Origin of the sequence: Kitasatospora sp. NBC_01302, assembly GCF_035976515.1 — a bacterium.
Taxonomy (GTDB): Bacteria; Actinomycetota; Actinomycetes; order Streptomycetales; family Streptomycetaceae; genus Kitasatospora.
The window spans coordinates 7,307,474-7,364,305 of record NZ_CP108404.1 but is presented as its reverse complement, the minus strand read 5'-3'; the positions used below and the strand labels follow the sequence as shown (position 1 = coordinate 7,364,305).

The following is a 56,832-nucleotide window of genomic DNA, read 5'->3' as shown; positions in this document are numbered from 1 at the left end:
GGCGGCCGCCACGTACAGCAGGCCCGCCGCCATGAACCCGGCCGCCGCCGACCACCCCACGAACTGCGAACCGCCGACCGCGCCGAGGAACGCCGAGGCCGATCCGGCCAGCGCGGAGAGCGCGTTGGCCGGCACCAGCCGCTCCCGGGGCACGGTGCGCGGCAGCGCGGCCCCCTTGGCGGTGAGCACGAGGCGGGAGGAGGAGAGCAGCAGCAGGGTCGCCACGTACGCCGCCGGGGTCCACCGCTGCGCCACGATCACCGCGCCGGCCAGCACCAGCACCGCGCGCAGCACCGAGACCACGACCAGCGTGCGGCGCCGGTCGAACCGGTCCAGCAGCACCCCGGCGAACGGCCCCAGCAGGCTGAACGGCAGCAGCGTCACCGCCAGCACGAGGGCGATCCGGCCGGGCGTGGCGCCGCGGCCCACGTCGAAGAGGACGAACTGGGCGAAGGCGATCTGGGCCAGCCCGTCGCCCGCCTGGCCCAGGCACTGTCCGCCGATCAACCCGCGCAGCGGGCCGCTGAGGTCCTGCCGGACGGACCCGCCGCCCAGCCCGGTGGCCGCGCGCGGCACCGGCCCGTCGGGGGTCGGGCCGCGTCTGAGCCCCGTTCGTTCGCGCATCGGTGCAGATCACCCGCTGCCGTGCTGGTCAGTGGCCCGCGTCGGCGGGCCAGTGGTCCGCCGCGCCGATCTCGCCGTCGGCCCGGGCCCGCAGCTGCCGGGCCAGCGCGTGCAGCGCGCGGGAGGCGGCGAGCTCCTCGCCGATCCGGTAGTCGGGCCTATCACTCGTCTGGCGTAGTGCCGCACCCTGGCCGTGCAGGGCGGGGGCGCGCTCACCGGCCAGCCGGGCCGAGCAGGCCGTCCTGGTGCCGTCCTCCTCGAAGCTCAGCTCGATGTCCCACTGGTTGTCCAGCCGGTAGTTGCGCATCTGGCACCTCCCTGGCCGGGCACCACCCGACGGCGGTGCCCACCACCAGCGTGCTCCGGCCCGCGCCCGACCGGCAACGGCAACGGCTCAGCCCTGCGACGGCCGCTCCACCGCCCCCGGCCGGCCCTCCTCGCGGACCTCCACCACCTGCGAGGCCTGGGACGCCTGGGATGCCTGCGACGGCTGCGACGGCTGCGCTGCCTGGGGCTCCGGCGACCCCTTGGGCGTCGCGCGCTTCAGCACGTCCAGGATCGCCAGCCCCTGCCCCACGATCCCGGCGGCGACCTGGCTGACGCCCTCGCTGCCGTTGAGGATGGTCAGGTTCGAGCCCGAGATGCCCTGGGCCGCCGCCTCCACCAGCGCCGGCAGGTTCTCCACCACCCGGTTGGCCGCGATCAGCTCCTGCGCGCCGTCGCGCAGCGAGTCGGCCCGCACGGAGTTGGCGGCGGCCTGCGCCTCGGCGGTGGTCCGCTCCGCGTACGCGGCGCCGTCCGCCTGCACCCGCGCCGCCTGGGCCTCGGCGGTGGCCAGCGTGGTGCGCCGGTAGGCCTCGCCCTCGGCCTCGAACTTCGCCCGGTCGCGCTGCGCCTCGGCCAGCGCGCGCAGCCGGTAGGCCTCCGCGTCGGCCGGGCGGCGCACCTCGGCCTCCAGGCGCTGGGCGGCCAGCTCCGCCTGGCGCTGCGCCAGTGCGGTCTGCTCGGCGATGACCTCCTGCGAGGCCTTCGCCTGGGCCAGCGGTCCGGCCTGCGCGGCGCGGGCGTTGGCCTGCTCGGTCTCGGCCACGAAGCCGGCCCGCTTGATCGCGGTGTCCCGCTCGTACTGCGCCTTGAGGGCCATCGCCTCCTGCTCGCGCTCGGCGGCCTCCTGGTCGGCCCTGGCCTGCGCGATCCGGGCCTGACTGGCGACGGCGGCGGCGTGCGGGGCGGCCAGGTTGGTCACGTAGCCGGTGGCGTCCTCGATCTCCTGGATCTGCAGGGCGTCGACCACGATGCCGAGCTTCTCCATCTCGTTGTGGCTGCCGGCCTTGACCTCCTGGGCCACCCGGTCGCGCTCGCGGATGATCTGTTCCACCGTCAGGCCGCCGATGATGGACCGCAGATGGCCCGCGAAGATCCGCCCGACCAGCTCCTCCATCCGCGCCTGCTCGGCCAGGAACCGGCGGGCCGCGTTCGCGATCGAGACCGAGTCGTCGCCGACCTTGAAGACGGTGACGGCCCGGACGGTGAGCCGGATGCCCTGCTGGGTCACGCAGTCCTCGGCGATCTCCGCCTCGCGCAGCGCCAGCGAGAGGATCCTGGCCTTCTGCTTGATCGGCATCACGAAGCTGCCGTGCCCGGTGACGATCCGGAACTGGGTGTCCTGGGCCTGGCGCTTGGAACCGGAGATCAACAGCGCCTCGTTGGGCGCCGGCACGTGCCAGAACAACATCGCGAACTCCTCACGAACGTCCTATGTACGAGGGAACAGCACCACCAGTACCGACCTCGCCGATATCCGCTCCACGACCATGACCTGCGTGTTCCGCGCGATCGGCACATCGGCCCAGGCCGCGAACGCCTCGCTGCCCCCGCGCACCGGCAGCAGCACCTCGCCCGGCCCGTCCGCCGGGATCGAGACGGTGACCCAGCCGACCGCTCCGACCGGGCTCTGCTCGGCGTCGTCAGGCACCGCCATCAGGTCCACCCGCTCTCCGGCGCCGGTCCGCGGGCCCCGGCCATGGGGACCCCTGCTCTCCAATCTAACGAGCCCGCCACCGGAAAGAGCCGCCCGCGCCACGACGCGCGCGGGCACGGCCCTGACCCACCCGGTGGACGCCCCCGCCGCCCGGCCGCGCGGCTGCCCCGGCGGCCGGGCACCCCGTGCCAGGCTGACCGCCAGCACCCCACCACCTCAGCCGGAGGCCGCCGATGACCACCGTGAAGCCCGTGCCGGACGACTACCCGCGCGTTGTGCCCTACCTGAGCGTCGACGGCGCCGCGGCGGCGATCGAGTTCTACGTCTCGGTGCTCGGCGCCCAGAAGCGCGGCGGCGTGCTGACCGGCCCCGACGGACGGGTCGGCCACGCCGAACTCGCGCTCGGCGACTCGGTGATCATGCTCTCCGACGAGTACCCGGAGGTCGGCTCGCGCGGGCCGAAGAGGATCGGCGGCTCGCCGGTCACGCTCCACGTGTACGTCGAGGACGTGGACGCCGTCTTCGCCAAGGCGCTGGAGGCCGGCGCCGTCGAGCTGCGGCCGGTCACCGACCAGTTCTACGGCGACCGCGCCGGCACCTTCGAGGACCCCTTCGGCCACCGCTGGAACGTGGCCACCCACATCGAGGACGTCCCGCCGCAGGAGATGGCCCAGCGGGCCGCCGCCGCGATGGGCGACAGCTGACCGCGGTGTCCGACGACTCGGCGGCGAGGCCGCCGCACGCGGCCCGGCCGCACATGCCGGGCTACGGCATCCTGGGCGCGGACCAGGGCAGCGGCCTGCTGCCCTGGTCCTGGGCCGAGCGGCGGCTGACCGACTCGCACGACTACTGGGTCTGCACGGTGCGCCCGGACGGCCGCCCGCACAGCATGCCGGTGTGGGGCGTCTGGCTGCGGGGCGCGCTCTGGTTCAGCAGCAGCCGGCGCTCGCGCAAGTACCGCAACCTGGCCGACCGCCCCGACTGCGTGCTCACCACCGACAACCCCCACCAGCCGGTGGTGCTCGACGGGGTCGCGGAGGTGATGGCAGCGCCGGTCGACGTCGCCGCGTTCCTGGCCGCGCTCAACGCGAAGTACCGGACCAGCTACGGCCCGGAGTTCCTGGACCCGGCGGTGAACGCGACCATCCGGGTCCGGCCGGGCTCGGTCTTCGGCCTGACCGACGCCGACTTCACCGGCTCGCCGACCCGCTGGACCTTCGACTGAGCCCGGGCGCTGCTCCCCCCTGAGCGGCTGCCCCGGCCGCCCTTCGCGGAACTACCCCCAGCCGCCCTTCGCAGCGCTACCCCCGCCCGCCCTTCGCAGCGCTACCCCCGCCCGCCCTTCCCTGTGACCGCCGTTCGCGCGATCTGCGACAGCTTCGCCACCTCGAACGCGCTGTACACGCCGCCCGCCAGCAACGAGAACTTCAGCCCCGCGCGCCCGCCCGGGCGCTTGAAGCCCGCCGGCAGGTAGCGCTGGTAGTGCTCGGCGGCCCGGTGGAAGAACCGCGGCCGGGCCGCCCGGGTGACACAGCCCGCCAGGTCGAAGACGAAGAGGTAGTGCCGGATCATCCGGCCGAACAGGTGGGGCCGCAGCACCTCGTGCTCCGGGCGCCGGTCGAGCAGTTCGAAGCTGCGCTCGTACTGGTCGAAGAGGTCGAAGGTGCTGCTGCCGGGCGACCCGGTGGGGTGCACGGTGTGGCGGCGCCGGATCTGCACCAGGTCCCGGTCCAGCACCGCGACCCGCTCGGCCGCCAGCAGCGCCTGGTAGGCCACCGGCACCTCCTCGTACTCGCCCTCGGGGAAGGCCAGCTCCTCGTCCTCCCAGAGCCGGCGGCTGATCAGCCGGTCCCAGACCTGGGCGGGCGCGCCGAGCAGTTCGGGGTGGTCGGCCACCCGGAAGCAGCCTGCCCCGGCCGCTTCCTGGACCGAGCCCAGCAGGGCGGCGGCGCCGCCCGGCCAGACCTGCCCGGCGTGCAGCCGGGTGTGGCCGAAGAGCAGCACCTGCGGATCCGCCGCGCTCACCTTTTCGGCCAGGGCCAGCAGTGCCCCGGGATCGAGCACGTGGTCGCTGTCCAGGAAGAGCAGATAACGCCCGGTGGCGCGCGCCGCCCCCGCATTGCGGCTGCGGCCCACGCCCACCGTGGCGTTCAGCCGCAGCACCGACACCCGCCCGTCCTGCGCCGCGTGCGGGACCCGGCTCGGGCAGTCGGGCGAGGGGTCCGTCACCACGATGACCTCGAAGCCGCCGAAGGACTGCTCGAGGATCGAGTCCAGGCAGTCGGCGAGCTGTCCTTGCAGGTCATAGGCGGGCAGGACGATGGAGATGAGGGGTGCGGGCATGCGCCAGAAGGTAAGCCGATGTCAGGAACGCAGCAAGGCCCATGAGGTGACTAATCCGGCATATCGCACGTTCCGCCAGTCATGCTCACAACACCCTCACCAGCCACGCAGATCCCGTCCACGTCAGCCGCCCGCCCCGCCCCACCCGCCGCAATATTTCTCGGCCCCCGAAGCCCGCGACCGCATTTGTCCGCCGATTCCGCGCCACTCGGGAATTTCTTTTGCGCTTTTCCCTCCAAGGCCCGCCCGCAGTAGGGTTTTCGGATCCGCGGACATTTTCCGGATCCGAAATTCACCAGCCCGCGCCACGAATTGTGCGAAGGACACCGAGTGACCACCTCCCCCGCCCTCGACGGCGCCCGGCTGGCCCGCACCGCCGCCGAGCACGGCACCCCGGCCTGGGTCTACGACGCCGGGCACATCCGCGCCCAGATCGCCCGGCTGCGCAGCTTCGACGTGATCCGGTTCGCCCAGAAGGCCTGCTCCAACACGCACGTCCTGCGGCTGATGCGGGCCGAGGGCGTCCTGGTGGACGCCGTCTCCCAGGGCGAGTTGGAGCGGGCACTGGCCGCGGGGTACGAGGTCGCGGGCCCGGACGAGCCGGTCGTCCTGACCGCCGACCTGCTGGACCGGCCCACGCTGCGCCGGGTGGTCGAACTGGGCGTCCCGGTCAACGCCGGCTCGCCGCAGATGCTCGACCAGCTGGGTGCGGCCAGCCCGGGCCACCGGGTCTGGATCCGGATCAACCCGGGCTTCGGGCACGGCCACAGCCGCAAGACCAACACCGGCGGCGAGCACAGCAAGCACGGCATCTGGCACGAACACCTCGCCGAGAGCCTGGAGTTGGTCGACCGTCACGGCCTCGACCTGGTCGGCCTGCACATGCACATCGGCTCGGGCGTGGACTACGGCCACCTGGAGGCGGTCTGCGAGACGATGGTCAAGCAGGTCCGGCTCTGCGGGCGGGACGTGCGGGCGATCTCGGCCGGCGGCGGCCTCTCGGTGCCCTACGCGCCCGGGCAGCCGGAGGTCGACACCGAGCGGTACTTCCGGATCTGGGACGCGGCCCGCCAGGAGCTGGTGCGCGAACTGGGCCACCCCGTGCGGCTGGAGATCGAGCCGGGCCGCTTCCTGGTGGCCCGCGCCGGGGTGCTGCTCAGCGAGGTGCGGGCACAGAAGCCGGTCGGCAGCAACCACTTCGTGCTGGTCGACGCCGGCTTCAACGACCTGATGCGGCCCGCCATGTACGGCAGCAGCCACCGCATCTCGGTGCTGGCGCCGGACGGCACGCCGCGGATCGCGCCGGCCCGCGAGACGGTGCTGGCCGGGCCGCTCTGCGAGTCCGGCGACGTGTTCACCCAGACCGCGGGCGGTGAGGTCGAGTCGGTGCTGCTGCCGCGCGCCGAGATCGGCGACCTGGTGGTCTTCCACGACACCGGGGCGTACGGCGCGAGCATGTCCTCCACCTACAACTCGCGCCCGCTGATCCCGGAGGTGCTGGTCGACGGGGCCGAGACCCGGCTGATCCGCCGCCGCCAGAGCGTCGCCGAGCTGCTCGCACTGGAGACCGGACTCCCCGGCTGACCGGGCCACCGGCAGGGCCGCCGACCGGACCACTGGCGGATCGCCCCCTGGATCGACAGGCAGACTGCTAAGCTTTCCTCATCAGTCTGCCTGTCGATCCAGGGAGTACCGCTGTGCCGGATGACGCGCAGGACCAGCAGCAGCACCAGCAGGGCCAGCAGGGCGCACCGCAGCAGCTGCAGGAGACCGCCGAGGAGCTGGCCCTCTCCCTGGGCCTGCTGGTGCGCCGGCTGCGCGCGGAGGCCTCGACGAGCGGCCTCACGCTCTCCCAGGAGGCCGCTCTCAAGCGGCTGGAGCGCGAGGGGCCCCGGACGGCGGCCGAGCTGGCCCGGGCCGAGCAGGTCCGGCCGCAGTCCATGCTGGCCACCGTCGGCGCCCTGCTCGCCGAGGGGCTGATCGAGCGCACCCCGCACCCCGAGGACGGCCGGCAGCTGCTGATCTCGCTCACCGAGCCGGCCCGGACGCTGCTGCGCGAGCGCCGGGCCGCCGGCCGCGGCCGGCTGGTGGAGCTGATCGCCACCCGGCTCGACCCGGCCGAGCAGCAGACCCTGCACGAGGCCGCCGGCCTGCTGCGCCGCCTGGCGACCGACTGAGCGCCACGCCCTCCATCAGGCAGCCCTCCCCCCAGAACACAGGCAGCCCTCCCCCCCAGAACAAAGGAACCCGCTCCCATGTCCGAGATCGCCTTCTCACCCGAACTGACCATCGACCCCAGCACCGCGCTGGTGCTGATCGACCTCCAGCAGGGCATCCTCGGCGCACCCACCGTCACCCCGGGCCCGGAGATCCTGGCCCGCGGCGTCCGGCTGGCCGACGCCTTCCGCGCCAAGGGCCTGCCCGTGGTCCTGGTCCGGGTCACCTTCTCCGCCGACGGCGGCGACCTGCCGCCGCAGCGCACCCTGCAGGCCACCCCGCGCGGCGGCTCCTGGCCCACGAACTTCGCCGAGTTCCCGGCCGAGCTGACCACCGGCGAGCACGACATCGTCATCACCAAGCGCCAGTGGGGCGCCTTCACCGGCACCGAGCTGGACCTCCAGCTGCGCCGGCGCGGGGTGACCCAGGTCGTGCTGGCCGGCATCGCCACCAGCATCGGCGTGGAGTCCACCGCGCGGGCGGCCTGGGAGCACGGCTACCACCTGACCTTCGTCGAGGACGCCACCACCGACATGAGCGCCGAGTCGCACCTGCACAGCTTCACCCGGATCTTCCCGCGGCTCGGCGAGATCGGCAGCACCGACACGGTGCTCACCGCGCTCGGCTCCTGACCGCGAACGCCTTCACCCGCAAGCTTTCTGACACTGCGTCACATTCGCGCCGATACACCGTTCAGATAACAGACCGTCAGGTTTGATTTCATTCGGCGCGGATGAGAAGTTGGGCACGGCTTCCCAACTGACCACGCAGTAGCGGAAAGGACCGCCGCCCATGAAGGCAGTACGGATCCACCAGCCCGGCGACCACGACTCCCTCGTCCTGGAGGACGCCCCAACCCCCGTACCCGCCACCGGCGATGTGCTGGTGCGGGTGCACGCGGCCAGCTTCGTCCCGGACGAGCTGCACTGGCCGGGCAGCTGGGTGGACCGTGCCGGGCGCGACCGCACCCCCACCGTGCCGGCCCACGAGGTGGCCGGGGTCGTCGCCGAAGTCCGTTACGGCAGCACCGGCTTCTCCGTCGGCGAGCGCGTCTACGGGCTCGGCGACTGGCACCGCGACGGGGCGGCGGCGGAGTTCATCGCGATCGAGGCCCGCAGCCTGGCTGCGCTGCCCGATGCGGTCGACTTCAGCACGGCCGCCGCCCTGCCGCTGGCCGGACTGACGGCCTGGCAGGGCCTGTTCACCCACGGCGGGCTGGCGGCCGGGCAGCGGGTCCTGGTGCACGGCGCGGCCGGCGGCACCGGGAGCCTGGCCGTCCAGCTCGCCCACCGGGCGGGCGCCCAGGTGATCGCCTCCGGCCGCGGCAAGGCGGCGGCGCTGGCCAAGGAGCTGGGCGCGGAGCAGTTCGTCGACCTGGAGCAGGACCCGCTGGCCGCCACGGCGGGCCAGGTGGACCTGGTCTTCGACACCATCGGCGGCGAGCTGCTGGCCGCCTCCGCCCAGCTGGTGCGGCCCGGCGGCGTACTGGTCTCGGTCACCGCCCCGCCGCCGGTCGCGCCCGAGGCCGGCCGCAGCGCCTTCTTCATCGTCGAGCCCGACCGCGGCCAACTCGCCGAGCTGGCCCGTCAGACCGCCGCCGGGCTGCTCAAGCCCCAGGTCGGAGCGGTCTTCCCGCTGGCGCAGGCGCGGGAGGCGTTCGCGGCCAAACAGCACGGCATCCCGGGCAAGGCCGTGCTCCGAGTTCTCTGAGTCACCACTGATGACCGCTCAGCAGCGGCCGCCTTCACCACACTCGGCCCGCATTAAACCGATGATCTCAAATTGATATAGTCTCCCGCCAAGCGCCCAGGGGGAGGACCTGGCACAGCCAGAGCTTGGTGGTCAACCGCATGACGTTCGACGGCAACGGCCCTACCGAGGGCGGAAATCCGGGCGAGGGGCAGTTCGGGCCGGACGGTGGTCCTGGTCCGACGGGAAGCCCTGCCGGAGCTCCCCAGCCCGCCGGTGGCCGCGCCGCCGCCCGCAAGGCCGCGAAAGCGGGCCCGGGCCGCCGCACCGGAACCCAGAGCGCGGCCGGCCCGGACGCCGGCGCCCCCGGCACCCCGCCGGCGGGCGGCCGGGCCGCCGCGCGCCGCGGCGCGGCCGGCGGCAAGCTCACCAAGGCCGCCAAGCGCAAGCGGATCCTCAAGTACACGGCGATGGGCGTGGGCTTCGTGGTGGTGGCCAGTGTCGGCGGCGGCTACCTCTACGTCCAGGAGCTCAACTCCAACATCCGCAAGGGCGCGCTCAACAACGGCGGCTCGGCGCTCGCCCCCGAGTCCAAGCCGAACGCGGCCGGCCAGACCCCGCTCAACATCCTGATGATCGGCTCGGACGGCCGGACCAGCGCGGACGACTGCAAGCTCGGCGGCTCCTGCGACGGCAGCGCCCCGCACGCCGACACGGAGATGCTGGTCCACCTGTCGGCCGACCGCAGCAACGCCTCCATCATGAGCATCCCGCGCGACACCCAGGCGGACATCCCGGCCTGCACCAATCCGACCACCAAAGCGGTCACCAAGGCCAAGCACGACATCATCACCGACAGCCTCAACGTCGGGGACGCGGGCTGCGTGGTGGACACCTGGGAGAAGCTCACCAAGATCCACATCGACCACTACATGATGGTCGACTTCGCGGGCGTGGTGAACATGGCCGACGCCATCGGCGGCGTCGACGTCTGCACCAAAGAGAACGTGATGGACTACCAGCCCTCCACGGACAAGGAGGGCGTCTTCCACCAGGTCGGCTCCCACCTGGAGCTGCCGGCCGGCACCCACTCGATCAAGGGCGAGCAGGCGCTGGAGTGGCTGCGCACCCGGCACGCCTTCGGCGACGGCACCGACCTCGGACGCGCCCAGGCCCAGCACCTCTACATCAACTCGATGATCCGCGAGCTGAAGTCGGCCAAGACCCTCGCCAACCCGCTGAAGCTCAACGACCTCGCCCAGGCGGCCACCAAGGCGCTGACCGTCGACAACGGCCTCGGTTCGGTGAACGCGCTGGCCTCGCTGGCGCTGGATCTCAACAAGGTGCCCACCAACCGGATCACCACGGTGACGGCGCCGACCGTCTACCAGGACAACCCGGCCAACCCCGACGCCGCCTTCGTGGTGACCACGCCCGACTCGTTCAAGCTCTTCCAGATGATCGCGGCCGACGTCCCGCTCGACCGCAACGCCCCGCCGCCCACCGCGGCGCCGGCCGACCCCGCCACCAGCAGCGCGCCGGTGGCGGCGACCAGCGCGCCCGCCCCGTCGCCCTCCGCGCCGGCCGCGCCGGTGGAGAAGTCCGCCGTGCGGGTCACGGTGCAGAACGCCAGCGGCGCCTCCGGCCGCAGCACCGCGATCAGCGACGCGCTCACCGCGCAGGGCTACACGCACGCCACGCTGGACCCCAGGACCGCACCCAAGTCGCCCACCAAGCTGCTCTATCCGGCCGCCGAGCAGGCACAGGCCAAGGCCGTGGCAGCCTCCCTCGGCCTGCCCGACAGCGTGCTGAGCGAGTCCACCGCGTCGGCCCATCTGACCCTGCTGGTCGGCACCGACTGGACCAGCGGCACCAGTTGGCCGAGCGGCGCGCCCGGCGGCGGCAACGCGGCGAGCCCGGCCGCCGCGCCGCCCGCACCCACCGCGATGCCGACCGCCGCGGTGGCGCAGAACGCGCAGGACGACGCCAACCAGTGCATGGACGTCAACCCGTCGCCGTACCACTCGTTCAAGGACGGCCAGTCGCACTACATCTACAGCTGGACCGGTCCGAACGCGCCGAACGTGCCGCAGCCCTGAGGCCGCCGGGTCCGCCCCGCCCCGACGCGTTTGACGGTCGTCCGCGCGGCGGGGCAGACTTTCACTATATTCCTAGTGATTTGGCGATCCGATGATCGAGTACCTCATCGACCGGCGCAGCGGCGTGGCCGCCTACCTGCAGATCGTGCAGCAGACCAAGCGGGCCCTGCGGCTGGGGCTGCTGCACGCGGGCGACAAACTGCCCACCGCGCGCGAGGTGGTCGAGGCCACCGCGATCAACCCGAACACCGTCCTCAAGGCCTACCGCGAACTCGAACGCGAGGGACTGGCCGAGGGGCGCCGCGGGGTGGGCACCTTCATCCGCCGCTCGCTGCCGGACCCGCGCCGCACCGCCGACTCCGCGCTGAGCGCCGACCTCACCGCCTGGGTCCGCCGGGCCCGCGCCGCCGGCCTCGACCGCGAGGACGCCGCGGCGCTGGTCTCGCTCGCCCTGGAGCACGGCTACGCCGGGCCGCCCGACGCCGCCTGAAGCGGTCCGGCAGCCGCCCGGCGATCCACCGGACCGGCCGTAAAGCAGTACGGGCGGCCCGTTGCGGGCCGATAGACTGGCAGCACAGTTTCGCTCTACCACCAACATGAACGGGAGCATCCCAGGATGGCTCGACACCTGATCACCAGCGCGCTTCCCTATATCAACGGGATCAAGCACCTGGGGAACATGGTGGGGTCCATGCTCCCGGCGGACGTCTACTCCCGGTACCTGCGCCAGCGCGGCCACGAGGTGCTCTACATCTGCGCGACCGACGAGCACGGCACGCCGGCCGAGCTGGCCGCCAAGGCCGCCGGCCAGTCGGTGGCGGACTTCTGCGCCGCCCAGCACGACGCGCAGAAGGCGATCTACGACGGATTCGAGCTCTCCTTCGACTACTTCGGCCGCAGCTCCTCGCAGCAGAACCGGGAGATCACCCAGGAGTTCGCCCGCGAGCTGAAGGCCAACGGCTTCATCGAGGAGCGCGCGATCCGGCAGGTCTACTCGATCGCCGACGGCCGCTTCCTGCCGGACCGCTACATCGAGGGCACCTGCCCGCACTGCGGCTACGACAAGGCCCGCGGCGACCAGTGCGAGAACTGCACCCGCCTGCTGGACCCGACCGACCTGATCAACCCGCGCTCGGCGGTCAGCGGCTCCACCGAGCTGGAGGTCCGCGAGACCACCCACCTCTTCCTGCTGCAGTCCAAGCTGGCCGGCGAGGTCGAGGCCTGGATCGACGAGCACGGCAAGGACTGGCCGACGCTGGCCTCCTCGATCGCCCGCAAGTGGCTGACCGAGGGCCTCAACGACCGGGCCATCACCCGCGACCTGGACTGGGGCGTGCCGGTGCCGGCCGACACCTGGCCCGCGCTCGCCGCCGAGGGCAAGGTCTTCTACGTCTGGTTCGACGCCCCGATCGAGTACATCGGCGCCACCAAGGAGTGGTCCGACGCCGACCCGGCCAACCGCGACTGGAAGTCCTGGTGGTACGAGGCCGACGACGTGCGCTACACCGAGTTCATGGCCAAGGACAACGTCCCGTTCCACACCGTGATGTTCCCGGCCACCATCATCGGCACCCGGGCGCCGTGGAAGAAGGTCGACTACGTCAAGGCCTTCAACTGGCTGAACTACTACGGCGGCAAGTTCTCCACCAGCCAGCAGCACGGCATCTTCACCAACGCCGCGCTCGAACTGCTGCCGGCCGACTACTGGCGCTACTTCCTGATGGCCAACGCCCCGGAGTCCGACGACACCAGCTTCAGCTGGGAGATCTTCGCCGCCACGGTCAACAAGGACCTGGCCGACACCCTGGGCAACTTCGTCAACCGGGTGCTCTCCTTCTCGCTCAAGCGCTTCGGCGACACCGTCCCGGCGGGCGAGGCGCCGGGCGAGGCCGAGCGGGCGCTGGGTGCGGAGATCGCGGGTCTGCTGGCCGAGTACCAGAACCACCTGGACACCCTGCAGTTCCGCAAGGCGTCCCAGGCGCTGCGTGCGCTGTGGAGCGCGGGCAACGTCTACCTGGAGACCAAGGCCCCCTGGCTGGAGATCAAGACCAACGAGGCCGGCGCCGCGCTCACGCTGCGCACCGCGATGAACCTGATCCACCTGTACGGGGTCATCTCGGCGCCCTTCATCCCGGGCACCAGCGCCGTGATGCGCTCGGCCTTCGCAGGTGCCGAGGCCGGCGACCCGCTGTGGGTGACGGCCGAGCAGGCCGCCGAGCTGGACTTCGTCGCGGCCGGAACCGGCTTCACCATCCCGCCGGTGCTCTTCGCCAAGATCACGGACGAGGACCTGGCGGCCTGGCGCGAGCGGTTCGGCGCGCAGTAGCCCGCCCGGAGCCGTTTCCCCGGGGCCCGGCCACCGCACGGTGGCCGGGCCCCGGCGCTTCAGGAGAGCACCCGGCGCCGGAAGTTGCGCAGCCCCAGGCTCAGGAAGATCACGCAGAACGCGATCAGCACCGGGTAGACCACGTACAGCTGCAGGTGCGAGGCGTCGGTCAGCCCCGCCCGCATGCCCTCGGCGATGTAGATCAGCGGGTTGACCAGCACCAGGGTCTGCAGCCAGGGGAACCCGCCGACCTGCACGGCCCCCAGCTTGGTCCACTGGTAGTAGGTGCCGCCGAGGAAGACCAGCGGCAGCACGATGAAGCCGAACATCAGACCGATGTTGCGCGGTTCGAAGGTGGTGCCGAGCACCAGCCCGAGCGAGGTCATCGCCAGGCAGGCCAGCGGGATCAGGGTGATCACCACCCACCAGTGCACCGACAGGTGCGCGTGCACCCCCGGCGCGTGCACCACGGCCGCGATCGGGAAGACCAGCACCGCCGAGATCAGCCCCTGGGCCGAGCCGGAGAGCACCCGGGCCACCGCGACCAGCCAGAGCGGGCAGGGTGCCTGCACCCGGTCCTCGATCTCCCGGGTGTAGCCGAACTCCTGGGAGAGCTGGATCGCCACCGACTGGATGCCCTGGAACATGATGGTCACCGCGACCACCCCGGGCACCAGCACGGTGGCGAAGTCGGACTCCCCGCTGCGGCCACCGCCCGAGCCCACTCCCTGTCCGATGGTCGGGAAGACGTACAGGAAGACGAAGACCAGCAGCAGCGGCTGCATGACGGTCCGGCCGGCGAACTCGCCGAAGTTCTTGCGCAGCACCAGCAGGTCGCGTTTGATCAGGGCACCGAGCGCCGCCCGGGAGGCGGCGAAGGCCGAGCGCGGCGGACGGACGCTGATCATGGGCAGGGTCGTGGTGGTCATCAGTCCCGCAGTTCCTTCCCGGTCAGGCTGATGAAGACGGTCTCCAGCGTGGGCTCGGCCACCGACAGGTCGGCCACCTCGAAGCCGCCGGCCTCGGCCGCGCCCAGCACCCGGGGCAGCAGCCGGTTGGCGCCGCCCTTGACCTGGAGCTCCACCCCGCCGGGCAGCAGCCGGGCCCGGTTGACCCCGCCCACCTCGCGACTGAGCAGCTCGGCCAGCGCGGCCGGCTCCCCCGCGGCCGACACGGTGACCACGGTGTCGGCGTCCACCGCCTGCTTGAGCGCGGCCGGGGTGTCCAGGGCCAGCACCCGGCCGTGGTCGATGATCGCCACCCGGTCGCAGAGCTGGTCGGCCTCGTCCATGTTGTGGGTGGTGAGCAGGATGGTCTGGCCCTCGGCGATCAGCTCGGCCAGGATCTCCCAGAGCGCGAGCCGGCTCTGCGGGTCCAGCCCGGCGGTCGGCTCGTCCAGGAAGAGCACGGCGGGGCGGTGGTAGATCGCCCGGGCCACCATCAGCCGCTGGGCCATGCCGCCGGAGAGCGCGAAGACCGAGGCGTCGGCCCAGCGGCCGAGGTGGAAGCGCTCCAGCAGCTCGTCCGCGGTGCGCCGGGCAGCGCGGCCCGCCAGGCCGAAGAGCAGCCCGTGGAAGACGAGGTTCTCCCGCACGGTCAGCGAGCGGTCCAGCGTGTTCTGCTGTGAGACGACCGCGATGACCTGCTTGACCAGCGTCGGGCGGCCGATCACGTCGATCCCGCCGATCCAGGCCCCGCCCGAGGTCGGGACCACCCGGGTGGTGAGCATGCCGACGGTGGTGGTCTTGCCCGCGCCGTTGGGGCCGAGCAGGCCGAACAGCTCACCCCGGTTCACCACCAGGTCGAGCCGGTCCACGGCGGCGACCTCGCTCTTGGGGTAGACCTTGGTCAGCGCCGCCGTCCGGATCACCGCGCCCGCCGCCTCGTCCGGCCCGGGACGCCCGTCCGGCGCGCCAGCCTGCTTCCAGGCCACTGGACACCTCGTTCCTGAGCCCTTCCTCCACGATGCGCCCGGCCGGGGGACCCGGCAAGCAGGAGGCCCGCGGGCGCGCGCCCGGTCCGCGCCCCTGCACACACCGCAGTGCGCCCTAAGTGGGCTTGCACGCCCCCTGGTTGACCCGAGCACGACCCCTTACCGTCGGTAGCGAGCCGCTGACGCCTGGAGGTTGCCGTGACTCCCGACCACCGTGACACGCCCGCCGCCCTCCCGCTGGTCCCCCTGCACTGCCTGCGCGCCATGGAACCCGGACCGCCCACCCGCACCGAACTGCTCACCGGCACCCCGGTCTGGATGGTGCGCCGGCACGCCGACGTCCGCCAGGTGCTCACCGACCCGCGGCTGGGCCGTGCCGAGCTCTACGCCCCGAACGCACCCCTGCTGACCCCGTACCCGAACCTGACGGACGCCCCGGACGGCCTGCTCAACCTGGACGGCCCCGAGCACCAGCGCCTGCGCCGCACCGTGCAGCGGGCCTTCACGCCCCGGGCGATCGCCCGGTGGCGGCCCTGGGTGGCCTCGGTGGTGGAGGAACTGCTCGACGCGCTGAGCACCGCCGAGCGCCCGGTGGACCTGGTCGCCGCCGTCGGCAGGCCGCTGCCGGTCGCGGTGATCAGCCGCCTGATGGGCCTGGACGGGGTCGACTTCGAGCGGCTCTCCCGCTGGAGCGACCAGGCCCTGTCGACCAGCGCCTACACCCCGCAGGAGGTCATGACGGCGATGCGGGAGTTCGGCGAGTTCGCCGGGCAGCTGGTGGCCGAGCGCCGCGGCAAGCCGACCGACGACCTGGTGAGTTCGCTGGTCCAGGCGGCCGACCAGGACGGCGAGGTGACGGAGCCGCAGATCGTCACCCTGGTCGTCGGACTGGTGGTGGCCGGTCACGAGACCACCATCACCTCGCTCGGCAACGCGCTGGTGTACCTGCTCGACGAGAACCGCACGGCCTGGCACGCACTGGCGGACAGCGAGGAGCGGGCCGGCGCGGTGGCCGAACAACTGCTGCGCGCGGTGCCGCTCGGCGACCGCAACGTCACGCCGGGCCTGCTGCGCCGGGCGGTCGCGGACGTCGAGATCGGCGGGGTGCTGATCTCGGCCGGCGACGTGGTGGCCGCCGACACCTTCGCCGCCAATCACGACCCCGAGACCTATCCCGGCGACTGGCGCACGAGCCTGTTCGAGCCGCCGGCCACGCCGCACCTGACCTTCGGCGCCGGGCCGCACCACTGCCTGGGCGCCTGGCTGGCCCGGATGGAGCTGGAGCTGGCCCTGCACCGCCTGGCCCGGCGGCTGCCCGGACTGCGGCTGGCGGTGCCGGTCGAGCAGCTCGCCTGGCGCACCGGCCTGCTCACCCGCAGCCCGCAGTCCCTGCCGGTGACCTGGTGAGCGCCGGGCAGGAGGTGGTGGTCTCGGTGGACCGGGCCCGCTGCGTGGGCACCGGACTGTGCGCCGCCACCGCCCCCGCCGACCTCGAACTCGGCCCGGACGGCCGGGCCCGCCCGCGCCGGCCGCGCTCCGACGCGCTGGCGGAGGTCACCGACGCCGCCGAGCTGTGCCCGATGGAGGCGATCGCCGTCCATCGGGCCGGCACCGGCGAACGGGTCGCCCCGCTCTGGTGAACCGGTGGGCGGCGCCCTGTGGTTCAGGGCGCCGCCCACCGGGCAGCTAGCGGAAGTCCGCCCTTGCGTGCGGCGCCTGACGCTGCGCCGGCGGCACGACCGCGGCACGGACCGTCGGCGCCTTGCCGACCGGCAGGTGCGCGGCGCCGCCGACCAGCGGCAGCTGCAGCGAGGAGTCGGCCAGGTCGACGCTCAGGGTCGGCTGGGTGTCCGGCGGGTCGATCAGCCCGTTGTCGGTGCCCGCCACGATCAGCGCCAGCCGGTGCCCGGCCGGCACCACGTGGTCGGTGGCCGCCAGTTGCACGGTCATCCGGTACGGCGTGCCGGGCGTGAGCGCGACCGTGTGGTCCAGCCCCGCGTAGTGCCCCAGGTCCGCCCAACCCCGGCTGAAGACGGTCGCGTCGACCTGGCTGGTGTCCGCGGCCGTGTCCAGGAAGCAGGCGCTGTCACCGGCCGTGCTCTGGCCCCAGCAGGAGCGGGTGGTCAGCGTCTTGATGCCCGCCCCGTCGGCCTGGTAGTTGCGGATGGTGGCCGGACCGAGGTCCACCAGCACCGCGCTGAGATGGGCACTGCTGGTGCTCGACGTCACCGTCAGGCTCACCGAGCCGCTGCCCGACAGCCGCAGGTCCTTGGTGAGCGCCCCGGTGGTGAAGGCCGTCTTGTCCGGGGTGACCTGGTCGACCTGGGCCGCCCAGGCGTTCTCGTCCTGACTCGGGTCGTCGGTGAAGGAGACCGTCCCGCTGTTCGAGGAGCCGCCCAGCGTGCCGGGGTTGAGGTGCACGGTGCTCTGCACGGTGCCGGGCGCGGGCCAGGTCGCATCGGTGGACCACTGGTCGGGGGCCCGCTCGACGTCGGCCATCGGCGCGTTCTGGATCCCGTTGTCCACGCCCATCAGGTAGTGGTCGAACCAGCTGTGCAGGGTGTCCACCCAGGCGCTGCGCCGGTAGTCGAACGGGTCGACGTGCCCGGTCTGGGAGAGCCAGATCTTGCGCTGCACCCCGTTCGCGGCCAGCGCGTCCCACCACTGCCCGAAGTTGACGGTCCGTACGTTGAGGTCCTGCATCCCGTGCACCACGAAGACGCTGGCCTTCACCTTGGCCGCGTCGGCCACGTAGTCGCGCTGCTGCCACAGCGGCGTCCAGTCGCCGTCGTAGGGGGCGCCGTCGGCGAGCGTGGACTGCTCGGCGGCACAGGTGCTGGTGGTCCCCGGATCCTCGACCAGGCTGGACAGGTCCGCGGGGGTGCCGCCGTAGAGCGGGGCGCCCTGGGAGCGGTAGTAGTCGTACCACGAGCTGATCGCGGAGATCGGCACGATCGTCTTGAGGCCGGCGACCCCGGTGGCCGCCACGCCGTTGGCGATGGTTCCGTCCCAGGACTTGCCGATCATGCCGACCGAGCCGTTGGCCCAGCCGGCCTTGACCGCGCTGCCGCCGGTGCGGGCGCTGTAGCCGGTGGCCCGCCCGTTCAGCCAGTCGATCACGGCCTTCGCGCTGGTCACGTCCGAGGTGCCGCCGACGTCCACGCAGCCGTCCGAGCGGTTGGTGCCCGCCAGGTCGACCAGCACCACCGCGTAGCCGCGCGGGACGAAGTAGTTGTCGTAGTAGAGCGGGAACTGGACCGGACGGCCCTGCGCGTCATAGGTCTTGACCTGGTCCTCGTTGCCGCGCCCGCAGCATTTGTAGTACGGGCTGGCATCCATGATCACGGGTATCTTCTGGCCGGCCGCCGCCGGCTCCTTGGGGCGGATGATGTCGGCGGCCACCCGGTCCCGGTGGCCGTCGCCCTCCCCGTCCAGACCGGTGTCGACCCAGACGGTCTCCCGGACGGCGTTGGCGTAGGAGTAGACGGGCTGGCTGGCACCGTTGTGGACGGTGCCGGCCCAGGCCGCGCCGGCAGGGGCGAGCAGCGCGGCGGCGAATGCGAGCAACACGGTGGCGAGGGCCGCCACCGGACGGATGCGGTGAGATCTCACAAGCGGAGACCGTACCCCGTCATGTCCATGTTGATTCGTCAGGTACAGAACAGAGCCGCGCCGCCGCGCCCGCCCCTCACCCCGGCTGCCGCACCCCGCCTCACATCAGCGGATAGCTCGGCACCGGCCCGAGTTCGTCGATCTCCCCGTGCGCCTTCTCCAGCAGCTGCCGGGCCAGGTCCTGCAAGGCCCGGGCGGCGGCCACCTCCTCACCCACCCGCAACTGCTCCGGGTCGGCGGGGTGGCGACTGGTGTCGCCGTGCGCCCGCAGCTCCCGTCCGTCCGGCAGTCTGACCAGGGCGGCCGCCCTGGTGTGGCTCTCCTGCTCGGTGAACTCCAGCTCGATGTGCCAACCGACCAGCGTGTGTGTCATCACCGTCACCTCCAGCACTCACCTCCAGGATGCACCCGCCCGGCCTCACCCACAGTGAGCGGCGAACCGACGCTGCGAACCGACCGTCACACGTTCGCACGCTGTGTGGTGGCACGGTCACCGGGCGCAGCGGACGGTGGAGCATGCACCCCCGGATGTTCCCCTGGTCGACGGCCTGTCGGCCCGTCCGTCGTGTGCGAAGGGAACTCAACCATGCGTCGTGTATGTCACCTGGCCGCTGCCACCCTCTCCGCCGCCGCGCTGAGCCTGGCCGCCCCCGCCGTCGCCTTCGCCGACCCCGCCGGCCACGGCAGCCGGCCGGCGACCTCGTCGACCTCCACCACCGATGACGCGAAGAAGGCGCAGGACGGCTACCAGAAGGGCGATGACAAGAAGGGCGACGACAAGCGCGGCGACGACCGCGACAAGGACCGCGACAAGCGCTGGGACGACGGCAGGGACAAGGACAAGGACCAGGACAAGGGCCGCGACGAGGACGGCCGCCGCCCGCACGGTGGTGTGCACACCGGCGGCGGCTTCGCGGCGCTGAACAGCGGCAGCGCGGTCACCGGCGCGGCGCTGCTGGTCGGCGGCCTCGGCGTGGGGGCGCTCGCGCTGCGCCGCCGCCGTCCGAGCGAGTACTGAGCCACCGCTTCCCGCGCGCGCCGTGCCACCGCCCTGTCCCCGGCGGTGGCACGGCGCGCAGGGCGTACCGGCCGCAGCGCAGCGCCGTCCGGCCCGGTACCGCCTCCCCCCGCTCGCCCCGCCCCGCAGAAAGGCTCCCCGCCATGGGCAACCACGCCGATCCGAACGGTGACCCGCCCACCACCGAATCGCTCGGCCGCCAGCGTCGCAGCGTGCTGTTCGCCGCCGTGGGCGCCTGCGTGCTCGGCCTGGTGATGATCCGCCACGCCGGCTCGCCGCCCCCGCTCCCGCCGCAGACCAGGGCCGTCGTGGCCGCCTCGCCCAGCGCCAGCGCCACCCCCGTGCAGCGCGCCCCCGTCCGTGTCGTCCCCGACGCGCACCCCGTCCGGCTGACCATCCCGGCCATCGGCGTCAACGCGCCCTTCACCGGCCTCGGCCTGGGCGCGAACGGCGTGCTCAACCCGCCGCCGCCGAACGACACCAACCTGGTCGGCTGGTACCAGGCCGGCACGGTGCCCGGCAACAAGGGCACGGCGATCGTGCTGGGCCACGTCGACACCAAGACGGCGCCCGCCGTCTTCTGGAGCCTGAGCGCGCTCACCAAGGGCGCCACCGTCGACGTGGCCCGGGACGACAAGGTGACCGCCACCTTCACGGTGGACAGCGTGGAGGTCTTCCCCAAGGACCAGTTCCCGGACGACCGGGTCTACGGCAAGTCCCCCAACGCACAGCTGCGCCTGATCACCTGCGGCGGCGTCTACGACCGCAAGCGCGCCGACTACACCGCCAACGTGGTGGTCTTCGCCCACCTCACCGGCTTGCGGGAATCCTGATCGGATCGGCGGACAGCCGCCACCGTCGCCCCATAGTCTGGCGGCTTCTCGCGGTCCCCCCACCGAGGAGGAGCAGGCCCATGGACCCCCTGAGCGCCCGCCAGCCCGCCGTCCCCAGCTGGCTCGCCGACGCCGTCCTCTACCAGATCTACCCGCAGTCCTTCGCCGACTCGAACGGTGACGGCATCGGCGACCTGCCGGGCGTCACCGCCCGCCTGGACCACCTGGCCGCCCTCGGGGTGACGGCCCTGTGGCTCAGCCCGTGCTTCAGCTCCGAGTTCGGCGACGCGGGCTACGACGTGGCCGACTACCTGACCATCGCCCCGCGCTACGGCAGCAACCAGGACCTCGCCGAGCTGGTCCGGGCGGCCGGCGAGCGCGGCATCCGGGTGCTGCTCGACCTGGTGCCCGGCCACACCTCGCACCGCCACCCGTGGTTCCGGCAGGCCGCGCACGACCCCGCCGACGACCGCTACATCTGGTCCGAGCGGATCGCCGCCCCGGTGCACGAGTGGATCCCCAACCAGGGCCGGCGCGGCGGCTTCTACCGGGCCAACTTCTATCCGATCCAGCCCGCCCTCAACTTCGGCTACGCCCGCCCCGACCCGGCCGAGCCCTGGCGCAGCCCGGTGGACGCGCCGGGCCCGCGGGCCAACCGGGCCGCGCTGCGCGAGATCATGGCGCACTGGTTCGCGCTCGGGGTGGCCGGCTTCCGGGTGGACATGGCCGCCTCGCTGGTCAAGGACGACCCCGGGCACCTGGAGACCGCCAAGCTCTGGGGCGAGATGCGCGGCTGGCTGGACCGCGAGCACCCCGACCGGGTGCTGATCGCCGAGTGGGGCGACCCGGCCCGCTCGGTCCCCGCCGGGCTGCACGCGGACTTCTTCCTGCACTTCAACGGGCGCGGGCTGCGCTCGCTGTGGGACAACGGCACCGGCAGCCAGGGCAGCTGGGCGCACGGGGAGCCCTGCTACTTCGACCCGGAGGGCGGCGGCTCGATGGCCGAGTTCCTGACCGCCTGGCGGGACGCCGAGGCCGCGATCGACGGCCGGGGACTGGTGGCCCTGCCCACCGCCAACCACGACTTCTCCCGGCTGTCCTGCGGCCCGCGCACCCGTGAGCAGCTGGCCTGCGCCTTCGCCTTCCTGCTGACCTGGCCCGGCCTGCCGGTGATCTACTACGGCGACGAGATCGGCATGCGCTACGTGCCCGGCCTGCCCGACAAGGAGGGCAGTCAGTTCGGCACCGAGGCGCGCCAGGGCTCGCGCACCCCGATGCAGTGGGACGACAGCCCGGGCGCCGGCTTCTCGGGCGCCCCGCCCGCCGACTTCTACCTGCCGCTGGACCCGGACCCGCAGCGCCCGAGCGTCGCCGCCCAGCGGCCGGATCCCGACTCGCCGCTGAGCCACGTCCGGCGGCTGATCCGGTTGCGCCGCGACACGCCCGAGCTCGGCACGGACTGCACGGTGACCGCGCTCAGCGACGGCTACCCGTTCGCCTATCTGCGCGGCGAGCGCCACCTGGTGGTGGTCAACCCGCGCCGCGCCCCGGCCGCACTGGCCCTGCCGCAGCTCGCGGGGCGTACGGCCGAGCCGCTGCTGGTCCACGGGGTGACGGCCGAGGGCGATCGGGTGCGTGCCGAGGGGTTCGCGTACGGGGTCTTCCGCCTCTGACCCGGCGTCACCATCCGCTCGGGTCACCACCGAAGGGCCCACTTCGGCTCGCACGGTGATTCGTCCGTCTTTATGCTGGTTCGCGATGAGTGTGAACCGCCGCAGCATCCTGCGGACCACTGCCCAGCTGGCCACTCTGACCGCGGCCGGCGGCCTGCTCACCGGCTGCGGCCAGGAGGCCGCCACCGGTGGCGGGGCCGCCGGCGCGGGCCACCCGGAGCACCCGAGCCCCGCGCCGGGCGCCCCGACGGTGCTGACGCCCAACCGGATCCCGGCCGCGACGCCCAGCGCCGCCGTGAGCGGCTCACCGGCGGCCGCCGGTGCCTCGCCCGGTCCGCCGGACCAGCCGCCGCTGGCCGCAGGCACCCCGGCCGAGGTGATCAGCGGGCCGCCCGACCGCCCGCAGGTCGCGCTGACCTTCCACGGGCAGGGCGACCCGGAGCTGGCCACCGCCCTGCTGACGGCGGCCGAGCAGCACGGCGCCAAGGTCACCGTGCTGGTGGTCGGCAGCTGGCTGGACCAGCAGCCGCAGATGGCCAAGCGGATCCTGGACGGCGGCCACGAGCTGGGCAACCACACCCTCAACCACCTGGACATCTGCTCGCTCTCCGCGGACCAGGCCTACGCCGAGATCGCCGGCTGCGCGGACCGGCTCAAGGAGCTGACCGGCTCGATCGGACGGTGGTTCCGCCCCTCGGCCGCGCAGTTCGCCACCGCCCGGGTGAAGGCCCAGGCCCGCAAGGCGGGCTACGAGCACTGCCTCTCCTACGACCTGGACCCGCGCGACTACGCCGACCCGGGGGCAGAGGTGATCCAGCGCCGGATGCTCGGCTCGATCAAGCCCGGTTCGATCGTCGCCCTGCACATGGGCCACCAGGGCACGGTGGACGCGCTGCCGGCCGTTCTGGAGGCGCTCCAGCAGCGCGGCCTGAGCGCGGTGACGGCCAGTCAGCTCTGCTCGTGACCCGCTCCGGTTCCGCTGGTCGCGCTCAGAGCGTGGCCCGGAAGTGGGCCAGCACCCGGTCCAGCGCGGCTGTCACGGTGGCCTCGTCGTCGTAGAAGTCGAACTGCGTGCCCGGCAGCCAGTGCAGTTCCTTGGGCGCACCCAACTCCGCGTGGAACCGCTCGGCGCCGGCCGGGATCGCGGCGTCGCGGCTGTGCACCAGGACGGTCGGCACCGTGACGCCCGGGACGGCCGCGAACGCGTCGAAGCCGAGCCAGCCCAGCCAACCCATTTCGGCGAACCGGTTGGTCCACTGCGGGAGGCCGCCCCTGGACTCGTCCAGGTAGTAGTCGAACGCGCCGACCATGGCCGCCCGTTGGTCGTCCCGGCTGACCGCGGGCACATAGCGCACCTCGCCGCTCTCCCGGTACCGCACCGCGGCCTCGGCGCCCCGCTCGCGCCGCGCCGCGACCTGCTCGGCCCCGCCGTAGAGCTCCAGCAGCAGCTCGTCGTCGTGCAGCCAGGGCGCGACCATCGCCAGCGAGCGCAGGCCCGCGCCGCGGGCGGCGGCCGCGGCGCTGTACCCGGCACCGGCACAGATGCCGAGCGCGCCGACCCGGTCGGCGGCCACGTCCGCGCGCGAACGCAGGTAGTCGACGGCGGCGGCGATGTCGATGCTCTTGCGCTCGGGCTCCTCGAGTTCGCGCGGGGCGCCGCCCGACTCGCCGAAGCCGTGGAAGTCGAAGGCGAGCGCCCGGAATCCGGCCTCGGCGAGCCGCTCGGCGTAGCCTCCCGCCATCTGCTCCTTGACCGTCGTCCAAGATCCCGAGACCACCACGGCCGGCCCTGGCCGGGCACTGCGCTCGGCGGCCGGATGGAAGAGGTTGCCGACGAGTTCACCGCCGGAACCGGTAAAGACGATCTTCTCAAGCTCGGTACGGTCTGCCACGGAACTCTCCTTCACAGGGCGGGCTGGTGAGAGCGACCGGGCCGCTGGCACCTCACCCGCCGGCCGGGGAACGTCAGCATAGGCAAGACGCTCGACGAACTGTCAAGGACGCCAAACCACCCACCATCAGCGGAAGTTGACCGAAGAAGCGGAGCACGCCCAGTCGGTTCCAAGCGCCGCGGGACGGCCCTTTCAGGGCGAGTTGCCTGCCCAGTTGACCTGTACGCGACGGCGAACGGGGCGCACCGGGGCCGCACCGGGTCAAGAGTTGACCAAGTATCAGGCAGCTTCAGCCACAGGTGACTTGACCGGAGCCGGCGGCACGCCGGCCACTACTACGGTAGGTTCCACCGCCCGGCTGCCCCGCTGCCCCGCTGCCCGGGCCGGCCCTCAGGCCAGCGGATCGCCCGGGCCGTACGGCCGCAGCCGCAGGGTCCGGGCGTCGGCCGCCCGGATCTCGGCGGCCTGCGCCACCAGGTTCTCCAGGTTGTCCTGTCCGGCGTGCAGGAACCGACCGTGCAGGGCGTCGAACCGCCCGCGCGCGGTGTCGACCGCGATGGCGGCCAGGTAGGGCAGGCTGTTCCACTCCTTCATCCCGGCGAACCGCGGCATCCTGGCGGTCATGTCGGTGGGCGAGGGCCCCGGGCTGATGTCGAGCACCACCACACCGTGCGCCGAGAGCGAGTCGGCGATGTTGCCGGAGAGCTGCAGCAGCGCGCCCTTGGAGGTGGCGTAGGCGGTGTAGTTGCTGTCCCGGCCCACCGCCAGGCCGGAGTTGAGGTTGAGCACCCGCCCGCGCCGGCGCGCCACCATGCCGGGCAGCACGCAGCGCAGCAGGTTGGCCGGGCCGCGCAGGTTGACCTCCACCACCTGCCACCACTGCCCGAGGTCCGCCTCCCAGAACGGCACCTCGGCCTGGTCGATCTGCCCGGCGTTGTTGACCAGCAGATCCACCGGGCCCAGGTCCCGCTCGACGCTGCGCACCGCCTCGCGCACCGCGCCGGGCCGCGCCACGTCCGCCGGCACCGCCACGCCCTTGGCGCCGATCCGCACGCAGGCCTTGAGCGTGTCGGTGAGCGTGTCCCGGGTGCGGCCGACCAGCCCCACCGCCATGCCCTCGGCCGCCAGGCCGAGCGCGATCGCCCGGCCGAGCCCTCGCCCCGCGCCGGTGACCAGCGCCACCTGTCCCGCCAGCGAACCGCCGCGCATCACAGCTCCCTCTGCCCCGTCATCCGCCTGAGCCGTCCGGCCCGGCCCTGTCGGACAGCATGCTGGCTGCACCCGCCCGGACCGCCTCGGCCACACGGCGGGAGGACACGGCTCATGCGAACGGCGTAGCCGGTTTCGCGGGGCCCCCGAGCCTTGATCTACCGGCAAGTAGTAACGTCGAGCGACATGGGCGGCGACCCCGCCCGGCTGGTAACCCGGGAAAGGCAAGTTCAGTGAGCGACATCGCGCGCGTCGGAGTGGTCGGCTGCGGACTCATGGGATCGGGGATCGCCGAGGTCTTCGCCCGGGCAGGGCTGGACGTGCTGGTCTCGGAGGCCACCGGCGAGGCCCTGGAGCTGGGCCGCACCCGGCTGACCAACTCGCTGGAGACCGCCGTCAAGCGCGGCAAGCTCACCGAGGAGCAGCGCGAGCAGGCCCTGGCCCGGCTGAACTTCACCACCGACCTGGCCGACTTCGCGGACCGCGACCTGGTGGTCGAGGCGGTCGCGGAGCGCGAGGACATCAAGATCCAGATCTTCCAGACCCTGGACCAGGTGGTGCGCCGGCGCGACGCGATCCTCGCCTCCAACACCTCCTCGATCCCGATCGTCAAGCTGGCCGCGGCCACCTCCCGCCCCGAGCAGGTGATCGGCCTGCACTTCTTCAACCCCGCCCCCGTGCAGCGCCTGGTCGAGGTGATCCCCACCCTGACCACCTCCGCCGAGACCACCACCCGGGTGGAGACCTTCGCCATCCAGGTCCTGGACAAGGAGCCGATCCGCGCCCGCGACCGGGCCGGCTTCGTGGTCAACGCCCTGCTCGTCCCCTACCTGCTCTCGGCGGTGCGGATGTTCGAGACCGGCGTGGCCACCGCCGCCGACATCGACAAGGGCATGGAGGCCGGCTGCGCCCACCCGATGGGCCCGCTGCGCCTGTGCGACCTGATCGGCCTGGACACCATCGCCTCGATCGCGGAGTCGATGTACGCCGAGTACAAGGAGCCCCTCTACGCGGCCCCGCCGGTCCTCTCCCGGATGGTCGACGCGGGCCTGCTCGGCCGCAAGTCCGGCCGCGGCTTCTACGACTACTCGGCCGCCGTCTGAGCCGACCGGCCCGCTCCCGCAACGCCTCGGCCCGTCAGCCCGTCAGCCCTCGGTGAACGAAGCACCCGGCGCGGACCGCGCCGATCTAGGCTGCGGACATGGATCTCGTGGAGGTACTCCCCCAGCTGCACCTGCTCCGCTTCGACGTCGGCCAGGCCTACCTGTGGAGTGACGCCGACGCGCTCACCCTGATCGACGCGGGGCCGGGCGGCTCGGCCCCCGCGATCGCCGAGGCGGTGCGCTCCCTCGGGCGCCGGCCCGGCGACATCCAGCGGATCATCATCACCCACGGCCACGAGGACCACGTCGGCGGCGCCGCCGAGGCGGCCGGCTGGGGTGACGCGCTGGTGCTGGCCGGCGCCGCGGACGCGGCCGTGATCCGGGGTGAACGCCCGGCCGCGGAGCCGGTGTTCGTCGCCGACTGGGAGCGCGAGCTGCGGGCGAGCCTGCCGCCGCTGCCCGCGGTCGACCCGGTGCGGGTCGACCGCGAGCTGCACGAGGGGGACACCGTCGACTTCGGCGGCGGCGCCCAGGTATTCGCCGTCCCCGGCCACACCGACGGCAGCATCGCGATCTACCTGCCCGGCCCGCGGGTGCTCTTCACCGGGGACACCATCGCCAACGTCGGGAACGACGCCCGGCTGGGCGTGTTCAACACCGATCCCGAACGCGCCGCCGAATCCCTGGCCCGGCAGGCCGAGTTGGACACGGAGACGGCCTGCTTCGGGCACGGCGAGGCGATGGTCACCGGAGCCGCCGAGCGCCTGCGCCGGCTGGTGGGCTGAGACGCGGACGGCGGGAGCCGGTGGCCGCACGGCCACCGGCTCCCGCCGCACCAGCTCCCGGCTACGCCCCGCGCAGCACCGCGCCGGTGCGCGCCAGCGCGGCGGCCACCGCGCTCTCGCGCGCCGCCGAGGCCTCGTCGGCCGTCAGCGTGCGGTCGGTGGCACGGAAGCGCAGCGCGTAGGCCAGCGACTTCTTGCCCTCGCCCACCTGCTCGCCGGTGAAGACGTCGAACAGCCGGATCGCCTCCAGGAGTTCGCCCGCGCCCTCGCGCAGCGCGGCCTCCACCTCGGCGGCCGGCACCGCGGCGTCCACGATCAGCGCCACGTCCTGGGTGGCGACCGGGTAGCCGGAGACCGCCGGGCCCTCGACCGTCCGCTCACCGTCGGCGCTCAGCAGGTCGAGGTCGATCTCGGCGACCGCGGTGCGCTCGGGCAGGTGCAGCGCCTTGATCACCCGCGGGTGCAGCTCGCCGGCGTGGCCGACCACCCGGTCGGTGCCGGCCACCAGCAGCTCGGCGCAGCGGCCCGGGTGCCAGGGCGCGTACTGGCCCTGACGGACCGTCAGCTCCACACCGGCCGCGCGCGCCACCGTGCGGGCCGCCTCGACGGCGTCCGCCCAGCTCGCCTGCGCGCCCTTGCCCCACCAGCCGGAGGGCAGCCGCTCCCCGGCCAGCGCGACGGCCACCCGCAGCGGCTGGCGCGGCAGCGCGGCGTTCAGCGCGGCGATCTCCTCGTCGCTCGGCCGGTGGTCGACCGCAGGCCGGGGGGCGACCTGCTGCTCGGCCTCGGGCAGGAAGACCAGACCGGTCTCGAAGATCGCCAGGTCGGTGTTGCCGCGCCCGATGTTGCGCCGCAGCGCGCCGAGCAGGCCCGGCAGCAGCGTGGTGCGCAGCGCCGGCTCCTCGTCGTTCAGCGGGTTGACCAGCTTGACGGTGCGCCGGCGCACGTCGTCCTCGTCCAGGCCGAGGCCGTCGAAGGCCGCCGCGCCGAGGAACGGGTAGTTGTGCACCTCGGCGTAGCCGGCGCCGGCCAGCGCCACGCCCACCCGGCGGTGCCGGCGCTGGGCGGCGGTGAGCCCCTGGCCCGGCGGCACGGTGGGCATCCGGACGGGGACGTTGTCGTAGCCCTCCAGCCGGATCACCTCCTCCGCCAGGTCGTTGGGGTCGGTCAGGTCGGGGCGCCAGGTCGGCGGGGTGACCTCCAGCAGGTCGGCGCCCGCCACCGAGCAGCCCACCTCCTGCAGCCGGCGGGTGACGGTCTCGCGGCCGTACACCATGCCCGCCACCTTGTCCGGCAGGTCGGCGGCGATGGTGATGGTGCGCACCGGGTGCGGGGCGGCGATGTCGGTCACCCCGGCCTCGGCGGTGCCACCGGCGATCAGCACCAGCAGGTCGACGGCGCGCTGCGCGGCGGCCCGGGCGGCCTCGGGGTCCACGCCGCGCTCGAAGCGCTTGGAGGCCTCGGAGGGCAGCTTGTGCCGCTTGGCGGTGCGGGCGATGGAGACCGGGTCGAAGTGCGCCGCCTCGATGATCACCTCGGTGGAGCCGGTGACCTCGCCGGTCTCCGGGTCCGTCACCGGGTCGATGATCTCGGTGGAGGCGCCGCCCATGACCCCGGCCAGGCCGATCGGCCCGGAGTTGTCGCAGATCAGCAGGTCCTCGGTGGACAGCTCGCGCTTGGCGCCGTCCAGCGTGGTCAGCCGCTCCCCGGCGAGCGCGCGGCGCACCTGGATCGGGCCGTCCACCCGGCCGCGGTCGTAGGCGTGCAGCGGCTGGCCGACCTCCAGCATCACGTAGTTGGTGATGTCGACGGTCAGCGAGATCGGACGGACGTGCATCTTCTGCAGGCGGCGCTGCAGCCAGATCGGCGACTTGGCGCCCGGGTCGATGCCGGTCACGGTGCGGGCCACGAAGCGGTCGCAGCCGGCCGGGTCGGCGACCTTGACCAGGTAGCCGAAGGAGTTGGCCGGCGGCACGTCCAGCAGCGCCGGGTCGGCCAGCGGCAGCCCGTACGCGGCGGCGGCCTCGCGGGCCACGCCGCGCATCGACAGGCAGTAGCCGCGGTCGGGGGTGACCGCGATGTCGAGCACCTCGTCGACCAGCTCCAGCAGCTCGATGGCGTCGGTGCCGGGCTCGTAGTGCTCGGGCAGCACGATGATGCCGTCGTGATCGTCGCCCATGCCGAGCTCGCGGGCCGAGCAGATCATGCCGGCCGAGGTCTGGCCGTAGGTCTGGCGGGCCGCGATCGGGAACGGGCCGGGCAGCACGGCACCGGGCAGCACCACGACGACCTTGTCGCCGACCTTGAAGTTGCGGGCGCCGCAGACAATCTCCTGCGGCTCACCGGTGCCGTTGGCGTCGCCGACGTTGACGAAGCAGTGCCGGATCGGCTTCTTGAAGCCGGTCAGCTCCTCGATCGACAGCACCTCGCCGACCACCAGCGGGCCCTTGAGGTCGGCGCCGAGCTGCTCGACGGTCTCGACCTCCAGGCCTGCCCGGATCAGCTTCTCGGCCAGCTCCCGACCGGTCACACCGGCGGGCAGGTCGACGTACTCGCGCAGCCAGGAAAGCGGGACGCGCATCAGATCTCCATCCCGAACGGGAGAGTGAAACGCACGTCACCCTCGACCATGTCGCGCATGTCCGCGACGTTGTGACGGTTCATCAGGATCCGCTCCAGGCCCAGGCCGAAGGCGAATCCGCTGTAGCGCTCGGGGTCCACCCCGGCGGCGACGAGGACCCGCGGGTTGACCACGCCGCAGCCGCCCAGCTCGATCCAGCCCTCGGAGGAGCAGGTGCGGCACGGCGCGTCCGGGTTGCCCACGCTGGCGCCCCGGCAGACGAAGCACTCCAGGTCCACCTCGGCGCTCGGCTCGGTGAACGGGAAGTACGAGGGCCGCCAGCGCAGCTCCAGCTCGTCCCCGATCAGCTTGCTGACCAGCAGCTCGATGGTGCCCTTGAGGTCGGCGAAGGTGATGCCCTCGTCAACCGCGATGCCCTCGACCTGGCGGAAGACCGGGGTGTGGGTCGCGTCCAGCTCGTCGGTGCGGTAGACCCGGCCGACCGAGACGGCGTACAGCGGCGGCTGCTTGTCGAGCATCGCGCGGATCTGCACCGGCGAGGTCTGGGTGCGCAGCACCATGCCCGAGTCGGGCGAGCCGTCGCCGGCGGCGACGAAGAAGGTGTCCTGCATCGAGCGCGCGGGGTGGTCGGGGCCCAGGTTGAGCGCGTCGAAGTTGAGCCACTCGGCCTCGACCTCGGGACCCGAGGCGATGCTGTAGCCCATCGCGACGAAGGTGTCCTCGATCCGCTCGGCCAGCGTGGTCAGCGGGTGCCGGGCACCGCGCGGGGCGCGGTCGTAGGGCAGCGTGACGTCCACCGCCTCCTCGACCAGCACGCGCGCGTCGCGCTCGGCCTCCAGCTCCGTCTGACGCTTCGCCAACGCCTGGTTGACCGCGCCGCGGGCCTGGCCGATCAGCTTGCCGGCCGCGGCCTTGGCCTGCGGCGGCAGCGCGCCGATCTCGCGGTTGGCCAGCGAGAGCGCGGAGCGGTCGCCGGTGTGCGCGACCTTGGCCTGCTTCAGCTCCTCCAGGCTGGTGGCGGCGGCGAAGGCCGCGACGGCCTCGTCCCGGGCACGCTCGACCTCTTCCGGCTTCAATGCCTCAACCTCTACCGGGTCGTAGGACTTGTTGGGTGCCGACATCTCTATCTTTCCCGTGCTCCTGCTCGTCCGTGCTCGGATATGCAACCGCGGATACGCAACCGCCACGCCCTGCGTGGCCGGACAGCGGGCAGGCAGACCCCGCCGGTTCGGGCGGGGAGGGTGTCCGCGGCTCGGCCGCACGGGGCGTTACACCAGGTCGAGTGTAGTCGCAGGGCGCACACCGCCTGGTTTTCGGCCGGTCGCAACAGCCCGCCGGGCCCCTGGCAGGTCTGTGGTCAGACCATGAAGTCGGGCACCCCGGCGGGCAGGATAAATCGGAACCGGGCGCCGCCACCGGGCGCGCGGTCGATCCGGATCGTCCCGCCGTGCGCCTCGACGATGCCCTTGACGATGTAGAGGCCCAGGCCGGTGCCGCCGCGCTTGCTGCCGCGCCAGAAGCGGGTGAAGACGCGCGGCATCGACTCCTCCGGGATGCCGCTGCCCTCGTCGCTCACGGTGACCGCCGTTCCTTCCACGATCCGGGGCGGGGTGCCCGGGTGCTCCCAACTGGCGGCCTCGACGATCTCCTTCGCGGGCGCCACCTCGATGGTGACAGTTCCCTCGCCGTGCCGCACCGCGTTTTCCAGCAGGTTGGCGAGCACCTGGTCGATCTTGTCCGGGTCCGCCCACTGCTGCGGCAGGTCCTCGGCGAGCCTGATGTCGAAGCGCTCGGGCGCGATCCCGGCGGCCACCTTGCCCTCCACGTGCCGGCGCACCGCTGCCGCCAGGTCCACCACCTGCTTGCGCACCTCCAGCCGGCCCGCGTCGATCCGGGAGATGTCCAGCAGCTCGGCGATCAGCCGGGTGACCCGGTCGGCGTCCGAGTTCACCGTCTCCAGCATCAGCCGCTTCTGCCCGTCGGTGAACCGCTCCCACTTGTTCAGCAGGGTCGCGGTGAAACCCTTGACGCTGGTCAGCGGGGAGCGCAGCTCGTGCGCCACGGTGGCGATCAGCTCGGCGTGCGCGCGCTCGGTGCGCCGACGGGCCTCGGTGCCGCGCAGCGCGACCACCAGCTGGCGCAGCGGGCCGCGCGGGCGCTCGCGCAGGTAGGAGGCGGAGACCAGCAGCTCGCGGTTGGCACCGGCCAGCAGCAGGTTGCGCTCGGGCTGGCGGGTGCGGATGGCCAGCCCGCCGTACGGGTCGGTCAGCTGCCACCAGCGGCGGCCGTCCAAGTCCTCCAGCGGCAGCGCCTCGGCCAGCGGGCGGCCGAGCGCGGCGGGCCCGCTGATGCCGGTCAGCCGGGCGGCGGCGCGGTTGAAGCAGACCACCAGGCCGGCCCGGTCGGCGATCACCAGGCCGTCCGGCAGCTCGTCCGGGTCCAGCGGTGGGGCAGCCGGCACGGCCAGCCGCCAGTCCTCGCCGCCGACCATGAGAGCCCTCCCGATCCGCCGATCCGTGCGCCGCGCCCCCTTGGCGGACCGCACACCCGACCGGACCCCTGGCCCAGCCCGGCCCCCGCCCGGCCCGGCCCCCGTCAGGAGGACCGTGTTGTCAGACTGACCCTAGCGCTCCGTACCCGGCTCGCGACAGCCTGCGGGCGAACGCTGTGCGCGAGCGGAGGCGTAGAGGCACACGGCGGCGGCGGTGGCGAGGTTGAGGCTCTCGGCGTGACCGTGGATGGGCACGCGCACCACCTCGTCGGCGAGCGCGCGGGTCTGCTCCGGCAGCCCCCAGGCCTCGTTGCCGAAGATCCAGGCGCTCGGGGCACCCAGCGTGCCCTCGTCCAGCTCCTGGTCCAGGTCCCGCTCCCCCGCCCCGTCGGCGGCCAGCACCCGCACGCCGTCGGCCTTGAGCTCGGCCACCACTTGCTCGATCGGCACCCCGACGGCGACCGGCAGGTGGAAGAGGCTGCCGACCGAGGCGCGCACGGCCTTGGGGTTGTAGAGGTCGACCGAGGCGTCGGTCAGCACCACGGCGTCCGCACCGGCCGCGTCCGCGGTGCGCAGCACGGTCCCGGCGTTGCCGGGGTCGCGGACGTTGGCCAGCACCGCGACGAGCTTGGGACGAGCCTTCAGCACCTCGGCGAAGGGGGTGTCCAGGAAGCGGCAGAGCGCCACGATGCCCTGCGGGGTGACGGTGTCGCAGATGTCGGCGATCACCTCGTCGGTGGCGGTCAGCACCGGCAGGTCCGCCGCCCGGGCGGCAGCGACGATCTCGCCGTGCCGCTCGGCGGCCTCCGGCGTGAGGTAGATCTCCACCACCGCGTGCTCCCGCCCGCCCGGCAGCAGCCCGTAGGCGATCGCCTCGCGGACCGCCTGCGGGCCCTCGGCCAGGAAGCGGCGGTCCTTGCCGCGCTGGGCGCGCCGCGCCAGCTTGCGGGCGGCGATCACCCGCGGCGAGCGGAGCGAGCTGAGCTGGGGAGTGTCGGTGCTGGCCATGGTCACTTTCGACGGGGTGGGCAAGCGGGTCCGCGGGGACCTTCAAAAAGACCCGCAGGCTCGCGAGGAGCCTGCGGGTCCGGGTACTGCGGTGGATCAGGCGGCGTCAGCGGCGACCTTCGGCGCGTTGACGTCGGTCGGCAGCGCCTTCTGGGCGGCCTCGACCAGCGCGGCGAACGCGTTGGCGTCGTTCACGGCGAGCTCGGCCAGCATCTTGCGGTCGATCTCGATGCTGGCGGCCTTGAGGCCCTGCACGAAGCGGTTGTAGGTCATGCCGTTGGCACGGGCCGCAGCGTTGATGCGCTGGATCCAGAGCTGACGGAAGTCGCCCTTGCGCTTCTTGCGGTCGTTGTAGTTGTAAACGAGCGAGTGGGTGACCTGCTCCTTGGCCTTGCGGTACAGGCGCGACCGCTGGCCGCGGTAACCGCTGGCCCGCTCAAGGATGACCCGGCGCTTCTTGTGGGCGTTCACTGCCCGCTTGACGCGTGCCACTTCATTACTCCTAGGGGTTGGACCACGGACTACTTCACGTGGTCCGTCAATCGAATCGGTCGGAAAGGATCAGCCGGGCTCCGCGGCCGGCAGGGCCGCGGCGGGCGATCACTTACCGAGAAGCTTCTTGATCGTCTTGGTGTCGCCGGGGGCCATCTCGGCGGTGCCGGTCAGACGGCGGGTCACCCTGGAGGACTTGTGCTCCAGGAGGTGGCGCTTGCCAGCGCGCTCGCGGAGCACCTTGCCAGAGCCCGTGATCTTGAAGCGCTTGCTGGCGCCACTGTGCGTCTTCTGCTTCGGCATGTCGCCGTATCTCCTCGTCGGTCCGCTCTGGCCCGCGTGTTGCCACGCGGGCCCGAGCGCTTGGTGTTCTCCGGTCACCGGGACGGGAGCCCCGGGACCGCGGTGGCCGGATCACCCGAGCCCAAACCCGAAGGCTCAGGCGTCCTGAGCGACCTCGGCCGGCTGCTCGGCGGTGGCAGCGGTGTCGCCGGCCTCCGCCTGGTCCTGGACCGCCTCGGCGGCCTGGTCTGCGTCGTCGTTCTGCTCGGCGTCGGTCAGCTCGACATCGTCGGCGGACGTCGCCTCAGCGTCCTCAGCGTCCTCGGCCTCGTCGGCCTGGGCGCCACGGCCCAGGCGCTCGGCCTTGCGGGCGTCCTGCGCCGCACGGGCCTCGGCCATCGCCTCGGTCTTCTTCTTGTGCGGGCCGAGAACCATGATCATGTTACGGCCGTCCTGCTTGGCCGAGGACTCCACGAAGCCCAGGTCCTGGACGTCGTTGGCGAGCCGCTGCAGCAGTCGGAAGCCCAGCTCGGGGCGGGACTGCTCGCGACCACGGAACATGATCGTGATCTTGACCTTGTCGCCCTGCTTGAGGAACCGAACGACGTGACCCTTCTTGGTGTCATAGTCGTGCGGGTCGATCTTCGGCCGGAGCTTCATCTCCTTGATGACCGTGTGCGCCTGGTTCTTGCGCGCCTCACGGGCCTTCATGGCCGACTCGTACTTGAACTTGCCGTAGTCCATGAGCTTGCACACCGGCGGCCGGGCGGTCGCCGCGACCTCGACCAGGTCGAGGTCGTACTCCTGCGCAAGCTCCAGCGCCTTGGCAAGCGGCACGATGCCGACCTGCTCGCCACTGGGACCGACGAGTCGCACCTCGGGGACGCGAATCCGGTCGTTGATGCGGGGCTCGGTGCTGATGGGGCCTCCTTGGTTGCACCTTCTGCGATGCGGCCGTCAGGGAGGCGGTCGCACGTAGTGGACTTCGACCACTGGGCGGGGCTTCATTCGTGCTGCGCTGCCGTCCGGTACTCCGAAGCACCGCGGCACGAAAAAAGCCCCGCTCGTCACAAGCGGGGCTCCACACATCCGGGGGCGGCGTCCGGTGAGGGACGCTGCTCGGCGACGCACGGCCTTGAGAGCTGCTGTCGCGGACCGGGACCCGTCGACCCGCAGGCCGATCAGGTGGGAGACTGTCGCGGTTGCCCTCTCGGGCCTCCTGGGTGGAGCCTCCACTTGCTGGCCGGGCACGGTGAAGCGCTCAGCCGGTCGTTAAGCCACTTTACACTACGGGCGAGAGCACTGTCTGCCGGTACCCTCCCAGGGGTACGGATCCACCCCGAGGGAATGAGCCTTCCTTGAGCAGCCAGCCCGACAACGCTTCCGAGTCCTTTGACGAGACCGTCGGGTACGACGACCTGACCCGCGACATCGCCGAGGTGCCGGCCGTCGAGGTGATCACCACCGTGGCGGTGCACCTGATGAGCGCGGCGGCCGTCAAGTGCGGTCTGGCCGAGGGCGGCGAGAAGGACAAGGACCTGGACGAGGCCCGCAAGCTGATCACCGCGCTGGCCGGCCTGGTGACCGCGGGCGCCCCGGAGATCAGCAACTTCCACGCCGCCCCGCTGCGCGACGGCCTGCGCTCGCTCCAGCTGGCCTTCCGCGAGGCCTCGATGGTGCCGGACGCGCCGGGCACCGGGCCGGGCGAGAAGTTCACCGGGCCCGTCTACTCCTGATACTCCTGAACCGCCGCGGCCGTCATCCGGCCTGGTAGAAACCGCTGCCCGTCGGCCGTGCGCCGGCGGGCAGCAGTGCGAGGTCCAGGCCCCGGGTCAGGCGCACCCGCAGCACCGGGTCCGCCGCCAGCGCCGCGGCCAGCCGCTGGGCCAGCGCGGGCACGTCGGCGCCGTCCGCCGGCTCGAGCCCGAGCACCACGTCGGTCGTCCCGCCCGGGGTCAGCTCGGCACGGAGCACCTGCGGCTCGCCGGCCAGCAGCGCGCGCAGCGCGTCCAGCACCTCGGGGTCCTGCACCGGCGGCAGCCAGACCCGGTTCTCGGCCACCGCGCGCATCCGGGCACCGGTCAGCTGGTACGTCACCGGACCGGCCGGGTCGATCAGCAGGGTGTCGGCCCGCTCGGCGTAGGCCGTCATCACCGCCTGCGGCGCGTTCACCGGCGCGGGGCGGGCGTCGGCCTGCCAGGCGGCCAGCGAGGCCAGCGAGGTGAACGCGGGCAGCGCCCGGCGCCCGTCGGCCGCCTCGATCACCGGGACCGCCATGTCGCTGGTCTTCTCGTGCTTGAGGCCTGCCGCGTCCGTCTCCACCTCGCCGAGCAGCGCGACGATCGGCACCATCAGGCGGGCCTGGCGCAGCGCGGCCAGCAGGGCCGGCTCGGCCGCGCCCTGCTGCTGCGACCAGTCGGCCAGCGCCCGGGCGAGGGCCGGATCGGCGCTGCCGTCGTCGGCGGCGAATCCGGGATTGGGAATGTTCTTACCGTCCACCCGGCGAGCCTAGCCGCTGGCCGAGCGCCCTCGAACCGTGCCGTGCGGCGCCGTGCGAAGCCTCTTTGCGGCACACCTATACCCAGCGGTAGCACCGCTGTGGCACGCTGCGCCCATGACGAGCTCACCGGACGCCGACCGAGCACGCTTCGACCGGGCCACCGCGCAGTTGACCGCCCCGCTGGCCATCGTCGACCTGGACGCCTTCGACGCCAACGCCGCCGATCTGGTGCGCCGGGCCCAGGGCAAACCGGTCCGGGTGGCCAGCAAGTCGCTGCGCTGCCGGGCCCTGCTGGAACGCGTGCTGGCCGGGGACGGCTTCGCCGGGGTGATGAGCTTCACGCTCGCCGAGTCGATCTGGCTGACCCGGGCCGGGGTCCAGGACGTGCTGCTCGCCTACCCCTCGGCCGACCGCGCGGCCTTCGCCGAGCTGACCGCCGATCCGAAGCTGGCGGCCAACATCACCGTGCTCGTCGACGATCCGGCGCAACTGGGCCTGATCGACGCCGCACGCGGCGGCGAGGAGCGGGTGCGGGTCTGCCTGGACCTGGACACCTCGCTGCAGCTGCTGGGCGGCCGGGTGCGGGTCGGCGCGCGGCGCTCGCCGCTGCGCACGCCCGAGCAGCTGGTGGCGCTGGCCGAACTGGTGCGCCGCCGGCCCGGGTTCGCGGTGGTCGGGCTGATGGCCTACGAGGGGCACATCGCCGGGGTGGGCGACTCGGTGGCTGGCCGGCCGGTGCGCTCGCGGGTGATACGGCTCATGCAGGCCAGGGCGCGCGCCGAACTCGCCGAGCGGCGCGCCGCTGTGGTGCGGGCGGTGCGGCAGGTGGCCGAGCTGGAGTTCGTCAACGGGGGCGGCACCGGCAGCGTGCAGAGCACGGCGGCCGAGGCCGCGGTGACCGAGGTGGCGGCCGGCTCCGGGCTCTACCTGCCCCGGCTCTTCGACAACTACCAGGCGTTCCGGGGCACTCCGGCGGCGCTCTTCGCCCAGCCGGTGGTGCGGCGCCCGGGGGTGGGCGTGGTGACGGTGCTCGGCGGGGGCTACCCCGCCTCCGGTCCGGCGGGTGCCGACCGCTCCCCCGTGCCCTATCTGCCGACCGGCCTGCGCTACGACCCCCAGGAGGGGGCCGGCGAGGTGCAGACGCCGCTGCTCGGCTCGGCGGCGGACGACCTGCTGGTGGGCGACCGGGTCTGGTTCCGGCACGCGAAGGCCGGCGAACTGTGCGAGCGCTTCGCCGAGTTGCACCTGGTGGCGGGCGACCGGCTGGTGGCCACGGTGCCGACCTACCGGGGCGAGGGGCGCACCTTCCTGTGACCGGACGCGCCCCGCGGCCGGGGGAGGCAGCGGGGCGCGCGATCGGTGAGCCGAGCCGGCGTCAGGTGCTGCTGCCACCCGCCGCGTTGCCGCCGCCACTGCTGCCCGCGGGGGCGGCGTAGTCGGTGATCCCGCTGACGATGGTGTCCATCTGCGAGACGGCCGGGGCCTTGTCGGCGATGTCGAAGCCGAGCCGGACCGCGATCAGGCTCTTGCCGTCCGCGGTGGGGAAGACCACCGACTCCACCGTGCCGTTGTTGCCCTGGGCGGCGGTGACCTGCCAGCGGACCAGGTAGCCCTTGCGGCCGTCCACGGTGACCGCCCCGGACTTGAGCTCCTGGTGGGACTTGCTGCCCGGGTAGGAGGCGTCCACGGCGGTCTGGATGTCCTTCTCGGCGGCGGCCTGCGGGTCGGTGCCCTGGAGTTCGGCGGTGTTGACGCCGCCCAGCGAGCAGACCTGGTCCGCACCGCTGCCGCCGCCGGAGCCGCTGCCGCTGGAACCCGGGCACTGGTACTGGCCGACGGTCAGGAACGCGGTGCCGTCATTGGCGGTGCCGCCCTGCCAGCCGCTCGGGACCGGCAGCTGGATGTTGCTGTTCAGGTCGGCGGCCACGGTGCCCTGCCCGCTGCCACCGCCGCTGCCGCCGCCCGGCAGCCCCGGGAAGCCCGGGAAGCCGGGCAGGCCGCCCAGCCCGCCGCCGCCACCGCTGCCACCGCTGCCGCTGCCACTGCCACCGCTGCCGCCCGAACCGCCGCCGCGCTGGCGCCCGGTCCCGTTGTGGTTGCCGTTGCCGTTGCCGTTCGGCTGGGAGTTCTGCTGCTGCGGGGCTGCCTGCACCTGGGCGGACGAGTCGTGGTGGTCCGTGGCCAGGTAGGTGACGCCGGAGCCCACCGCGAGCCCGAGCACGCCGGCCACCGCCGCCGCGACCAGCACCGGGCGGCTCATCCGCTTGAAGACGGAGGGCTTGCGGGGCAGCGGCTCGCCGTACAGGGCGCCGCTGGGGCCTGGCTCGGCGGGCGGCTCGGGGAACCGCACCGTCCCGTTCTCCAGCACCTCGCCCTCGATCACCCGGGCGCCGTCGAGCACGACGGTCTGCTCGATGCCCTCGCCCTCGGGGACGGGCTCGACCCCGGAGACGGTCTCGGCATCGGAGACGCCCGCACCGTCGGAGGCGCCCGAGGCGCCTGGACGGGTGGTGGCCGTCCAGCCGGTGCCGTCCCACCAGCGCTCGGTCCTGGGGTCACCGTCAGGGTCCTGCGGGTCCGGGTACCACCCGGCCGGAATCTTCGTATCGCTCACACCAGGAAATGTATGGGCAGGCGGATAAACGCGATATCAACTGAACGCCACAATCGGGTCGATTCGGATGAGATTACGGTGAGAGGGCTGATCGGACCCCCGAAAAGTGGAACGACAACGGTCACCACTGCAGCCTTTGGATCTCCGTCCGATATGCGGTTCACTTCCCTGCAGGGCACCCCCTCGATCACTCCCCGCGTTCAGGAGACGACCGCGATGGCCGGCCACACCGAGCACCCGCACACCCACACGCACGACGACCACGAGCACTCCCACGACCACGGCGAACAGGGCGGACACGGCCATGGCGGGCACGGGCACGGCGGGCACGGGCACGGCGGGCACGGCCATTCGCACGGTGTCGCGGCCGACGCCGACCGCCGCTGGCTGACCAGCGCGCTGGCCCTGATCGTCGTCTTCATGGCCACGGAGGTCGTGGTCGGCTTCGCCGCCGGCTCGCTGGCGCTGATCTCGGACGCCGCGCACATGCTCACCGACGCGGCCTCGATCGTGCTCGCCCTGGTGGCCATGCGGCTGGCGGCCAAGCCGGCCCGCGGCGGCTATACCTACGGCCTCAAGCGCGCCGAGATCCTCTCCGCCCAGGCCAACGGCGTCACCCTGCTGGTGCTCTCCGCCTGGCTGGGCTACGAGGCGGTCACCCGGCTGATCTCGCCGCCGCAGGTCGAGGGCGGTCTGGTGCTGGTCACCGCACTGGTCGGGGTGGTCATCAACATCGCCGCCGCCTGGTGCATGTCCAAGGCCAACCGCAGCTCGCTCAACGTCGAGGGCGCCTTCCAGCACGTGCTGACCGACCTCTACGCCTTCATCGCCACCGCCGTGGCCGGCGCGATCATGCTGACCACCGGCTTCCTGCGGGCGGACGCGATCGCCTCGCTGATCGTGGTGGCGCTGATGCTGCGGGCCGGCATCGGCCTGGTCCGCGACTCCGGGCGGATCTTCCTGGAGGCCGCCCCGGCCGGCGTCGACCCCGACGCGCTGGCCGACAGCCTGGTGACCACCCCCCTGGTCGAGGAGATCCACGACCTGCACGTCTGGGAGATCACCTCCGGGCAGCCGGCGCTCTCCGCGCACATCCTGGTCACCCCCAGCGGCGACTGCCACGCCGTGCGGCGCGACCTGCAGCGCCGGCTGCGCGAGGAGTACCGGATCACCCACGCCACCCTGCAGGTGGACCACCTCGGCGAGGACGACGACCAGCAGCTGCTGCAGATCACCGACTCCGCCGAGGCGCTGGCCGCCGAGCACTGCGCCGACTCGCACGGCCCCGTCCACCGGGCCGGACCGCATTCGCACTGAGCGGGCCCCGGCGACCGGCCGGAATGATCGGCACACCGCCCGCGTTGCGCCGATCATGACGACTGTTCTGCGTTACGCGGCTTTCACCACCGACCCCGCCGGCGGCAACAAGGCGGGTGTGGTGCCGGACGCCACCGGCCTGACGGACCAGCAGATGCTGGCCCTCGCCGCCGAGCTGGGCTACTCCGAGACCGCCTTCCTCACCGCCGTCCCCGGCACCGCCGACCGCCGCTACCAGGTGCGGTACTTCGCCCCCACCCTGGAGGTCCCGTTCTGCGGGCACGCCACCGTCGCCGCCGCCGTGGCGGTGGCGCACGCCGAGGGCCCCGGCGAGCTGGTCTTCGAGACGAAGGCCGGCACCGTGCCGGTCCAGGTCGCCGAGCAGGACGGCGTGCTGCACGCGACCCTGACCAGCGTCGAGCCCGAGGTGCTGCCGATCGGGGCCGAGGAGGTCGAGCAGGCGCTGGCCGCGCTCGGCTGGGCGGCTGCCGATCTCGACCCGGAGCTGCCGCCGCGGATCGCCTACGCGGGCGCCCACCACCTGGTGCTCGCCGTGCGCACCCGCGAGCGGCTGGCCGACCTGGCCTACGACTTCGACGGGCTGGCGGCCTTCATGACGGCTCGTGACCTGGTCACCCTGCAGCTGGTCTGGCGCGAGTCCGAGACCGTCTTCCACGTCCGCGACCCGTTCCCGGTCGGCGGCGTGGTGGAGGACCCGGCCACCGGCGCGGCCGCCGCCGCGTTCGGCGCCTACCTGCGGGAGCTGGGCGGGGCCGGCGAGTCGGCCGAGCTGACCCTGCACCAGGGCGAGGACCTGGGCAGCCCCGGCCTGCTGCGGGTGAGCCTGGTGGCCGGCGACTCGCGGGTGCGGGTGACCGGCGCCGCGGTGCCGCTGCCGGAGGCCGCGAGCTGAGTCCCGGTGTCGGGTTGGGGGGTTGTCGGCGCGGTGCGCGATGATCGGGGCGTGACCGCACCGCGCCTGATGCTCCTCGACACCGCCAGCCTCTACTTCCGCGCGTACTTCGGCGTCCCGGAGTCCGTGAAGTCCCCCGACGGCGTTCCGGTGAACGCCGTCCGGGGCCTGCTGGACTTCATCGCCCGCCTGGTCCAGGACCACCGCCCGGACCAGCTGGTGGCCTGCATGGACGCCGACTGGCGGCCGCAGTGGCGGGTGGACCTGATCCCGACCTACAAGACGCACCGGCTGGCCGCCGAGGGCCCCGGGGTCGGCGCGGGCGCCGAGGAGGTGCCCGACACCCTCTCGCCCCAGGTCCCGGTGATCGAGCAGGTGCTGGACGCCCTCGGCATCGCCCGGGTCGGCGCGCCCGGCTACGAGGCCGACGACGTGATCGGCACCCTGGCCACCCGGGCCGCTGGGCCGGTGCGGATCGTCACCGGCGACCGGGACCTGTTCCAGCTCGTGGACGACGCCCGGCAGGTCACCGTGGTCTACCCGGTCAAGGGCGTCGGCGCCGCCCAGATCATCGACGAGGCCGCCCTGCGCGAGAAGTACGGCGTCACCGGCAGCGAGTACGCCGACATGGCGGCGCTGCGCGGCGACCCGAGCGACGGCCTGCCGGGCGTCAAGGGGATCGGTGAGAAGACCGCCACCCAGCTCATCCGCGAGTACGGCGACCTCGCCGGCATCCGCGCAGCCGCCGCCGACCCCTTCTCCAAGCTCACCCCGGCCCGCCGCAAGAACATCCTCGAAGGCGCCCCCTACCTCGACGTCGCGCCCACCGTCGTCCGCGTCGCCACCGACATCCCGCTGCCCGACTTCGACGCCGCGCTGCCGCGCGAGCCGCTGGACCCGATGACGCTGGAGGAGCTGGCCACCCGCTGGGGCCTCGGCAGTGCGCTGGAGCGGGTGCTTGCGGTGCTGACGCGCTGAACCGGTGGCGGAGTTGTGCAGCCAGCTCCGGCGGCGTTGTGCAGACATCTTTTTGCCGAAGAATGGTCGACCCGCGTTCTTCCGGTCGTACCCACCGGTAGCTACGGTTCCGGCTGTCATGCACAGCTGACCCCTTCTCAGGAGCCGTACTCCCATGACCCTGCGCCGTACCGCCGCCGCGCTCTGCTCGGCCGCCGCTGCGATCACCCTGCTCGGCGGCTTCGTGCCGCAGGCCGCCACGGCGGCCGGCGCGCCGGCCGGCAGCACGCTGTCGGTCCTCACCTGGAACGTCGACCTCGGCACCGCCGTGGTCGACTGGAGCCAGAACGAGAAGGCCAGCACCCGGACCCCGGTGATCGAGTCGATCGTCCGCCAGCACAGCGCCGACGTGGTGGTCCTGGACGAGCTGTTCAACAACTCCTCGATCAGCGACATCAACAGCAAGCTCGCCGACCTCTACCCCTACCGCACCCCGGTGGTCGGCGGGACCTGCTCGGGCGGCGGCTGGACCGGGACCAGCGGCAACTGCTCCAGCTCCCCGTTCGTGATCAACGGCGGGACGATGATCCTGTCGAAGTACCCGATCACCGCCCAGTACCAGCACGTCTTCACCAACTCCACCTCCGGCACCTGGGACTACCACGCCGACAAGGGCGCGGCGCTGGTGCAGGTGGACAAGGGCGGCGTGAAGACCTGGGTGGCCGGCACCCACCTGCAGGCCGACGAGTCCGACGTCTCCACCGACACCACCCAGGCCACCCGGCTCGCCCAGCTCGGCGAGATCAAGTCCTGGGTGAACGGGATCGTGGGGGCCGGCGCCCCGGTGCTCTTCGGCGGCGACCTGAACGTGGAGTACTACAACGGCCAGGCGCGCGGCGACTACGCCAACGCCCAGGCGGCGGTGGGCGGGGTGCTCGGCTCGCCGGCGCTGGACCCGAGCCAGAGCCTGGCCACCATGGACTGCACGGTCTCGGCCTGGTGCCAGTACATGTCCGGGGTCGAGACCTTCCCGGTCGACTACCGCGACGACCTGGACTACCTCGGCTACCTGAACGCCCCGGGCCGCCCCGTCCCGCTGGCGCTGCCCACCGTCGCGATCGACTTCGACCCGCAGGCCGGCTGGAGCGCCGGGCAGCTGGACACCAACGCGCCCAGCGACCACTACCCGGTCCAGGCCACCTTCCAGCTCGGCTGAGCGCCAGCCGCACCAGCCGTCGGCGGGGGCCGGATCACCGGCCCCCGCCGACCCGTCGTCAGCCCACCGACGAGTAGGCGATGATCCCGCGCCGCAGCGCGTCCACCGCCTTGCGCGCGGTGGTGCGCAGCTGGGCGTCCTCGCCGGCCGCGTCCTGGATCTGGCCGAGCACGTCGATCAGCTGCTTGGTCCAGCGCACGAAGTCGCCGGCCGGCATGTCGGCGTCGCGCAGCACCGCGTCCAGGCTGTGCCCCAGCGCCCAGCGGTAGGCGACCCAGGCGAAACCGAGGTCGGGCTCGCGCTGGCCGACGCCCTCGCTGGTGTTGATCCGGTGCTGCTCCTCCAGCGCGTCCAGGTGGCCCCAGATCCGCACCATCCGGCCCAGCGCCTGCTTGGCGTCGCCCTCCGGGAGCCGGGGCGCCGCCGCGTCGTCGGCCTGCCGGGACTCGTAGACCAGCGCCGAGGCGCAGGCGGCGAGCTCGGCGGCGGCCAGGTCCTTCCAGACCCCTTCGCGGATGCACTCCGAGGCGAGCAGGTCCAGCTCGCCGTAGAGCCGGCCCAGCCGCTTGCCCTCGGGCGTCACGCTGTCGCCGACCAGGTAGCCGAGGTCGGTGAGCAGGCCGCAGACCCGGTCGAAGGTGCGGGCGATGGTGTGGGTGCGCGAGCGCATCTTGCGCTCCAGCACCTCGGTGTCGCGGTGCAGGCGGTGGTAGCGCTCGGCCCAGCGGGCGTGGTTCTCCCGGTCGTCACAGCCGTGGCAGGGGTGCTGGCGCAGCTCGGTGCGCAGCCGGGCCAGCTCGCTGTCGTCGGCGGCGGCCGCGCGCCCCTTGCGGTAGCGCTCGGGCTCCAGGTGACCGGCCTTGGTGCGCAGCGCGGAGGCCAGGTCGCGGCGGGACTGCGGGCTGCGCGGGTTGAACGACTTGGGGATCTTGACCCGCTCGATGGCGACCACCGGGTGCGGGAAGTCGATCATCGCCAGCCGCTTGACCTGCCGCTCGGCGGTCAGCACCACCGGGCGCGGCCCGTCCTGGTAATCCGGGTGGCGGGTGGTGCGCGGGGAGCGGCTGACCGGCGGCAGGCCCGGGTCGATGACCAGCGCCAGCCCGGCGAACTTGCCGGTCGGCACGTGGATCACGTCGCCCGGCTTGAGCGCCTCGACCGCCTCGATGGCCGCCGCCCGGCGCTGGCTGCCGCCCTCGCGGGCCAGCTCGTTCTCCCGGTCCTTCAGCTGCCGGCGCAGGCTCATGTACTGCTCGAAGTCCCCGAGGTGACAGGTCATCGCCTCGCGGTAGCCCTCCAGGCCCTCCTCGTTGCGCTGCACCTGCCGGGAGATGCCCACCACCGAGCGGTCCGCCTGGAACTGGGCGAAGGAGGTCTCCAGCAGTTCGCGCGAGCGGTGCCGCCCGAACTGGCCGACCAGGTTGACGGCCATGTTGTAGGAGGGCTTGAAGGAGGAGCGCAGCGGGTAGGTGCGGGTGCCGGCCAGCCCGGCCAGCGCCTCCGGGTCCAGGCCGCGCTGCCAGAGCACCACCGCGTGGCCCTCGATGTCGATGCCGCGCCGCCCGGCCCGCCCGGTGAGCTGGGTGTACTCGCCGGGGGTGATGTCGGCGTGCATCTCGCCGTTCCACTTGACCAGCTTCTCCAGGACCACCGAGCGGGCGGGCATGTTGATGCCCAGCGCCAGCGTCTCGGTCGCGAAGACGGCCTTGACCAGGCCCTTCAGGAAGAGCTCCTCGACCACCTCCTTGAACCGGGGCAGCATGCCGGCGTGGTGGGCGGCCACCCCGCGCTCCAGGCCGTCCAGCCACTCGAAGTAGCCGAGCACGTGCAGGTCCTCGTCGGGGATCGCCGCGCAGCGGTCCTCCACGAGGGTGCGCACCTGCGCCCGCTCCTGCTCGTTGTTGAGCCGCAGCCCGGAGGTGAGCACCTGCTGGACGGCGGCCTCGCAGCCGGCCCGGCTGAAGATGAAGGTGATCGCGGGCAGCAGGCCCTCGGCGTCCAGCCGGTCGATCACGTCGACCCGGCCCGGGGTCCAGACCCGCCCCGGACGGCCGCCTCCCATCGAGCGGCCACGGCCGCGCCCGGCGAAGCGGGGGTTGCGGTCGGCCTCCGAGCGGGCCAGGCGGACCAGTTCGGGGTTGACCGCCTTGGCCGGGTTCTTCTGGCTGAACTTGGGGCGGCCGTCCACGTCCGGGTCGGAGAACAGGTCGTACATCCGGTTGCCGGCCATCACGTGCTGCCACAGCGGGACAGGGCGGTGCTCGGAGACGATCACCTTGACGCCGCCGCGCACGGTGTCCAGCCAGTCGCCGAACTCCTCGGCGTTGGAGACGGTGGCCGAGAGCGAGACCAGCGTGACGGACTCCGGCAGGTGGATGATCACCTCCTCCCAGACCGCGCCGCGGAAGCGGTCGGCGAGGTAGTGCACCTCGTCCATCACCACGTAGCCGAGGCCGTCCAGGGCGCGCGAGTTCGCGTAGAGCATGTTGCGCAGCACCTCGGTGGTCATCACCACCACGGGCGCGTCGCCGTTGACGGAGTTGTCGCCGGTGAGCAGACCGACCTTGGCGGCGCCGTAGCGCTTGACCAGGTCGGCGTACTTCTGGTTGGACAGCGCCTTGATCGGGGTGGTGTAGAAGCACTTGCGGCCCGAGCGCAGGGCCAGGTGGACGGCGAACTCGCCGACGATGGTCTTGCCGGAGCCGGTGGGCGCGGCGACCAGGACGCCGTCACCGGCCTCCAGCCGCTCGCAGGCCTCCAGCTGGAAGACGTCGAGCGGGAAGTCGTACAGCTCCCGGAACTCGTACAGGGCGGTGGCCTGCTCCTGGCTGCGGCGGCGGGCGGCGGCGTAGGCCTCGGCGGGGCTCAGCGCGTCGTCGTCGGGCAGGGCGCTGCTCATCGGCGTCACCTTCTTCTTCCCGTGGTGATGGGTCGCAGACGGTGACGCCTGCGGCTGCGGGGCCGGCTCCTCGGACTGGGCCGAAGGGGGCGCGCAGCTGGTGTGGTCGGTGTGGTGTTCCAGCATCTCAGCCTGAGATTACCCGGCAGGGCTGACATTGATCGCACCGTTTTCCCGACCTGTACCGATCACCCACGCTCCCGACCGATCCCCGCTGAGCGTCTTCGATCAGGTGTGATCAAGGTGTGATCATTCGTCAACCCAGCGTTGTCGCCCTCCTTAGAGTCGGCGCCAGAATCCAGACCGGACGAGAGGCGAAGAGACATGGCGAATCTGGACACCGCACTCAAGGAAGCGTTCGGGATCGAGGGCGCGATCGGTGTGGCTCTGGTCGACTACGGCAGCGGGATGGCGCTCGGCACCCTGGGCGACAACCCCGAGCTGGACCTGAACGTGGCGGCGGCCGGCAACACCGACGTGGTACGGGCCAAGATGCGCACGATGGAGTTGCTCAAACTGCACGACAATGCGATCGAGGACATCCTGATCACGCTGAGCAACCAGTACCACCTGATCCGGCCCTTGACCACGCCCAGCGGACGCGGCCTCTTCCTCTACCTGGCGCTGAACCGGAACCAGTCCAACCTGGCCATGGCCCGGCACCAGCTCAGGCTGATCGAAATGTCTCTGGAGGTCGCCTGAGCAGTTCGGCCAGACCGGCCGCCAGCGCGTGGTACTCCTCGGCCCGGTTGTAGACCTGTGCGCTGATCCGCAGCACCCCGCCGCCCGCCCACGGCCGCACCGCGACCCGCGCGCCGAGCCGCCGGTGGACGGCCGTCATCAGCGCGAGCGCCTGCTCCTCGGTCTCGGCGACCCGCGGCGGCAGCCGCAGCGCGCGCATCGCCACCCCCGGCGAGGCCGGCAGTGCCGCGAGCCCGGCGACCTCGCCGAGCACGCGCTGCCCGTGGGCCGCCAGGCGGGCGTTGTGCTCCCGCACCCGGGCCAGGCCCAGCCCGTCCAGCAGGGCCAGCGCGCCGGGCGCGGCCAGCCACCCGGTGTAGTCGGCGGTGCCGCGCCACTCCACGTTCAACGGGAAGCCGCGCCCGTGCTCCCAGGAGTAGGTGAGCGGGCGGATCCGCTCGCGCCACTCAGGGCGCACCGCCAGCACGGCGGTGGGCCGGGGCGCGAAGGCCCACTTGTGCAGGTTGCCGAACCAGAAGTCGGGCCGGCCGACGTCCAGGTCGGCGTCCAGCATGCCGGGACCGTGCGCCGCGTCCACCGCGGTCAGCACCCCGCGCTCGGCCAGCGCCCGCAGCAGCGGTGCGGTGGCGATCTCCCGGGCGGTGGGCGAGGTGACCCGGTCGAGCACCGCCAGCCGGGTGTGCGGGCCGACCGCGGCCAGCACCAGCTGCGCCGGATCGGCCCCGTCCAGCGGGAGTTCCACGGTGCGTACCCGGGCGCCGCACTCGGCGGCCCGGCGCTCGGCGGCTCGGTTCACCACGCCGTAGCCGTGGTCGAGCACCAGGATCTCCTCGCCCGCCCGGAACGGGATGCTGTCCAGCACCACGGCGACGGCCTCGGTGACGTTGCTGAGCAGTGCCAGGCCCTGCGCGTCGGCGCCCAGCCAGCGGGCGACGGTGGCCCGGGCCTCGGCCAGCCGCTCGGGGGCCGCACGCAGGAAGCCGTCCGGGTCGGCCTCCTGCTCGGCCCGCAGCCGGGCCTGCTCGCGCTGGACCCCGATCGGGACGGCGCCGTAGGAGCCGTGGTTGAGGTGGGCCAGCGCGGGGTCCAGGGTGAAGAGCTCGGCCGCGCCGGCGATCGGCTCGGGCGCTGCCGTCGGATGCCGGGTCACGCCGCCCGGCCCTCCTGGGCCCGGCGCAGGGTCAACAGCCCCCCGCGCGGCACCCGGACGGCGAACTCGCGGTCCGCCGGTTCGGCTTCGACGGCGGCGCGGGTGGCGCCCTGGCAGTCCTGGACCAGCACGGCCAGGCGTCCGGGCGGCGCGTCGAAGTCGAGCCGCACCAGGGTGTCCGGGTCGGCGTTGGCCACCAGCAGCAGGTCCCACCGGCCCGACACCCGCAGCGGCAGCGGCGCGTAGCGCCCGAAGGCGCGGGCCGCGCCGTGCTCGGCCTCCAGCAGCGGGTAGCCGAGTTCGGGGCGGTGCGGGCGGAAGGCGCCGCGCTGCAGCAGGTCGACGTGCTCGCGCATGACGGCCAGCCAGAAGCGCAGCGCGGCCAGCTGGTCGGGACGCTGGCGGGCGAGGTCGACCGAGACCTGCGCGGTGGCGAAGAGCACCGACTGGAGCAGCACCGCGATCCCGGCCGGCTCCTCCTCGGGGTGCCAGGTCAGCGGGTCGGCGTGGACGGCGAGCGGACCGGCGGTGAGCCGCAGGTCGGTGGTGCGCTGGCGGTTCTCGGCGGCACTGTGCGGGCAGTCGGTGGCACGCACCATGGTCGCGTACGGCCACAGGCCCGGTCCCGCATAGGGCTGGCGGTGCTCGACCAGCATCTCGGGGCGGGCCGCGCGCAGCCGGGCGTCCAGTTCGGCGAGCAGGCTGTGCACACCCTCGGCCACCGCGGTCGGGTCGGTGGCGTACCGGGCGAAGGTGTCGATGAAGTCGATCTTCAGGCCGTCCACCCCGTGCCGCTCGACGAGCTCGCCGAGCCGGTCCACCAGGTCGGCGCGCACCCGCGGGTCCGCGGGGTCCAGCACGGAGGTCTCCAACTCCGGTATCCGCGCGAGCCGCCCGCTCGGGCCGCCGCCCGCCGCACTGCGGTCGCCGGCGAACGGCAGCGCGACCCAGAGCAGGTAGCGCAGCCCCAGCGCCCGGGTCCGCCGGACGTGCTCGGCGAAGTCCGGGAACGGGCCGGCGGCCGGCTGCCAGTCGCCGGTGGTGGCGTACGACCGCGAGGTCTCCTCGGTCTGCCAGCCGTCGTCCACCAGCACGGCGGTGAAGCCCAGTTGGGCCGCGAGGGCACCCAACTGCTCGACCTGCGCGGCGGTGATCGTCAGGTGGCTGACGTACCAGGTGCAGAAGACCGGCTCGAAGGCCGCCGCCGGCACCTGCGCCGGCCCGACCAGGCCGGCCCACCAGTGCGCCATCTCCTGTACGGTCTGCGCGAAGTGGCGGTGCGTCAGATCCAGGCGGAGGAGCAGTGGCGCCCCCGCCTCGTGCTCGACCCACCAGGCGAACTCGCCGCTCTCCTCCACCGCGCCCTCGCCGATGCTCACCGGGCGGACCAGCTCGCCCACCGCGAAGGTGCACAGCGCCGCGTCCCCGGCCCCCACCAGGCAGCCCACCGGCGCGCCCGCGGGCAGCGAGGCGGTGCGCGGGGCGCGCCAGGCGGGCGGCAGCCAGCGGGTGCCGGTGGCCGGGGTCCACAGGGCGGTGGCCCCGGTGCACGGCAGCCGCCACTCCACCCGCAGTCGCACCGGAGGCCCGTCCGGGCTCTCCGGTTCGAGCGGCACGACCTCGACGAGCAGCCGCCGGTCCCCGGCGGTGACCTTGACGTCCAGGGCGTGCGCGCCGATCGCGGTGGCCCGCAGGCCAAGGCCCGGGATCCCGGTGGCGATCTCCCGGGTGCACTCGCTGCGGCCCGAGGGCGGCGCGCTGCCGTCCCAGCTCAGAGGGGACACGGTGGGTCTGCCTTTCCTGTGGGTACGAAGGGGGCGTCAAATGTCCGGCGTCGTGCTCCCGGCGTCAGGCTTCCGGCGTCAGGCTTCCGGGAAGTGGCAGGCGACCTGCCGCTGCCCCGGGCCGTGGTCCGTCAGCTGCGGCGCCTGGCTGCGGCAGATCGGCTGCGCCTTGGCGCACCTGGGGTGGAAGGTGCAGCCGCTGGGCGGGTCGGCCGGGCTCGGCGGGTCGCCGAGCAGCACGATCCGCTCCCTGGCCCGCTCGGCCGCCGGATCGGGCAGCGGCACCGCGGAGAGCAGCGCCTTGGTGTACGGGTGCGCGGGCGCCGCGTACACCTGCTCCTTCTCGCCGATCTCCACGATCCGGCCCAGGTACATCACCGCCACCCGGTGGCTCAGGTGCCGGACCACCGCCAGGTCGTGGGCGATGAACAGGTAGGCGACGCCCAGTTCGCGCTGCAGCCGCTCCAGCAGGCCGACGATCTGCGCCTGGATGGAGACGTCCAGCGCCGAGACCGGCTCGTCGGCCACCACCAGCGCGGGCCGGGTGGCCAGCGCCCGGGCGATGCCGATCCGCTGGGCCTGACCGCCGGAGAACTGGTACGGATAGCGCTCCAGGTGCTCGGGCGCCAGGCCCACCAACTGGACCAGCTCCCGCACCTCGCGCCGGATCCGCTCCCCGGCCACCCGCTGCGCGCGCAGCGGCGCCGAGATGATCTGGGCCACCGTCCGCCGCGGGTTCAGCGAGGCGAACGGGTCCTGGAAGATGATCTGCAACTCGCTGCGCAGCGGCCGCAGTTCGCGCTGACCCAGCCCGGTGATGTCCTGCCCGCGGAAGTCGACCCGGCCGGCGGTGGGATCCAGCAGCCGCACCAGCAGCCGCCCGGTGGTGGACTTGCCGCAACCGGACTCGCCGACCAGGCCGAGCGTCTCGCCCGCCCGCACCTCGAAGCTGAGCCCGTCCACCGCCTTGACGCCGGGCCGTCGCCGCAGCCCGTCACGGGCGCCGGGGAAGGTCTTGCCGAGGTCGCGCACCGTCAGCAGCGCACCGGTCATGCCGTCACCTCCGAGTGGATGCAGGCACTGCGGTGCCCGTCGGGCGTCAGCTGCCGCAACGGCGGCCGGGTGCCGGTGCAGGCCGGCTGCGGGGCGGCGGCGTAGACGGGGCAGCGCGGATGGAAGGCGCAGCCGGGTGGCGGCGCCAGCAGCGAGGGCGGGCTGCCCGGGATCGCCCGCAGCTCCTGCCCCTGCCCCGGGTCCGGGTCCAGACGCGGCAGCGAGTCCAGCAGCCCCTGGGTGTACGGGTGCCGGGGCGCGCCGAACAGCGCGTCGGCGTCCGCCTGTTCGACGGCCGTGCCGCCGTACATCACGAGCACCTCGTCGGCCACCCGGGCGATCACGCCCAGGTCATGGGTGATCATGATGATCCCCAGCCCCCGTTCCTCCTTGAGCCGCATCAGCAGGTCGAGCACCTGGGCCTGCACGGTGACGTCCAGCGCCGTGGTCGGCTCGTCCGCGATGATCAGCTCGGGCTCGCAGGAGAGCGCGAGCGCGATCATCGCGCGCTGGCGCATGCCGCCGGAGAACTGGTGCGGGTACTCCCCCGCGCGCCGGGCCGGTTCGGGGATGCCGACGTCGCCGAGCACCTCCACCGCCCGCGCCCAGGCGGCCCGGCGGCTGGAGCCGAAGTGCTCGCGGTGCGCCTCGGCGATCTGGTCGCCGATGGTGAAGTACGGGTGCAGCGCGGTGAGGGCGTCCTGGAAGACCATCGCCATCCGCCGCCCGCGCAGCCGGCGGACCGTCTCGGCGGGCGCGCCGATCAGCTCGGTGCCGTCGAAGTCGACCGAGCCGGTGACCCTGGCCCCCGGGTGCAGGCCCATCACGGCCAGCGAGGTGACCGACTTGCCGGAGCCGGACTCCCCGACGATCCCCAGCGTGCGGCCGCGCTCGACGTCGAAGTCGACGCCCTTGACCACCTTCACCGGCCCCTCGCCGGTGGTGAACTCGACCGCGAGGTCGCGGACCTGAAGCAGCGTCACGAAAGTCTCGCTCTCGGGTCGATCCAGGCGTAGAGCAGGTCCACGACCAGGTTGGAGGTGACGATGAAGAAGGAGGCCAGCAGCGTGATGCCCATCACCACCGGCTGGTCGGACTTGTTGAGCGAGTCGGCGAACAGCTTGCCGACGCCCGGCAGTCCGAAGAGCGACTCGGTGATCATCGCGCCGGCCAGCAGGCTGCCCAGGTCCATCCCGAGCATGGTGGCCACCGCCGTCAGGGCCGGGCGCAGCCCGTGCTTGCCGACCACTCTGCGCTCGCGCAGCCCCTTGGCCCGCGCGGTGCGGACGTACGGCTCGGCCAGCGTCTCGATCACCGAACTGCGCGTCATCCGGGCGTACATGGCGGCCGTCGCGAGCGCCAGCGTGATCCACGGCAGCAGCAGGTTCTGCGCCCAGCCGACCGGGTCGTCCGTGAAGTCGACGTAGCGCGGGTACGGGATCAGGCCGAGCACCGTGACCACCACGTAGAGCAGGATCATCGCGGTGAAGTACACCGGCACGGCGGCTGCGCCGATGGTGGCGACCATCACCGTGCGGTCCACCCAGGTGTTCTTGCGCAGCGCCGAGACGACGCCCGCGCCCAGCCCCAGCAGCAGCCAGCAGGCCGCCGCGCCGATGGCCAGCGAGAAGCTGGTCGGGAGCCGGTCCATCATCAGGTCCCAGACCGGCCGGCCGCTCTGGAAGGAGTAGCCGAAGCAGGGGAAGCCGCAGTGCACCGCGTACTGCCCGGTGCCCATCGTGCGGCCGGCGAAGATCGCCAGCACGTACCGGCCGAACTGGACGATCAGCGGCGCGTCCAGGCCCATCTGCTTGCGGACCAGCGCGATCTGGTCGGGCGCGCAGTCCTTGCCGCAGAACTGCACGGCCGGATCGCTCGGCAGCAGGTAGAAGATGGTGAAGGTGACCGCGCAGATCACCAGCAGGGTACCGGCGATGCCGAGCAGCCGGCGGATCAGGAAGGCGGTCATTCCCGGCCGCCCTTCGGATCGAGGGCGTCGCGCAGCGCGTCGCCGAGCAGGGTGAAGGCCAGCACCACCAGGAACAGGCAGGCGCAGGGCAGGACGAAGAACATCGGGTCGACCTTGTAGTACAGCTGGGCATCGGTGATCATCTGGCCCCAGGACGGGGTGGGCGGGCGGACCCCGACCCCGAGGTAGGTCAGGCCGGCCTCCGAGCCGATCAGGCCGGGGATGGCCAGCGTGACGTAGACGATCACGGTGCTGGTCAGGTTCGGCAGGATCTCGGTGAGCACGATCCGCAGGCTCGGCGTGCCGCTGGCCCGGGCCGCCTCGATGTACTCGCGGCGCTTGAGCGAGATGGTCTGCCCCCGGATCACCCGGGCGATGTACGGCCAGGTGAACAGGCTCATCACGGCGACCAGCAGCAGCACCCGGTTGGCGTTCTGCACCACCGAGAGCAGCGCGATCATGAAGATCAGGCTCGGGAAGGACATCATGACGTCCATGAACCGGCTGATCACCGCGTCGGTGCGGCCGCCGAAGTAGCCGGCGGTGACGCCGAGCGCCACGCCGATCAGCGTGATCAGCAGCGCGGCGCTGAACGAGACCAGCAGACTGATCCGGGCGCCGTAGAGCAGCCGGGCGAAGATGTCGCGCCCCAGCATCGGCTCGACGCCGAGCCAGTGCTGCGGACTGATCCCGCCCAGGGCGCCGCGCGGCAGCCCGCCGAGGTAGGGGTCGATGGCGTACTTGTCGGTGTCGGCGGGGCCGTGGCCGCAGATCGCGGTGAGCACCGGGGCGAGCAGCGCGGCCAGCACGAAGAAGGCGATGATGCCCAGGCCCACCATCGCCGCCGGCCGGCGGCGCAGCCGGCGCCAGGCCGACCGCCAGGGCGATCCCGTGTCCTGATACTCCGTCACCATGACGGTGGCGGGCGGCGATTCGACCGTCATTTGACGGACTTCAGGCCGACGTTGGCGTAGTCGATCTGCCCCGACCAGACCGGACTCGCGAAGGCTCCGGCGATGTTGGTGCCGACCAGCAGCGGCTTCTTCTGCCAGGTGAGCGGCACGGTGGGCGCCTCGTCCATGAGCTTGGCGTCCAGCGCCAGCCAGGCCGCGTTGGCGGCGTTCACGTCGCTCAGTCCGGCGATCCGGTCCATCTCGGCGTCCACCGACGGGTCCTTGAAGCGGGACATGTTGCCCTGGTTGCCGGTGTCGACGATCACCCGGCTGTCGAAGAGCATCGGCAGGAAGGTGGCGGCCGAGGGGTAGTCGGGGCACCAGCCGGTGATCGCGAGGCCGGTCTGCTTGGTCTTGTCGCCGACCACCGAGTTGACCACGCTGGCGTCCAGCGCGTCGATCGTGACGTTGATGTCGATCTTCTTCAGCGCGGCCTGGATCGCCTCCGCCTGCTGGCGCTGGCCGGTGGAGACGGTGATCTCGGTGGAGATCGGGCCACTGACCCCGGCCTGCGCCAGGTACTGCTTGGCCTTGTCGAGGTCGCCGCCGACCGGGATGCCGAAGTGGTCGACCGCCTTGCCGCCGGTCAGCTCCGGCGGCAGGTAGGTGGTCGCGATGTCGGCGAGCGCCGGGCCGCCGACCGAGGACTGGAACGCCTGCTTGTCGATCGCGTACTCGACCGCCAGCCGCAGGTTCTTGTTGTCGAACGGCGGCTTGCTGTTGTCCATCGTCAGCATCGTCGTGCAGTTCTCGTTCTCGCTGACCAGGCGGGACTTGACGTCCGGATTGGTGATCACGTCGGGGATCTTGGCCGGCGTGAGGTCGGTGTACGCGATGGCGTCCTGGTCGTCGCCCTGCGAGGCGATCAGACGGTCGGCGATGCCGGCCGAGCCGAGCGTCTGGTCCACCACGATCTTGTCCGGATAGGCCTTGCGGACCGGGTCGGTGGCCTGGTCCCAGTAGGGATTGCGGACCAGCACCAGCTGCTTGCCGCGGTCGTACGTCTGGATCTTGTACGGCCCTGAGGAGAAGGGGTGGTTGCTGTAGTTGGCGCCGGCCTCCTTGGCGATCGGCACCGGCGCGAAGGTCGGCAGCGTGACCGTGTAGCCGAACTCGGCCACCGGGCGCTTGAGATGGAAGATGATCGTCTTCGCGTCGGGGACCTCGATCGCCTCCGGACCCAGTCGCTGGCCGTGCAGCGGACCGGCGTAGTCGGCCGGGGCGTTCAGGTACTGCTTGGCGTAGTTCGGGCCGCCGGGCAGGTCGGGGGAGAACGAGCGCTCGACGTTGTACTTGATGTCGTCGGCGACGATCGGCGATCCGTCCTCGTACTTCAGGCCGTCCTTGAGGTGGAAGGTCCAGGTCTTCGCGCCGTCGCTCGGCTCGCCCAGGTCGGTGGCCAGGTCCGGCACGATCTGCAGGCCCTGCGCGCCGGGCGCGGACTTGAAGGTGGTCAGCGTGCGGTAGAGCGTGCGGATGCCGAAGTCCATCTCCGGCTCGACCCAGTTGCGGGTCGGATCGAGCTGCGAGAAGTCCTGGTTGGACAGGATGTGCAGGGTTCCGCCTTTGACCGGGGTGCCCCCGACGATGCCGTCGCCCGCGGTGGTGATGCCGGCGCCGTCGTCGGTGCTGCCGCCACCGCTGCTCTCGTGGCTGGTGCACGCCCCGAGACCGAGGGTCAGGGTCGCCGCGAGCGCTGCCGCGAGGGCGGCATGGATACGTCTGGTCATGTGCACTCCGCTGTCATGGGACTGGCTCATCCGAGGTGTGACCCGTAACATAGTAATGTGAAATTGTACAAGCAAGAGGCTGTCTGACCCGTTACCCAGCTGTGTCCAAACGGTCAGTCAACTCCTGTGCACCACACGGATATCAGCACAGCTCAGCAGTGTGAGCCCGGACCCTCTGGAGCCCTCCCGTGACCCAGCCCCTCCCGTCCGCCAACACCGGGAGCCATGACCTCCCCGTCTCCCCCGCCCTCGCCGCCTTCATGGCCACCGACTGGGCCGCCACCCCGCTGCCCGCCGCCGAGCGCGTTCCCGGCCACCAGGTCATGCCCGCCCGCCGGGCCCGCCTCTCCGCGCGTTTCCCGGGCGAGCGCCTGGTGGTGCCGGCCGGGCAGCTCAAGGTGCGCAGCAACGACTGCGACTACCGCTTCCGTCCGCACACCGCCTTCAGCTGGCTCACCGGCCTGACCGGCGAGGAACAGGCCGGCAGCGTCCTGGTGCTGGAGCCGGACGGCGACGCGGGCCACGAGGCGGTGCTCCACCTGCGACCGCGCTCGCCGCGCGACGGCGTCAGCGAGGAGTTCTACCGCGACCGCCGCTACGGCGAGTTCTGGGTCGGCCGGCGCCCCGACCTGGCCGAGACCACCCAGCTGACCGGCCTGCGGGCGGAACACCTGGACGGCCTGGAGAAGCTGCTGGCCGGGCCTCAGGTCGTGACCCGGCTGCTGGGCGGGGTGGACCCGGTGCTCGACGCGCTGCTCGGCGACCGGTCCGACTCCGGCGGCGACGCCCGACTCGCCACCGTCCTCAGCGAGTTGCGGCTGGTGAAGGACGCCTGGGAGGTCGAGCAACTGCAACTGGCCGTCGACCACACCACCGCCGGCTTC

The 56,832-nt window shown here is 72.8% G+C and carries 52 protein-coding genes and 1 pseudogene (2 of these 53 only partly in view); 25 read left to right on the top strand and 28 right to left on the bottom strand.

Translation table 11 applies throughout. The features are described from left to right. From lnt to OG294_RS32295, 4 genes are all read right to left on the bottom strand, one after another. Positions 1-624, bottom strand: the 5' end (the start) of a protein-coding gene (lnt, locus tag OG294_RS32310; protein WP_327070096.1) for an apolipoprotein N-acyltransferase. It extends 2,190 nt beyond the left edge of the window; only the first 624 of its 2,814 coding nucleotides appear in the window; the start codon lies at positions 622-624; its stop codon lies off the left edge, out of view. Positions 625-652: 28 nt separating this feature from the next. Further along, positions 653-931 carry a dsRBD fold-containing protein gene (locus tag OG294_RS32305; protein WP_327070095.1) on the bottom strand — a complete coding sequence of 93 codons (279 nt, stop codon included), beginning with the start codon at positions 929-931 and terminating at the stop codon, positions 653-655. Between the two features lie 87 nt (positions 932-1,018). Next, entirely contained in the window at positions 1,019-2,359 is a 1,341-nt protein-coding gene (locus OG294_RS32300; RefSeq protein WP_327070094.1) for an SPFH domain-containing protein, read from the bottom strand. 21 nt (positions 2,360-2,380) lie between these two features. Beyond that, positions 2,381-2,605: a hypothetical protein gene (locus tag OG294_RS32295; protein ID WP_327070093.1), complete on the bottom strand. Its 225-nt coding sequence runs from the start codon at positions 2,603-2,605 to the stop codon at positions 2,381-2,383. 233 nt (positions 2,606-2,838) lie between these two features. On the opposite strand from OG294_RS32295, the gene OG294_RS32290 reads away from it, so the two are divergent. Both OG294_RS32290 and OG294_RS32285 read left to right on the top strand, forming a co-directional pair. Then, entirely contained in the window at positions 2,839-3,309 is a 471-nt protein-coding gene (locus OG294_RS32290) for a VOC family protein (protein ID WP_327070092.1), read from the top strand. Between the two features lie 5 nt (positions 3,310-3,314). Next, on the top strand, positions 3,315-3,830 hold the full coding sequence (locus OG294_RS32285; RefSeq protein ID WP_327070091.1) for a pyridoxamine 5'-phosphate oxidase family protein: 516 nt from the start codon (positions 3,315-3,317) through the stop codon (positions 3,828-3,830). Between the two features lie 101 nt (positions 3,831-3,931). On the opposite strand, the gene OG294_RS32280 is transcribed toward OG294_RS32285, so the two are convergent. Next, positions 3,932-4,948 (bottom strand): glycosyltransferase family 2 protein, encoded by a 1,017-nt coding sequence (locus OG294_RS32280; RefSeq protein ID WP_327070090.1) that lies wholly within the window; start codon positions 4,946-4,948, stop codon positions 3,932-3,934. A gap of 330 nt (positions 4,949-5,278) precedes the next feature. Between OG294_RS32280 and lysA the strand changes: the two genes are divergently transcribed. From lysA to metG, 7 genes and pseudogenes are all read left to right on the top strand, one after another. Then, on the top strand, positions 5,279-6,532 hold the full coding sequence (gene lysA, locus OG294_RS32275; RefSeq protein ID WP_327070089.1) for a diaminopimelate decarboxylase: 1,254 nt from the start codon (positions 5,279-5,281) through the stop codon (positions 6,530-6,532). A 113-nt stretch (positions 6,533-6,645) separates the two neighbouring features. Continuing rightward, positions 6,646-7,125, top strand: coding sequence for a MarR family winged helix-turn-helix transcriptional regulator (locus OG294_RS32270; protein ID WP_327070088.1), 480 nt, complete (start codon positions 6,646-6,648; stop codon positions 7,123-7,125). 78 nt (positions 7,126-7,203) lie between these two features. Beyond that, positions 7,204-7,797, top strand: a complete 594-nt coding sequence (locus OG294_RS32265; protein ID WP_327070087.1) for a hydrolase — start codon at positions 7,204-7,206, stop codon at positions 7,795-7,797. Between the two features lie 160 nt (positions 7,798-7,957). Further along, on the top strand, positions 7,958-8,875 hold the full coding sequence (locus tag OG294_RS32260; RefSeq protein ID WP_327070086.1) for an NADP-dependent oxidoreductase: 918 nt from the start codon (positions 7,958-7,960) through the stop codon (positions 8,873-8,875). Positions 8,876-9,015: 140 nt separating this feature from the next. Further along, the gene (locus tag OG294_RS32255) at positions 9,016-10,953 is read left to right on the top strand and encodes an LCP family protein (protein WP_327070085.1); all 1,938 of its coding nucleotides are present in this window, start codon (positions 9,016-9,018) and stop codon (positions 10,951-10,953) included. Between the two features lie 91 nt (positions 10,954-11,044). Beyond that, positions 11,045-11,443 (top strand): GntR family transcriptional regulator, encoded by a 399-nt coding sequence (locus OG294_RS32250; protein ID WP_327070084.1) that lies wholly within the window; start codon positions 11,045-11,047, stop codon positions 11,441-11,443. 105 nt (positions 11,444-11,548) lie between these two features. After that, a pseudogene (gene metG, locus OG294_RS32245) lies at positions 11,549-13,279 on the top strand (methionine--tRNA ligase); the annotation flags it as partial. Positions 13,280-13,338: 59 nt separating this feature from the next. Here metG and OG294_RS32240 read toward each other — a convergent pair. Together OG294_RS32240 and OG294_RS32235 are read right to left on the bottom strand one after the other, a co-directional pair. After that, a complete protein-coding gene (locus OG294_RS32240; RefSeq protein WP_327070083.1) occupies positions 13,339-14,208 on the bottom strand; it encodes an ABC transporter permease in 870 nt (289 codons plus the stop codon). Further along, positions 14,208-15,212: an ATP-binding cassette domain-containing protein gene (locus tag OG294_RS32235; protein ID WP_327070082.1), complete on the bottom strand. Its 1,005-nt coding sequence runs from the start codon at positions 15,210-15,212 to the stop codon at positions 14,208-14,210. The genes OG294_RS32240 and OG294_RS32235 overlap by 1 nt, the downstream gene beginning before the upstream one ends. Positions 15,213-15,410: 198 nt before the next feature. On the opposite strand from OG294_RS32235, the gene OG294_RS32230 reads away from it, so the two are divergent. Then, positions 15,411-16,619 (top strand): cytochrome P450, encoded by a 1,209-nt coding sequence (locus OG294_RS32230; RefSeq protein ID WP_442789258.1) that lies wholly within the window; start codon positions 15,411-15,413, stop codon positions 16,617-16,619. Next, the gene (locus tag OG294_RS32225) at positions 16,616-16,852 is read left to right on the top strand and encodes a ferredoxin (protein WP_327070081.1); all 237 of its coding nucleotides are present in this window, start codon (positions 16,616-16,618) and stop codon (positions 16,850-16,852) included. The genes OG294_RS32230 and OG294_RS32225 overlap by 4 nt, the downstream gene beginning before the upstream one ends. A gap of 46 nt (positions 16,853-16,898) precedes the next feature. Here OG294_RS32225 and OG294_RS32220 read toward each other — a convergent pair whose 3' ends face one another. Both OG294_RS32220 and OG294_RS32215 read right to left on the bottom strand, forming a co-directional pair. Further along, positions 16,899-18,824 (bottom strand): Xaa-Pro dipeptidyl-peptidase, encoded by a 1,926-nt coding sequence (locus OG294_RS32220; protein ID WP_327070080.1) that lies wholly within the window; start codon positions 18,822-18,824, stop codon positions 16,899-16,901. Between the two features lie 100 nt (positions 18,825-18,924). Then, positions 18,925-19,197, bottom strand: a complete 273-nt coding sequence (locus OG294_RS32215) for a DUF1876 domain-containing protein (RefSeq protein ID WP_327070079.1) — start codon at positions 19,195-19,197, stop codon at positions 18,925-18,927. Between the two features lie 213 nt (positions 19,198-19,410). Between OG294_RS32215 and OG294_RS32210 the strand changes: the two genes are divergently transcribed. The 4 genes from OG294_RS32210 (at position 19,411) to OG294_RS32195 (ending at position 23,312) form a co-directional block, all read left to right on the top strand. Next, positions 19,411-19,842, top strand: a complete 432-nt coding sequence (locus OG294_RS32210; RefSeq protein WP_327070078.1) for a hypothetical protein — start codon at positions 19,411-19,413, stop codon at positions 19,840-19,842. Between the two features lie 143 nt (positions 19,843-19,985). Further along, entirely contained in the window at positions 19,986-20,675 is a 690-nt protein-coding gene (locus tag OG294_RS32205; RefSeq protein ID WP_327070077.1) for a class F sortase, read from the top strand. 80 nt (positions 20,676-20,755) lie between these two features. After that, entirely contained in the window at positions 20,756-22,348 is a 1,593-nt protein-coding gene (locus OG294_RS32200) for an alpha-amylase family glycosyl hydrolase (RefSeq protein ID WP_327070076.1), read from the top strand. An 85-nt stretch (positions 22,349-22,433) separates the two neighbouring features. Beyond that, positions 22,434-23,312 (top strand): polysaccharide deacetylase family protein, encoded by an 879-nt coding sequence (locus OG294_RS32195; RefSeq protein ID WP_327070075.1) that lies wholly within the window; start codon positions 22,434-22,436, stop codon positions 23,310-23,312. Between the two features lie 25 nt (positions 23,313-23,337). Here OG294_RS32195 and OG294_RS32190 read toward each other — a convergent pair whose 3' ends face one another. Then, positions 23,338-24,240, bottom strand: a complete 903-nt coding sequence (locus OG294_RS32190; RefSeq protein ID WP_327070074.1) for an alpha/beta hydrolase — start codon at positions 24,238-24,240, stop codon at positions 23,338-23,340. A 390-nt stretch (positions 24,241-24,630) separates the two neighbouring features. Further along, on the bottom strand, positions 24,631-25,449 hold the full coding sequence (locus OG294_RS32185; RefSeq protein ID WP_327070073.1) for an SDR family NAD(P)-dependent oxidoreductase: 819 nt from the start codon (positions 25,447-25,449) through the stop codon (positions 24,631-24,633). Positions 25,450-25,682: 233 nt separating this feature from the next. Between OG294_RS32185 and OG294_RS32180 the strand changes: the two genes are divergently transcribed. Next, positions 25,683-26,552 (top strand): 3-hydroxybutyryl-CoA dehydrogenase, encoded by an 870-nt coding sequence (locus OG294_RS32180; protein ID WP_327070072.1) that lies wholly within the window; start codon positions 25,683-25,685, stop codon positions 26,550-26,552. Between the two features lie 98 nt (positions 26,553-26,650). Continuing rightward, positions 26,651-27,337: an MBL fold metallo-hydrolase gene (locus tag OG294_RS32175; RefSeq protein ID WP_327070071.1), complete on the top strand. Its 687-nt coding sequence runs from the start codon at positions 26,651-26,653 to the stop codon at positions 27,335-27,337. Between the two features lie 61 nt (positions 27,338-27,398). Here OG294_RS32175 and pheT read toward each other — a convergent pair whose 3' ends face one another. From pheT to infC, 7 genes are all read right to left on the bottom strand, one after another. Next, positions 27,399-29,918: a phenylalanine--tRNA ligase subunit beta gene (pheT, locus tag OG294_RS32170; RefSeq protein ID WP_327070070.1), complete on the bottom strand. Its 2,520-nt coding sequence runs from the start codon at positions 29,916-29,918 to the stop codon at positions 27,399-27,401. Further along, positions 29,918-31,039 carry a phenylalanine--tRNA ligase subunit alpha gene (pheS, locus tag OG294_RS32165; RefSeq protein WP_327070069.1) on the bottom strand — a complete coding sequence of 374 codons (1,122 nt, stop codon included), beginning with the start codon at positions 31,037-31,039 and terminating at the stop codon, positions 29,918-29,920. Before pheS ends, pheT begins: the two co-directional genes overlap by 1 nt. A gap of 236 nt (positions 31,040-31,275) precedes the next feature. Next, entirely contained in the window at positions 31,276-32,409 is a 1,134-nt protein-coding gene (locus OG294_RS32160; RefSeq protein ID WP_327070068.1) for a sensor histidine kinase, read from the bottom strand. A gap of 132 nt (positions 32,410-32,541) precedes the next feature. Then, on the bottom strand, positions 32,542-33,417 hold the full coding sequence (locus OG294_RS32155) for a TrmH family RNA methyltransferase (RefSeq protein WP_327070067.1): 876 nt from the start codon (positions 33,415-33,417) through the stop codon (positions 32,542-32,544). Positions 33,418-33,513: 96 nt separating this feature from the next. Then, entirely contained in the window at positions 33,514-33,909 is a 396-nt protein-coding gene (gene rplT / locus OG294_RS32150) for a 50S ribosomal protein L20 (protein ID WP_327070066.1), read from the bottom strand. Positions 33,910-34,017: 108 nt separating this feature from the next. Further along, positions 34,018-34,212 (bottom strand): 50S ribosomal protein L35, encoded by a 195-nt coding sequence (rpmI, locus tag OG294_RS32145; RefSeq protein ID WP_184934509.1) that lies wholly within the window; start codon positions 34,210-34,212, stop codon positions 34,018-34,020. A 135-nt stretch (positions 34,213-34,347) separates the two neighbouring features. Next, positions 34,348-35,112: a translation initiation factor IF-3 gene (infC, locus tag OG294_RS32140; protein WP_327071746.1), complete on the bottom strand. Its 765-nt coding sequence runs from the start codon at positions 35,110-35,112 to the stop codon at positions 34,348-34,350. 437 nt (positions 35,113-35,549) lie between these two features. On the opposite strand from infC, the gene OG294_RS32135 reads away from it, so the two are divergent. Beyond that, complete coding sequence (locus tag OG294_RS32135; RefSeq protein ID WP_327070065.1) at positions 35,550-35,927, top strand: DUF1844 domain-containing protein; 378 nt, start codon at positions 35,550-35,552, stop codon at positions 35,925-35,927. Between the two features lie 22 nt (positions 35,928-35,949). Here the strand turns inward: OG294_RS32135 and OG294_RS32130 are convergent, their stop codons facing one another. Next, positions 35,950-36,690 (bottom strand): SseB family protein, encoded by a 741-nt coding sequence (locus tag OG294_RS32130; protein ID WP_327070064.1) that lies wholly within the window; start codon positions 36,688-36,690, stop codon positions 35,950-35,952. Between the two features lie 115 nt (positions 36,691-36,805). Between OG294_RS32130 and OG294_RS32125 the strand changes: the two genes are divergently transcribed. Next, positions 36,806-38,005: an alanine racemase gene (locus OG294_RS32125; protein ID WP_327070063.1), complete on the top strand. Its 1,200-nt coding sequence runs from the start codon at positions 36,806-36,808 to the stop codon at positions 38,003-38,005. A 61-nt stretch (positions 38,006-38,066) separates the two neighbouring features. On the opposite strand, the gene OG294_RS32120 is transcribed toward OG294_RS32125, so the two are convergent. Further along, positions 38,067-39,305: a DUF2510 domain-containing protein gene (locus tag OG294_RS32120; protein ID WP_327070062.1), complete on the bottom strand. Its 1,239-nt coding sequence runs from the start codon at positions 39,303-39,305 to the stop codon at positions 38,067-38,069. A 216-nt stretch (positions 39,306-39,521) separates the two neighbouring features. Here OG294_RS32120 and OG294_RS32115 point away from each other — a divergent pair, with 216 nt between their 5' ends. The 4 genes from OG294_RS32115 to OG294_RS32100 all read left to right on the top strand — a co-directional run bounded on the left by OG294_RS32115 (position 39,522) and on the right by OG294_RS32100 (position 43,708). After that, positions 39,522-40,622: a cation diffusion facilitator family transporter gene (locus OG294_RS32115; protein WP_327071745.1), complete on the top strand. Its 1,101-nt coding sequence runs from the start codon at positions 39,522-39,524 to the stop codon at positions 40,620-40,622. A 55-nt stretch (positions 40,623-40,677) separates the two neighbouring features. Then, positions 40,678-41,535, top strand: coding sequence for a PhzF family phenazine biosynthesis protein (locus OG294_RS32110; RefSeq protein ID WP_327070061.1), 858 nt, complete (start codon positions 40,678-40,680; stop codon positions 41,533-41,535). Positions 41,536-41,604: 69 nt separating this feature from the next. Continuing rightward, positions 41,605-42,513, top strand: a complete 909-nt coding sequence (locus tag OG294_RS32105; RefSeq protein ID WP_327071744.1) for a 5'-3' exonuclease — start codon at positions 41,605-41,607, stop codon at positions 42,511-42,513. A 154-nt stretch (positions 42,514-42,667) separates the two neighbouring features. Next, positions 42,668-43,708, top strand: a complete 1,041-nt coding sequence (locus OG294_RS32100) for a sphingomyelin phosphodiesterase (RefSeq protein ID WP_327070060.1) — start codon at positions 42,668-42,670, stop codon at positions 43,706-43,708. Between the two features lie 58 nt (positions 43,709-43,766). Here OG294_RS32100 and OG294_RS32095 read toward each other — a convergent pair whose 3' ends face one another. After that, positions 43,767-46,607: a DEAD/DEAH box helicase gene (locus tag OG294_RS32095; protein ID WP_327070059.1), complete on the bottom strand. Its 2,841-nt coding sequence runs from the start codon at positions 46,605-46,607 to the stop codon at positions 43,767-43,769. Positions 46,608-46,931: 324 nt separating this feature from the next. Here OG294_RS32095 and OG294_RS32090 point away from each other — a divergent pair, with 324 nt between their 5' ends. Further along, a complete protein-coding gene (locus tag OG294_RS32090; RefSeq protein ID WP_327070058.1) occupies positions 46,932-47,309 on the top strand; it encodes a hypothetical protein in 378 nt (125 codons plus the stop codon). Here the strand turns inward: OG294_RS32090 and OG294_RS32085 are convergent. From OG294_RS32085 to OG294_RS32055, 7 genes are all read right to left on the bottom strand, one after another. Further along, the gene (locus OG294_RS32085; protein ID WP_327070057.1) at positions 47,275-48,459 is read right to left on the bottom strand and encodes an aminotransferase class V-fold PLP-dependent enzyme; all 1,185 of its coding nucleotides are present in this window, start codon (positions 48,457-48,459) and stop codon (positions 47,275-47,277) included. The genes OG294_RS32090 and OG294_RS32085 overlap by 35 nt on opposite strands. Continuing rightward, positions 48,456-50,243 (bottom strand): glycoside hydrolase family 36 protein, encoded by a 1,788-nt coding sequence (locus OG294_RS32080; protein ID WP_327070056.1) that lies wholly within the window; start codon positions 50,241-50,243, stop codon positions 48,456-48,458. Before OG294_RS32080 ends, OG294_RS32085 begins: the two co-directional genes overlap by 4 nt. Before the next feature lie 78 nt (positions 50,244-50,321). Then, complete coding sequence (locus OG294_RS32075) at positions 50,322-51,296, bottom strand: ABC transporter ATP-binding protein (RefSeq protein ID WP_327070055.1); 975 nt, start codon at positions 51,294-51,296, stop codon at positions 50,322-50,324. Next, the gene (locus OG294_RS32070) at positions 51,293-52,279 is read right to left on the bottom strand and encodes an ABC transporter ATP-binding protein (protein ID WP_327070054.1); all 987 of its coding nucleotides are present in this window, start codon (positions 52,277-52,279) and stop codon (positions 51,293-51,295) included. Before OG294_RS32070 ends, OG294_RS32075 begins: the two co-directional genes overlap by 4 nt. Then, positions 52,276-53,265, bottom strand: coding sequence for an ABC transporter permease (locus OG294_RS32065; RefSeq protein WP_327070053.1), 990 nt, complete (start codon positions 53,263-53,265; stop codon positions 52,276-52,278). Before OG294_RS32065 ends, OG294_RS32070 begins: the two co-directional genes overlap by 4 nt. After that, a complete protein-coding gene (locus OG294_RS32060) occupies positions 53,262-54,209 on the bottom strand; it encodes an ABC transporter permease (protein ID WP_327070052.1) in 948 nt (315 codons plus the stop codon). Before OG294_RS32060 ends, OG294_RS32065 begins: the two co-directional genes overlap by 4 nt. Continuing rightward, positions 54,206-55,948 carry an ABC transporter substrate-binding protein gene (locus OG294_RS32055; RefSeq protein ID WP_327070051.1) on the bottom strand — a complete coding sequence of 581 codons (1,743 nt, stop codon included), beginning with the start codon at positions 55,946-55,948 and terminating at the stop codon, positions 54,206-54,208. The genes OG294_RS32060 and OG294_RS32055 overlap by 4 nt, the downstream gene beginning before the upstream one ends. 188 nt (positions 55,949-56,136) lie before the next feature. Between OG294_RS32055 and OG294_RS32050 the strand changes: the two genes are divergently transcribed. Then, positions 56,137-56,832 carry the 5' portion of an aminopeptidase P family protein gene (locus OG294_RS32050; protein ID WP_327070050.1) on the top strand. It continues 762 nt past the right edge of the window, so the window shows 696 of its 1,458 coding nt (coding positions 1-696); the start codon lies at positions 56,137-56,139; the stop codon falls past the right edge of the window.

Coding starts and splice junctions, on each gene's coding strand:
- OG294_RS32305 (WP_327070095.1), bottom strand. CDS start 931: ATGCGCAACTACCGGCTGGACAACCAGTGGGACATCGAGCTGAGCTTC.
- OG294_RS32300 (WP_327070094.1), bottom strand. CDS start 2,359: ATGTTGTTCTGGCACGTGCCGGCGCCCAACGAGGCGCTGTTGATCTCC.
- OG294_RS32295 (WP_327070093.1), bottom strand. CDS start 2,605: ATGGCGGTGCCTGACGACGCCGAGCAGAGCCCGGTCGGAGCGGTCGGC.
- OG294_RS32290 (WP_327070092.1), top strand. CDS start 2,839: ATGACCACCGTGAAGCCCGTGCCGGACGACTACCCGCGCGTTGTGCCC.
- OG294_RS32280 (WP_327070090.1), bottom strand. CDS start 4,948: ATGCCCGCACCCCTCATCTCCATCGTCCTGCCCGCCTATGACCTGCAA.
- OG294_RS32265 (WP_327070087.1), top strand. CDS start 7,204: ATGTCCGAGATCGCCTTCTCACCCGAACTGACCATCGACCCCAGCACC.
- OG294_RS32260 (WP_327070086.1), top strand. CDS start 7,958: ATGAAGGCAGTACGGATCCACCAGCCCGGCGACCACGACTCCCTCGTC.
- OG294_RS32255 (WP_327070085.1), top strand. CDS start 9,016: ATGACGTTCGACGGCAACGGCCCTACCGAGGGCGGAAATCCGGGCGAG.
- OG294_RS32250 (WP_327070084.1), top strand. CDS start 11,045: ATGATCGAGTACCTCATCGACCGGCGCAGCGGCGTGGCCGCCTACCTG.
- OG294_RS32240 (WP_327070083.1), bottom strand. CDS start 14,208: ATGACCACCACGACCCTGCCCATGATCAGCGTCCGTCCGCCGCGCTCG.
- OG294_RS32215 (WP_327070079.1), bottom strand. CDS start 19,197: ATGACACACACGCTGGTCGGTTGGCACATCGAGCTGGAGTTCACCGAG.
- OG294_RS32210 (WP_327070078.1), top strand. CDS start 19,411: ATGCGTCGTGTATGTCACCTGGCCGCTGCCACCCTCTCCGCCGCCGCG.
- OG294_RS32205 (WP_327070077.1), top strand. CDS start 19,986: ATGGGCAACCACGCCGATCCGAACGGTGACCCGCCCACCACCGAATCG.
- OG294_RS32200 (WP_327070076.1), top strand. CDS start 20,756: ATGGACCCCCTGAGCGCCCGCCAGCCCGCCGTCCCCAGCTGGCTCGCC.
- OG294_RS32195 (WP_327070075.1), top strand. CDS start 22,434: ATGAGTGTGAACCGCCGCAGCATCCTGCGGACCACTGCCCAGCTGGCC.
- OG294_RS32185 (WP_327070073.1), bottom strand. CDS start 25,449: ATGCGCGGCGGTTCGCTGGCGGGACAGGTGGCGCTGGTCACCGGCGCG.
- OG294_RS32175 (WP_327070071.1), top strand. CDS start 26,651: ATGGATCTCGTGGAGGTACTCCCCCAGCTGCACCTGCTCCGCTTCGAC.
- pheT (WP_327070070.1), bottom strand. CDS start 29,918: ATGCGCGTCCCGCTTTCCTGGCTGCGCGAGTACGTCGACCTGCCCGCC.
- pheS (WP_327070069.1), bottom strand. CDS start 31,039: ATGTCGGCACCCAACAAGTCCTACGACCCGGTAGAGGTTGAGGCATTG.
- OG294_RS32160 (WP_327070068.1), bottom strand. CDS start 32,409: ATGGTCGGCGGCGAGGACTGGCGGCTGGCCGTGCCGGCTGCCCCACCG.
- OG294_RS32155 (WP_327070067.1), bottom strand. CDS start 33,417: ATGGCCAGCACCGACACTCCCCAGCTCAGCTCGCTCCGCTCGCCGCGG.
- rpmI (WP_184934509.1), bottom strand. CDS start 34,212: ATGCCGAAGCAGAAGACGCACAGTGGCGCCAGCAAGCGCTTCAAGATC.
- OG294_RS32125 (WP_327070063.1), top strand. CDS start 36,806: ATGACGAGCTCACCGGACGCCGACCGAGCACGCTTCGACCGGGCCACC.
- OG294_RS32115 (WP_327071745.1), top strand. CDS start 39,522: ATGGCCGGCCACACCGAGCACCCGCACACCCACACGCACGACGACCAC.
- OG294_RS32110 (WP_327070061.1), top strand. CDS start 40,678: ATGACGACTGTTCTGCGTTACGCGGCTTTCACCACCGACCCCGCCGGC.
- OG294_RS32105 (WP_327071744.1), top strand. CDS start 41,605: ATGCTCCTCGACACCGCCAGCCTCTACTTCCGCGCGTACTTCGGCGTC.
- OG294_RS32100 (WP_327070060.1), top strand. CDS start 42,668: ATGACCCTGCGCCGTACCGCCGCCGCGCTCTGCTCGGCCGCCGCTGCG.
- OG294_RS32095 (WP_327070059.1), bottom strand. CDS start 46,607: ATGAGCAGCGCCCTGCCCGACGACGACGCGCTGAGCCCCGCCGAGGCC.
- OG294_RS32090 (WP_327070058.1), top strand. CDS start 46,932: ATGGCGAATCTGGACACCGCACTCAAGGAAGCGTTCGGGATCGAGGGC.
- OG294_RS32075 (WP_327070055.1), bottom strand. CDS start 51,296: ATGACCGGTGCGCTGCTGACGGTGCGCGACCTCGGCAAGACCTTCCCC.
- OG294_RS32065 (WP_327070053.1), bottom strand. CDS start 53,265: ATGACCGCCTTCCTGATCCGCCGGCTGCTCGGCATCGCCGGTACCCTG.
- OG294_RS32060 (WP_327070052.1), bottom strand. CDS start 54,209: ATGACGGTCGAATCGCCGCCCGCCACCGTCATGGTGACGGAGTATCAG.
- OG294_RS32055 (WP_327070051.1), bottom strand. CDS start 55,948: ATGACCAGACGTATCCATGCCGCCCTCGCGGCAGCGCTCGCGGCGACC.